Here is a 55,911-nt window from a genome sequence, read left to right as displayed (position 1 = left end):
TGGGGCTGGACAACTACGTCCGCTTCTTCACCTCGCCCTCGGGTCTGGAGGTCTGGCGGGTCACCGCCGTCTTCACCGTCGGCGCGGTCGTCGGCTCCATGGTCCTCGGCCTGCTCGTCGCGCTCGTCCTCAACAAGCGCATCCCCGGACGCACCGCCGCCCGCACGGCCGTCTTCGCGCCCTACGTGCTCTCCGGCGTGGGCGTCGCGATGGTCTGGAACTTCATCTTCGACCCGAGCACCGGGGCACTGCGCCACCTGCTGGCCGCGGTCGGGCTCCAGTCCCCCGAGTGGTACCTCGACGAGCGCTGGGCCCTGCTCATGGTCGTCATCGTCTACGTCTGGAAGAACCTCGGGTACTGCGCCGTCGTCTTCCTCGCCGGGCTGCAGTCGGTCCCGCAGGACCTCATCGAGGCCGCCACGCTCGACCGGGCCGGACCGGTGCGGCGGTTCTTCTCCATCGTGCTGCCGCTGCTCACGCCCACGGTGTTCTTCCTGCTCGTCACCAACGTCCTGTTCTCGATGACGAACGCCTTCGACATCCTCCGCACGATGACGCCGACCGGGCACGGGACCAACACGATCATCTTCGAGATCTACCTCCAGTCCTTCGGCGCCTACCAGCGCGCCGGGTACTCCGCCGCGATCGCCGTCGTCCTGTTCCTCACGCTGTTCGTCATCACCGCGGTCCAGCTGCGCTACGTCGAGCGGAAGGTGCACTACCAGTGACCGACCACACCGTGGTGAGCCCGCTGCCCACGAAGGGCGGTATCGCGCCGCACCGCCGGCGCCGTCCGACGTCCGACTGGGCCAAGGCCTTCGCGCCGCGCAACCTCGCCGACACGATCCTCGCGGGCTACCTGCCGATCCTCGTCGCGCTGCTCGTCATCGTGCTGCCGCTGGCCTGGATGATCCTGTCGAGCTTCAAGCCCCCGGGGGAGATCGTCACCCTCAGCCCGACGCTCCTGCCGCAGGAGCCCACGCTGGACAACTACGCGGCCGTCGCCACCCGCGTGCCGCTGCTCACCGTGCTCGGCAACAGCGTGGTCGTCACGGTCGTCGGTGCCACGGTCAAGGTGCTGCTCGCGCTGACCACCGCCTACGCGCTCGTGTTCATCCGGGTCCGCGGGGCGAACCTCATCTTCCTCGGGATCCTCGTCGCCCTCATGGTGCCGCCCGAGGTGTCCATGCTGCCGAACTACCTCACGATCACAGCGCTCGGCGGGCGCAACACCCTGTGGGGCATCATCCTGCCCGGCCTCGGCACCGCGTTCGGCACCTTCCTGCTGCGCCAGCACTTCAAGGCGCTGCCCCAGGAGATCTTCGAGGCGGCCGAGCTCGACGGCGCGGGTCACGGGCGCAAGCTCTTCCAGATCGCCGTCCCCGTCTCGGTCCCCGCCATCGCCACCGTCGCGCTCGTCACCGTCGTCAACGAGTGGAACAGCTTCCTGTGGCCGCTCATCATCATCGACTCCCCGGACAAGATGACGCTGCCGGTGGGCCTCAACCTCCTGCAGTCCGTCGAGTCCCAGACCGGCAGCTACGGCGTCCTCATGGCCGGCGCCGTCCTCGTCATCGTCCCGGTCCTCGTCGTCTTCGCCGCGCTGCAGCGCTACGTCGTCGCCGGCCTCACGCATGGCGCGGTGAAGTGACGGTCCCAGACCTCCCTATCCCACCAGTCCACCCCCGTTCGACCCCCCAAGGAGAACCCATGAGGAAGTCCCCTGCCCGCCTCACGCGGAGCGCTGCCGTTCTCGGCGTCGCCGCGCTGGCCCTCACTGCCTGTGGCCCCGACACCAGCACCGACGCCGAGGCCGCGCCCGCGGACGAGGTCAGTCTCGACGGCGTCGAGCCGGCGGAGGAGATCACCTTCTGGACCAACCACCCCGGCGGCTCGGCCGACGTGGAGAACGAGCTCATCGCCGAGTTCACCGAGGAGACGGGCATCGCCGTCAACGTCGTGACATCGGGGGCGAACTACGAGGAGACCGCCCAGCGGTTCCAGACGGCGCAGGGCAGCGCGGAGGTCGACGTGGTCGTCCTGTCCGACGCGACATGGTTCCCCAACTACCTCAACGACGCACTCACCCCGGTCGACGAGCTCCTCGAGGAGGCCGACGTCGACACCTCCGGGCTCGTCGCGGCGCTCTACGAGGACTACCTCTACGAGGGCAGCCACTACGGCGTGCCCTACGCCCGCTCAACCCCGCTGTTCTACTACAACGTCGACCACTACGAGGAGGCCGGCATCGAGGCCCCGCCCGAGACCTGGGAGGAGGTTGCCGAAGTCTCGCGCCGGCTGACGGAGGCCGACGTCGCCGACACCGCCTTCGCCTTCCCGCCGCAGGACCAGTACCCCGCCTGGTGGATGGCCAACATCGTGTGGAGCCACGGTGGCGCCTGGTCCGAGGAGTGGGACTTCTCCCCGGTCTCCTCCCCGGAGACGGTCGAGGCGCTCGAGTTCGCCCAGGCTGCGGTGGGGGACTGGGCCTCGGTCGCCTCGGGCGACCCGGCCGACAACTTCTCCTCCGGCGCGGCCAGCCAGATCGTCCAGTCCACCGGCTCGCTCGGCGGCATCCTTGAGACCGCCAGCTTCGAGGTCGGGACCGCGTTCCTGCCCGGGGGCCCGGCCGCCGAGGGTCAGACGCCGACCGGTGGCGCCGGCCTGATGATCGCCTCGGACAGCACACCGGAGCGTCAGCTCGCCGCGGCGATGTTCCTGGGACACATGACCAGCCCCGAGTCCACGGCTGCCTTCTCCGCGGCCACCGGGTACGTCCCGGTGCACACGGAGGCCGACATGTCCGAGATCTACGCCCAGACCCCGCAGTTCGAGACGGCGGTCGAGCAGCTGAGCCGGGCGCGGGTCCAGGACTTCGCCCGCGTCTTCGTGCCCGGCGGCGACCTTTTGCTCTCCGAGACCCTCCAGCGGATCCTCACCTCCGACGTCGACGTGGCGCAGGAGATGGCAGCGGTCGAGACCGAGCTCGCGAGCCTCTACGAGTCCGACCTCGCAGGCGAGCTCGAGGGCTGACCGTCCGTCGCTGACGCCGAGCCGCATCTGCGGCGGTAGGATCGATTCCGTGCCGCATTATCGGATCGGTCCCGCCGCCTCTCTCCTCGGCGTCAGCGACGACACGGTGCGCCGGTGGGTCGACGACGGACATCTCGCCGCCACCACCGACGACGCCGGCCGTAAGGTCGTCGACGGCGCCGAGCTCGCCCGCTACGCCCAGGAGCTCGCCGAGCGGCGCCAGCTCCCGGAGGTCGGCGGGGTCTCCAGCTCCGCCCGCAACCGCTTCACCGGCCTCGTCACGCGGGTCCGGGCCGACGGCGTCATGGCGCAGGTCGACCTGCAGTGCGGGCCCTTCCGCGTCGTCTCGCTCATGAGCGCCGAGGCCGTCGAGGAGCTCGGGCTCGTCCCCGGCTCCCTCGCCTCCGCCGTCGTCAAGGCGACGACCGTCATCGTCGAAGCGCCCCGGGAGGGCCGGTGACCCGGCGCCGGCTCGTCGCGTGCGCTGCCGCACTCACCCTCGCCCTCACCGGCTGCGGCGGGGACGACGGTGGTGAGCAGCTGACCGTCTTCGCCGCCTCCTCCCTCGGGATCCCCTTCTCCGAGCTCGGGCGCGAGTTCGCCGAGCAGCACCCGGACGTCGAGCTCCGCTTCTCCTGGGCCGGCTCCTCCGACCTCGTCTCCCAGGTCCTCGCCGGCGCGCCGGCCGACGTCCTCGCCACCGCCGACGAGCGCACGATGGACGACGTCGTCGCGGCCGGTCTCGTGGCCGGCGAGCCGACCGTCGTCGCGGAGAACGTGCTCAGCCTCATCACCCCAGCCGGCAACCCCGCCGGGGTGACCGGTCTCGACGACAGCCTGGACGGCGCCGACCTCGTCGTGTGCGCACCCCAGGTGCCCTGCGGGGCGGCGACCGTCGAGCTCGCCGAGCGCCTCGGCGTCACCCTCACGCCGGTGAGCGAGCTGAGCCAGGTCACCGACGTGCTCGCGAAGGTGGCAACCGGCCAGGCCGACGCCGGCCTCGTGTACGCGAGCGGCGCCGCCCTCGGCGGGGACGACGTCGACGTCATCCCCGTGCCCGGCGCCGAGGACGTCGTCAACCGCTACCCGGTGGCCGTGCTCGCGGACGCCGGGTCCCGAGAGCTCGCGGACGCGTGGATGGAGCTCGTCAGTGGGCCGCAGGGGCAGGCCGCCTTCCGCGACGCCGGGTTCAGCCTGCCGTGACAGCCACCCGGCGTGCGACAGAGGCGGTGCCGGTGGGGCTGCCGCGGTGGCTCGCGGTCCCCGCCGTCGTCGGTGTCCTGCTCATCGCGGTGCCGGTGCTCGGCATGGTGCTGCGCGTGCCGTGGGGCGAGCTGCCCGCGCTGCTCACCTCCAAGGCCTCGCTCGCTGCGCTCGGCCTCAGCCTGCGCACCTCGGCGGCCGCCACCCTCCTCGCCGCCGTGCTCGGGGTGCCGCTGGCGCTCGCGCTGGCCTGGTCGCGGCTGCCCGGCGCCCGGGTGGTGCGCACGGTCGTCCTCCTGCCGCTCGTCCTGCCGCCCGTGGTCTCCGGCCTCGCCCTGCTCACGACCTTCGGACGCCGCGGCCTGCTCGGGCGCCAGCTCGAGGTGCTCGGCATCGACATCGCCTTCTCGACGACGGCGGTCGTGCTTGCCCAGACCTTCGTCGCCCTGCCCTTCCTCGTCCTGTCCGTCGAGGGCGCCGCGCGCACGGCCGGGCGCCGGCACGAGGTCGTCGCCGCCACCCTCGGTGCCCGCCCGACCACGGTGCTGCGCCGCGTGACGATCCCGCTGCTCGCCCCGGCCCTCGGGTCCGGGATCGCCCTTGCCTTCGCCCGCTGCCTCGGGGAGTTCGGGGCCACGCTCACCTTCGCCGGCTCCCTCCAGGGCGTCACCCGCACGCTCCCGCTGGAGATCTACCTCCAGCGGGAGACCGACCCGGACGCCGCGATCGCGCTGTCCCTCGTGCTCGTCGTCGTGGCCGCCGTCATCGTGCTGCTCACCCAGCGACCCCGGCGCAGCGGGGCGGCCGCGTGAACGCCCCGGTGCTGAGCATCCACGCCGCGGTTCCCGCGCGCGGCGTCGCGGTGGACCTCGAGGTGCCCGCCGGGCGGGTGCTCGCGCTGCTCGGGCCCAACGGGGCGGGCAAGTCCACGGTCCTCGGCCTCGCGGCGGGCACGGTCCGCCCGGGCAGCGGCGAGGTCCACGTCGCCGGCCGCCGTGTGGCGGGGGAGCGCACGTGGGTGCCGCCGCACGCACGGCGGATCTCCCTCCTCGCCCAGGAGCCGCTCCTCCTGCCGCACCTCGACGTCCTCGCCAACGTGGCCTTCGGTCCCCGCGCCCGGGGAGCCCGGCGCCGCGCGGCCGAGGACGTGGCGCGGGCGCGCCTGGCCGAGGTCGGTGCCGAGGAGCTCGCCGGGCGGCGGGCGCACCGCCTGTCCGGAGGGCAGGCCCAGCGCGTGGCCCTCGCCCGCGCCCTGGCCCCAGACCCGCTCCTCCTCCTGCTCGACGAGCCGCTCTCCGCCCTCGACGTCGCCGCCGCCGCCGAGCTGCGCCAGGTCCTCCGCTCCGCGCTGCGCGGCTCCGCGAGGTCCGCCGTCGTCGTCACCCACGACCTTCTCGACGTGCTCGCCGTCGCCGACGACGTCGTCGTCCTCGACGGCTGCCGCGTCGTCGAGCAGGGGACGAGGGCGGAGGTCCTCAGCCGCCCGCGGTCCGGGTTCGGGGCCCGGCTCGCGGGGGTGAACCTCTTCCTCGGCGAGCGGGTTGCCGCCGACGCGGTGCGGGCCGCGGGCGACGTCGTCCACGGCCTGGCGAGCGGGCGTCCCGCCGCGACGGGTCGCGCCGCCGCCACCTTCTCCCCGCGGGCGGTCGCGGTGCACCGGGCCGCCCCGGGCGGCAGTCCCCGTAACGTGCTCCCGGTGCGGGTGACGGGCCTGGAGCAGCAGGGCGCTCTCGTGCGGGTGCGCGGGGAGACGTCGTCCGGGTCCCGACTGGCCGCGGACCTCACCCCGGCGTCGCTCAGCGCCCTGCGGATCGGGGTGGGCGACGACGTCGTCTTCGTCGTCAAGGCCGCCGAGGTCGAGGTCTACGAGGCCTGAGGGCCGCCGCCAACAACGCGGCCACGGTCGAGCACGGCGCGGACGGCTGCGACGACCACCCCGGGATCGTTCATGACGTCCTCCCAGGTGAATCGGAGGGTGACGTACCCGAGAGCGGCCAGCGCCCGGTCGCGACGAAGGTCCTCCCGGTACTCGTGCCGGCCCGAGTGGTAGCTGAAGCCGTCACACTCCACGACAACCCTTCCCGCGACGACCAGGTCGACCTCGCCGACACCAGGTATGGGCACACCCGCCTCGACGTCGTAGCCTGCAGCGCGGAGGGCGAGCCGTGCAGTCGTCTCGATCGCCGAACGGCTACGGCCGTCGCAGCGCTGGAGCGCCGTTCGTGCCCGAACGCTCCCGGGTCCTCCGAGGGTGCGGTCGATCTCCTCCACGCTGATCAGCCTGCGCTTGAGCGCGGAGTCGACCATGGTGACGGCTTCGTCCTCCGGGAGGCAGCGCAGCGCCCGGGCGAGGACCTCGACCAGCGGTGCGAGAGGCAGGCCGAGACCGGGGGAGCGTGTCCAGCTCGACTCGCGGTGGACGACGATCTCCCGCCGGCGAGGGTCGGGACGAGCGCCTCGGACCCGTGGAACCGCCATGTGCACCCGCTGCGGCGCTCTGAGCTGCTGCAACCCGTAGAAGGGTGCGGCGCTGACACAGGTGATGGTGCCGTTGAACCGGCGAGCGGCCACGACGGCCGGGTCGGCATCGACAGCGGCGACCCAGCCGCCTCCGAGGTCGCTCACCGTGCCCTGGGTAACTGCCGCTGCGAGCGTGCGCCGGTCTGCCGCCGAGCCGACGAGCTCCGAGCGGCGGGCGACGCCGCCCAGCTCGAGGAGCCTGTCGACGACGTCCATGGGACGAGGGTGCGGCAGGGGCCGTGCTAAGGCGGCGCGTGAGCGGCCACGCTGTGGACAGTGTGGGCGCGGGAGGGTGCTGTGGAGCGACCTATGGGCCGATGCAGAACCGGCCTTCCGGATCCCGCCACAAGCGCGCCCGGCGTGCCCCGAGATTGAGCGTCTCACCGGCGTGTCGTCGGCGTGTCGCGCCGGCTTCCGAGCCATTGTGGCGGGATCTGGAAGCGGCTCTCTACGTGGCGGCCGGGAGGGTGACGCGCACGGTCGTGCCGCCGCCCGGCGTCGGGAGCACCCGAGCGGTGCCGCCGTGCGCGGCGACGAGCGCGGCGACGATCGCCAGGCCCAGCCCCGAGCCGCCGGAGGTGCGGGCGCGGGAGTCGTCGAGGCGGTAGAAGCGCTCGAAGACCCGCTCGGCGTGCTCGGGCGAGATGCCCGGCCCGTGGTCGCGGACCTCGACGACGACGTCCCCGCCCAGCCGTCCGGCGGCCACCTCCACCGGCGTGCCCGCCGAGGTGTGGCGCACGACGTTGCCGGTGAGGTTGGACAGCACCTGGCGCAGGGCGTTCTCGTCGCCCGTGACGACCATCGCGCCGGGGGAGGAGGTGCCGTCCGCCAGGGGGACGAGGGTGGCCGTGCGCTCCGGGTCGAGGGCGCGCAGGTCGGTGACGGCGTCGTGGGCGAGGACCGCGACGTCGACGGGCTCGCGGGCCAGGCGGCGCCCCTCATCGAGGCGCGCGAGCTGGAGAAGGTCGGTGACGAGCCCGCCCATGCGGCTCGCCTCGCCCTCGATGCGGGCCATCGCCGCGGGCAGCTCCTCCTCCGGGATGGCGCCCATCCGGTAGAGCTCCCCGTAGCCGCGGACCGTCGCGAGGGGCGTGCGAAGCTCGTGGCTCGCGTCGGAGACGAAGCGGCGCATGCGGCTCTCGGAGGCGGCCTGCGCGGCGAAGGCCTGCTCGATCTGCGCGAGCATCGTGTTGAGCGACAGCGACAGGCGGCCGACCTCGGTGTGCGGGCTCGTGGCCGGCACGCGCCGGGACAGGTCCCCGGCGGCGATCGCGCCGGCCGTCTGCTCGATCTGGCGCAGCGGGCGCAGGGCGCGGTGGACCGCCAGCCAGCTGAGCGCCGCGCCGAGCAGCACGATGAGCAGGCCGGAGACGACCATCGTCGCGACGACCTGCCGGAGGGTCTGGTCGGCGCCGGCCAGCGGAAGCGCGACGGTCAGGGTCGTTCCGGCGGCGGCGTCCTGGACCTCGTAGGTCACGGCGCGCCAGCGCTGCCCGGCCACGTCGCTCGCGGCGGTGTACGCCTGCCCAGGGTCCGTCGTCGTGCTCGGCAGCTGGGGGTTGCCGAACTCCTGGACCGTCCACGGCACGAAGAAGTTGAAGGCCGGGCCGTCGGACAGCTGGAGACGCACGTAGTAGTCGCTCGGCAGGGTGGTGTCCGCGCCGGTGCGCAGCTGCTCGAGGGTGTCGATGTTGACGTTCCGGGCCGCCGTGGCGATCTGCTCGTCGGTCTGCTCGAGGAGGTAGCCGCGAAGGAGCGTCGCCGTCGTCGCACCCGCCACGGTCAGCCCCAGGCCGAGGACGAGGACGACGATGAGCACGAGCCGGTGGCGGATCGGGATCGCGCTCAGGCGCTCGTGCAGGGTCATCCGGGGGGCTCGCGGAGCATGTACCCGACCCCGCGGCGGGTGTGGATGAGCGGGACGGGCTTGTCGCCGTCGCTGCCGCGGCCGTCGACCTTGCGGCGCAGGTAGGAGATGTAGGACTCGACGATGGCGCCGTCACCGCCCCAGTCGTACTCCCACACGTGGTCGAGGATCTGCGCCTTGGACAGCACCCGGCCGGCGTTGACCATGAGGTAGCGCAGCAGCTTGAACTCGGTGGGGGACAGGTCGATGACCCGGCCGGCACGGCGGACCTCGTGGGCATCCTCGTCGAGCTCGAGGTCGGCGTAGCGCAGCACGCCGTCGTCCGGCTCCTGCTGCTGGGTGCGGCGCAGGATCGCCCGGATGCGGGCGACGACCTCCTCGAGGCTGAAGGGCTTGGTCACGTAGTCGTCCCCGCCCACGGTGAGCCCGGTGACCTTGTCGGACATGTCGTCGCGGGCGGTGAGGAAGAGGACCGGGGTGCGGTGGCCGCGCTCGCGCAGGCGGCGGGTGACGGTGAAGCCGTCCATGTCGGGGAGCATGACGTCGAGGACGATGAGGTCCGGCTCGGTCTCGACGGCGAGGTGGACCGCCTCGTTGCCGTCCGCGGCGGCGACGACCTCGAAGCCCGCAAAGCGCAGCGAGGTCGTGAGGAGCTCACGGATGTTCGGCTCGTCGTCGACGACGAGCAGGCGCGCCTGGTCCCCGGTCATGCCCCCAGTCTGCCGCCGCTACCTGGAACTTTCCTGGGAGCCAGGTGGGTGTCGTTCAGGTCTGGTCGACGGTCCGCCGCGCGGCCAGGCCGACGACCACGGCAGCGACACCGAGCGGCACGAACATGGCCGCCGGGGCGTCTCCGGCATCGGCGACCGTGGCCCCCAGCATGAGGACTGCGACGGATGCGATGCAGGCGCCGAGCAGCTGCAGCAGTACGCTTCCGCGCCGCCGTGGTCGGGCGTCGCGGTTCCAGACGAGCGCGAGACCCAGCAGCGGAAGGGCGGCCACGATCCCGATCAGCATCGAGCTCAGATCGTCCATGCCCCACCCCCTGGTCGGCGACCTCACCGACCACCGTAACGAGCCCGCACACGGGCGTCCACTGCTCCTCAGGGTCGGGCGTCGTGGGTGGGGCGGCCGGCGAGGAGGGTGGTGGCGACGGGGACGGCGCGCAGGTCGGTGCCGGGCGCGAGGGGGTCGGCGTCGAGGAGGACGAGGTCGCCGGGGTGGCCGAGGGCCACGGTGCCCCAGCCGTCGGTGCTCGCGGCCAGCGCTTCGGCGGGCGTGAGGCACTGGGACGGCGTCCACGCCGGGCGGTCGTCGGCGGTGCGGGTGACGGCGGCGGACATCGCGAGCCACGGGTCGAGCGGCGCGACGGGCGCGTCGGAGCCGAAGCGCAGCTCCGCCCCCGCGTCGAGCAGGTCACGCAGCGGGAAGGTCCGCTCCGCGCGGCCCGGCCAGGCGGCCTCCACGAGGTCACGGTCGTCGAGCAGGTGGGCGGGCTGCACGCTGGCCGCCACCCCGAGGGCCGCGAAGCGCGGCACGTCGGCAGCGGCCACGAGCTGGGCGTGCTCCACGGTGCCCCGCGCGCCGGTCGCCGCGTAGGCGTCGAGGACGATGGTGACGGCGGCGTCCCCGATCGCGTGCACCGCCGTCGTCAGCCCGGCCGCGGTGGCGCGGGCCATGAGCTCGCGCAGCTCGGCCGGCGGCACCGTCTGCTCCCCATGGCCACCGCCCGCCCCGGCGTCGGCGCCGACGGCGGTGTAGGGCTCGTGGCAGTAGGCGGTGCGGGTGTTGAGCGCGCCGTCGGAGATGACCTTGAGCGGGCCCATGGTGAGCAGGCCCTGGCCGCCCGGCAGCGGGTCGCCGGTGCGCAGGCCGGCGGTGAGGACGTCGTCGAGGTCGTCGGCGTAGACGCCGGTGCGCACCCGCAGCGTGTCGAGCCCCGCGGCCACCCGCTCGGGCCACACCCGGTGGTTGGCGGCGAACTCCATGTCGCCGACGCCCACGACCCCGCGGGCCGCCGCCGCGGCCATCGCCGCGCGCAGCCCCTCGTCACCGGACTGCGGGAGCCGGCCTATGGCGGCGAGGACGTCGAACCACTCGTGCTCGCGGAGCAGGTCGTCTCGCGCCGCGACACCGAGCTGCTGCATCGCGGCGCTGCTCAGCCACCCGCAGTGGACGTCGCCCGAGACGAGGACCACGGGGACGCCCGGTGCCGCCCGGTCCAGCGCCGTCGTCGTCGGCAGGTCCGGCCACAGCGCGTCCCGGAAGCCGTAGCCCTCGACGAGCGCTCCCGCGGCGGGTGGACGCGCCGCGACGGCCGCCCGCACGGTCTCGACCGCCTCGGCCGCGCTGCGCGCCGTCGTGAGGTCGATGCGGGTGAAGGACCGCGCCCACTGCGAGCTGTGGACGTGCTGGTCCCACAGCCCCGGGATCAGCCACCGCCCGTCCGCGTCGAGCTCGCGCTCACCGGGCGCGAGCCCCGGCCCGACCTCGACCACGCGCCCGTCCCGCACGCGCACGTCGACGACGGCGCCGCCCGGGTGGGCGCTCACCGCATTGCGGCGGGAGGCGACGGGGACGAGCCGTGCCCGCCGGACGAGCAGGCCCGTCACGGTCAGAGGTAGCGGCTGGGGTCGAAGCTCGCGAGCGGGATGATCCGCACGCGGGGCAGCGGTGTCTGGAAGGCGCCGAGGTCGTCCTCGAGGTCGAAGATCCGCAGCCCGCGCGAGGTGAGCTCGGTGAGCTGGTGGTTGACGAACTCGCGGAAGCAGATGACGCCCACCTGGCGGCCGGCGTCGACGAGCTGCTCCACCTGGGGGAGGAAGTCGCCGTCGTGGCTGGCGAGGAGGACGTCGCCCTCGGGCAGGTCGGCGATCGCCTCGAGGGTGCGCTGGATACCGATGTCGACGACCTTCTCCGAGGAGAGGCCGGACAGCGGGATGGGGTGGAAGCTCATCGCGAGCAGCGCCTGGACGAAGCTCATCGGCATCTGCCCGGAGCTCGCGTTGAGGAAGAACAGGCCCTTGGCCGGCTGGTCGAAGGCGGCGTGGGCGAAGTCGAGGATGCGGTCCCAGCGGGGCCGCTCCTCGGGCGCCGGGCGCCGGCCGAGGACGCTCATCCCGAGGGTGGCGTCGATGTTCTCACCGTCGATGAGCAGGTAGGTGCGCGGCGCGTCGGGCATGGGCACACCTTAGCCACGAGACGACGACGACGGCGCTCGCCGGGCCGCCGTCGTGGACGCAAACGACGTGCGGGGCCCGCGTCCGTCACGGACGCGAGCCCCACACGGGTGGTGCGGCTGGTGCCTCAGGCCTCGATCTGGCCGGGCGTCTTGCCCTGCTTGAGGGCGGCGAGGCGCAGCTCGACCTCGGACTTGGTGCCGTAGTCCTCGAGCTCGGCGAACTGCGACTCCAGGGACCCGGCGTTGATCTCGGCGTGGCCGGCGACGCGCGCCTCCTCGCGGCGCACCTGCTCCTCGAAGCGGGAGATCTCGGTCGTGGGGTCGAGGACGTTGATCGAGGAGATCGCGCTCTGCACCTTGCCCTGGGCCTCGGCGGTCTTGGCGCGGGCGACGAGCTGGTCGCGCTTGGACTTCAGCTCCTCGAGCTTCGTGCGCATCTGGGTGAGGCCGCTCTTGAGCTTGTCGACGACCTCGTTCTGCGAGGCGATCATCGGCTCGGCGTCGCGGGCTTCCTGCTCGGCCGCGATCTGCTTGGTGATGGCGATCTTGGCGAGGTCGTCGAAGCGCTGCGCCTCGGAGGCGTTGCCGGCGGCGCGCATCTCCTCGGCCTTGTTCGACGCGGCGAGGGCCTTGTTGCCCCAGTCGCGGGCCTCCTCGACGTCGGCGGCGTGGTCCTGCTCGGCCAGGCGCAGGTTGCCGATCGTCACGGCCACCGCCTCCTCGGCCTCGACGATCGAGTTGGTGTAGTCGCGCACGAGCTGGTCGAGCATCTTCTGCGGGTCCTCGGCGCGGTCGATGAGCGCGTTGATGTTGGCCCGGGTCAGCTGGGCGATGCGGCCCAGGATGCTCTGCTTCTCGGTCATGGTGCTGCCCTTCGTCGTGTGGTCCAGATGGATTCTTGCAAAGCCTGTCGCGCGGGGCGCGGCGTTCTCAGAAGCGTCCGCCGCCCCCGCCGAAGCCGCCGCCCCCGCCGAAGCCGCCCCCGCCGCCGCCGAAGCCGCCGCCACCGCCGAAGCCCCCGAAGCCGCCGCCGCCCCAGCCGCTGTGCCGGTCGCCGCCGCCGAGGAGGATGCCGCCGAGGATGAGGGAGCCGACGTCGATGCCGCCGCGCCCGCCGCCGTAGCCGCCCCCGAACCCGCCGCCGAAGCCGCCGAAGGAGTTGAGGTCGCGCTCGGCGAGCTGCTGGGCGGCCGCGACGCGCTGCTCGGCCTGCTGGACGAGCCCGAGCGCGCGCTCGGGGTCGCTGCCCGCGAGGGAGGCGGCCTGCTCGGCGAGCCGGGTGGCCTCCGAGAGCCGGGTGCGGGCCTCGCTGCCGACGGCGCCGCGGCGGGTGCGGATGAAGTCGGAGACCGCGCCGATGCGGGCGTTGACGGCGTCGAGCCGGTGGGCGAGCTGGGTGCGGGCGCGCTCCTGGCGCTCCTCGAGCTGGCGGGAGGGGGCGAGGGCGGCGTCGAGGGCGTCCTCGGCGGCGGTGAGCCGCTCGAGCGCCGCGAGCGGGTCCCCGCCCTGCCGGGCCTGGTTGCCCATCTCGATCGCGGCGCGGGCCTCGGCCACGCGCGGTGCGACGACGGCGTCGTCGAGGGCGAGGCGGGCGGCGTCCCGGACGTCGGAGCCGATGGAGGCGAGCGCGGCGTCGAGCCGCTGGCCCGCCTTCGCGAGGTCGTCACCGGCGCGGTCGACAGCGTCGAGGAGGGAGGCGGCCTGGCCGATGGCCTCCTCGGCGGTGTACGCGGCGGCGACGGCGGCGGCCCGGTCACCGGCGTCGACGTGGCGGCGGCCCTCGGCGATGGCCTCGCGCGCGCCCTCGAGCAGGCCGGTGGCCTGCTGCGGGTTCTGCGAGATCGAGGTGAGGGCGGAGGCCGGGTAGCGGCCGGCCAGCCCGTCGAGGACGACGCGCGCGGTGGGCAGGCGGCCCTCGACCTCGCCGGCGCGGATCTCCATCTCGGAGAGCACCTGCGGGGCGCGGGACTGCATGTCCCGGAGCTCGGCGAAGTGCGCAGCCTGCTCCTGAAGCGTTGTGGCGACGTCGTCGCACAGGGTGAGGATCTCGGCCATCATCGTCCGGGCCTGGGGCTCGGTCTCAGGCTGGTCGTCGTCGAGCAGCTGGCGCACGTGGAAGGCGCGGGCCGCCTTGGTCTTGGCCTCGGCGAGCGCGTTGCTGAAGGGGTCGGTCGCCTGCAGCCCGAACTGGGCGCGGGCGAAGCCGAGCTCCTCCTCCGAGGAGCGGATCGCGTCGTCGACGGCGACGAGCGCGGAGCCGGCCCGCTTGTTGAGCTCGTCGGTGGGCAGGCGCAGCGGGTGGTCGGCGGGCAGCTCCTGGCCGCGGGGGCCGCGCGGGGCCGCCTCGCCGCGGTTCCGGCTGCGCACCCAGGAGAAGAGGGCGATCGCGGCGATGACGAGCAGGCCGATGACGAAGATCGTGCCGAAGCCGATCCCGCCGCCTCCGCCGCCGCCCGTGCCGGCGACCTCGCCGCCCTCCTGCCAGTCGCGCAGGCCCTCGGTGGCGGCCACCGCCGCACCGGCCCAGTTGTCCTGGCCCAGCTCGGGCTCGACCAGCTGGGAGCGGATCTGCGCGTAGCCCTCCTCCGACACCACCGCGGTGCCTCCGCCGAGGAAGTAGGCGCGGTCCTCGACGGCGACGGCGAGCAGGGAGTCGTCACTGCCCATGCCGGAGGTCTCGAAGGTCTCCTGCGCCCAGCTGTCGGCGCTCATCCCGTCGAACTCGTCGACGAAGACGACGAAGAGGGAGATGCCCGAGTCCTGCTGCAGCTCGGTGACCGCCTCCTCGACGTCCCCGGCCTCCCCGCCGAGCACACCGGCGTTGTCGGTCACCCGGTCCTCGAGGTAGAAGGGCGGCTCGGCGGCCGCCGGGCCGGCGACGAGGCCGAGCAGGACGAGGAGGGGTGCGACGAGGGCGGCGCGCAGGCGCCGGCGGGAGGTCTGGCTCACCCTGCGATCTTCGCCGCCCCGTCGGCGCAGCGCAATGTCCTCACCTGGGCCGGGCGATGGGCAGCTTGGTCCCCACGGCCTCGCGCTCGTCGAGGACGGCGCGGCGGAAGCGGACGAGCTTGGCCGGGCGGCCCCCGGTGGAGGTGTCCACCTCACCGGTCTCCTCGACGAGCTCCTGCTGCTCGACGAGCCGGCGGAAGTTCTGCTTGTGCAGCGGCTGCCCGGCCACCGCCTCGACCGTCGTCTGCAGCCGCCCGAGCGTGAAGCTCTCCGGGAGCATCTCGAAGACGACGGGCCGGTACTGGATCTTGGCGCGCAGGCGGCTGATGCCGGTGGCGAGGATGCGGCGGTGGTCGCGCTGCATCGGCTGGCCGGGCGCGCCCCCGCCGCCCTCGGCCTCGGGGACCAGGCCCGCCTCGTAGAGGAGCTCGTAGCGCTGCAGGGCCAGCTCGGGCAGCCAGGGCTGGCCGTCGAGGCCGAAGGTGACCGCGGTGCGCAGGCGACGCCGCTGGGTCAGGGTGTCGTCCGCCGTCGTCGCGGCCCACCGCTCGAGGGCGGGGGCGAGGACCTCGCCCACGACGCCGTCTCCGTCGCGCTGGTCCTCCCACGGGAAGTACTCGAGCCAGCTGCGCCAGCCCGGCGTCACCGCGGAGACGGTGGTGAGGCCGAGGTAGGAGATCTCCAGGACGGGGCTGGGGCCGCGGCTGCGGTCGGCGTAGGTGTAGAGCTGCTCGACGTAGCCGAGCTCGTAGCCGGTCTGGCGGGTGACCCACGAGCGCATGCCGGCCTGCATGGACTGGTGGCCGGGCTGGAGCGGCCCGGAGGGCAGGAGCCGGCCGTCGGCGGTGGTGAGGACGAGGGGGACGTCGCCCTGCACCGCCGTGATGACGGCGACGAGCTCGGCGCTCACGCGCTCCTCGTCCACCCGGCCTCCCGTCGTCGTCATGTCGCCACCCATCATGCCGCGACGGCGGCGGGTGCCTGCGGGCACGTTAGCCTGACGGCGCTCGCGACAGGAGGAGGAACCGATGGTGGACCAGGTGCGGTGGGGCGTGCTCGGCGCGGCACGGATCGCGGAGAAGGCGGTCATCCCCGCGATTCGACGGGCCGGTGCCGGTGAGGTCGTGGCGGTGAGCTCGGCCAGCGGGCGGGCCGGGGCGTACGCGGAGCGGCTGGGCATCGCCCGCCACTACGCGAGCCACGAGGAGCTGCTCGCCGACCCGGACGTCCACGCCGTCTACGTGCCGCTGCCCAACACCGAGCACGCGCGGTGGACCATCGCCGCGGCCGAGGCCGGCAAGCACGTGCTGTGCGAGAAGCCGATCGTCCAGGGCCTGGCCGAGCTCGACGCCGTCGAGACGGCGGCGCGGCAGGCCGGCGTGCAGGTGGCCGAGGCCTTCATGTACCGCTACCACCCGCAGCTGGAGCGGGTGCGCTCGCTGCTGGACGACGGCGCGATCGGCGAGCTCGTCACCGTCGAGTCCTCCTTCCACTTCGTCCAGGCGCGCACCGAGCCGCTCGACATCCGCCTGCGCCGCGACCTCGGCGGCGGCGCGCACAACGACATCGGCTGCTACCCGGTGGACCTGCTCGGCTGGCTCACCGGCGTGGAGCCGGACCAGCTCGGCGTGGTCGCGCGGACCGAGGAGCCGGGCGGGGCGGCCACGCGGGTGTCGGTCGCCGCGCGCTACGGCGCCGTGACGGCGAACCTCCACTGCTCCTTCGACGCGGCCTTCCGCGCCGAGGCGCGGCTCATCGGCAGCGCCGGCTCGATCCACCTGCCCGACGTCTTCCGCGCGGACCAGCGCGGCGGTGTCGCCCGGATCGTCGTGGAGCGGGACGGGGAGCGGACCGTCCACGAGGTCGAGGGCGACCAGTACGGCACCGAGGTCGCCCGCTTCGCCGAGCGGGTGCGCACCGGCGCGCCCGACCCTGACGACGCCGCCCTCACCCGCCGCACCGCCGCCACCCTCGAGCGCATCACCGAGCTCGCCTACCCCTGACCGCATGCCGCCGGCCCCCTTCGCCGACAGCCGGATTCCTCTGGCGGCGGGCGCGGGTCAGCCCTCGGCGGGCAGGGCGCGGTCGGTGAGGTCCTCGGCGTCGACGATCCGGTAGGAGTAACCCTGCTCAGCGAGGAAGCGCTGGCGGTGGGCGGCGAACTCCTGGTCGACGGTGTCGCGGGTGACGACCGTGTAGAAGTGCGCCGTCTTGCCGTCGGCCTTGGGCCGCAGCAGTCGGCCCAGCCGCTGCGCCTCCTCCTGCCGGGACCCGAAGGATCCTGACACCTGCACGGCGACCGAGGCCTCGGGCAGGTCGATGGAGAAGTTCGCGACCTTCGAGACGACGAGCACTGGCAGCTCACCGGCGCGGAACTGCCCGAAGAGCTGCTCGCGCTGGGTCACGCTCGTGGCCCCGGTGATGACCGGGGCGTCGAGCCGCGCGGAGAGGTCCTCGAGCTGGTCGAGGTACTGGCCGATGACGAGCACCTGCTCCCCGGGGTGGCGGCGCACGATGTCCTCCACCACGCGCTCCTTGCCGCCGGCGGTCGCAGCCAGCCGGTAGCGGTCCTCCGCCTCGGCGGTCGCGTAGACCATGCGCTCGCTGTCCGGCAGGGTCAGGCGCACCTCGGTGCACTCCGCGGGCGCGATGTAGCCCTGCGCCTCGATGTCCTTCCACGGCGCGTCGTAGCGCTTGGGACCGATGAGGGAGAAGACCTCGTCCTCCCGGCCGTCCTCGCGCACGAGCGTGGCGGTGAGCCCGAGCCGGCGGCGCGCCTGGAGGTCCGCCGTCATCCGGAAGATCGGCGCCGGCAGGAGGTGGACCTCGTCGTAGAGGATGAGGCCCCAGTCGCGGGCGTCGAGCAGCTCGAGGTGCGGGTACAGGCCCTTCCGCTTGGTCGTCAGCACCTGGTAGGTCGCGATCGTCACCGGCCGCACCTCCTTGCGGGCGCCGGAGTACTCCCCGATCTCGTCCTCCGTGAGCGTCGTGCGGCGCAGCAGCTCGTCGCGCCACTGGCGGGCCGAGACGGTGTTGGTGACGAGGATGAGCGTCGTGGTCGCCGAGCGGGCCATCGCGCCCGCGCCGACGAGCGTCTTGCCCGCCCCGCACGGGAGGACGACGACGCCGGAGCCGCCGTGCCAGAAGCCCTCGACCGCCTCCTCCTGGTAGGGACGCAACGACCACCCGTCCTGCTCGAGGGCGATGGGGTGCGCCTCGCCGTCGACGTACCCGGCGAGGTCCTCCGCCGGCCAGCCGAGCTTGAGGAGCACCTGCTTCACCTGGCCGCGCTCGCTCGGGTGGACGACGACGGTGCTCGGCTCGAGCCGTTCGCCCACCAGGCCCGCCATGCGCTTGGAGCGCAGCACCTCCTCGAGGACGGCGACGTCCGTCGTCTCCAGGACGAGGCCGTGGGCAGGGTGCGCGACGAGGCGCAGCCGCCCGTAGCGGTCCATCGTGTCGGCGACGTCGACGAGCAGGGAGTGGGGGACGGGGTAGCGCGAGTAGTCGATGAGCGCACTGACGACCTGCTCGGCGTCGTGCCCGGCGGCGCGCGCGTTCCACAGGCCCAGCGGCGTGAGCCGGTAGGTGTGGATGTGCTCCGGGGCGCGCTCGAGCTCGGCGAACGGGGCGATCGCGCGGCGGGCGTCGCGGGCGCGCGGGTGGTCGACCTCGAGGAGCAGGGTCTTGTCGGACTGGACGATCAGCGGGCCGTCAGGCATCCGACCATTGTCACCCCACGCGCGCACCGGGTCCCAGTGACATCCCCCTCTTAGTCGGCGACGGCGCTGATGCGGTGGACGGCGACGACGAGCTCGGCCTCCCGGTCGAGGTCGACCATCCGCACGCGCCCTCCCTCGACGCTCACCGGCCGCACCCGGCGGCGCTCCGGCTTGCCGCTGGCGCCGATGAGGACGACGCGCACAGCGCCGCCGGCGCTCGCGGCCTCCCGCAGCGCCGCGACCGTGTGGACGGGGTCGGTGGCCGGCAGGTCGTCGCGCTCGTCGGCGCGCTCCTGGCCGGCGCGCATCCGGCCCACGAGCCGCTCGAGGGCGACGTCGTCGGGGCCCTGGACCTGGACCTCACCGGCCCGCCGCACGCGCGGTGCGGTGCGCACGCTGCGTCCGGCGGCGGGGCGGCCGGTGACGACGGCAGGACCGTCGAGCACCGGTGCCGCACCCGTGCGTCGCAGGGTCTCGAGCAGCTCCCCGGGCAGGGCGCGGCTGACGAGCACCGTGGGCGCGATCTCCCGCAGGCCCAGGGTCGCGAGGCCGGGGTCGGCGAGGAGCGCGCGGGTGGTCGCCTCGTCCGGGGTGCGCAGGTAGCTGCCGGCACCGCCCACGCGTAGCCGGCCGTGCCGGCGTGCGGTGTCCCCGACGAGGTACTCCAGCGCCTGGGGGAGCGGGGTGCGCGAGACGGCGGCGAGCCGCTCGAGCAGCGCCTCGGCCTCCGTCCCGGCGTCCAGCGCCCGGCGTACCGACTCCGCGGTGAAGCGCACCGTCAGCGCCGCCCCTCGGCTCTCCACCTCGGCCACCTGGTCGAGCAGCTCGGCCAGCTCCCGGGTGGGCCGCCCCGGGACGACGGCGGTGAGGTCGCCCTGGACGAGGATCTCGCCGACCGGCTCGGGCAGGTCGGCCGCGAGCGCGGCTGCGACCTCGTCCGGCTCAGCGCCGTTGGACAGCGCCCGGCCCGCGGAGCCCAGCGCCCCGGCGCCAGTGAGTCCGAGCAGCTCGGCCTCGGCGAGCACGGCCGCGACACTGGCCTCGGGCGGCGTCGCGCGCGGCGCCTGCCAGCGCAGCACCGAGTGGACGTCACCCGCGCTCGGCGCCGACCCGGCCGGCAGGGAGGCGAGCACGGCGAGCACCCGGCGGCGCAGCCGCGCCACCCAGCCGCGCTCGAGCCCCGGCCCCAGCGCGGCGCGCAGCGTCCCGCGGTCGTCGCGGGTGCCGACGAGCCACGGCATGCGGGTGGAGGCCAGCCACCCCTCGGCGAGCGCGACCCACCGCCCGGCGACCTCGTCCTCGGCCCAGTCCGCCGCCGCGGTGGACGGGGCGAGGACGGCGCGCTCGCCGTCGTCGTCGGGGGCGAGGAGGCCGGCCATCCCGGCAATCTCGACGATCTCCGCCGCCTGCTCCGGCGTCGTGCCGAGCTCGGCGGCGAGCCGGCGCAGCTCCCGCACGCCCAGGCCGCCGCTGCGCAGCGCGGGCGCGGGCTCCTGCGCCCACTGCCGCACGACGACGCCGACGAGCCGGACCAGCTCCTCGGCCGCTCGCGTCGACTCCGCTGCGACGACGGCGGCCGGCCGCGTGGGCGCCTCGGGCTGCGGCGGGTGCGGGTGCGGCTCGGGGTGGGTGCGCCCGCCCCGGGCGGCCAGCCCCGTCTCCAGCGGCAGCACGACCTGGGTGGGCCCGAGGCGCTGGAGCACGCCGTGGTCGAGCAGCCAGCGCGTCGGGCCGGCCGGCTCCCCGCTCGTCACGCCGACGGGCGTGCCTCCCACGAGCGCGTCGAGCACCCGCCGGGCGGCCGGGGGAGCCTCGGCGAGCACCCCCTCGAGCGCCTCGGGCGTGGTGACCGGCGCGTGGACGGCGTCGAGCGACGCGAGCGGTGGGCCCAGGCGGGCCGGGTAGGGGCCCAGCGCCTCGTGCAGCGCGAGCACCGGCAGACCGCCGACGACGAGCAGCAGGCTGGTGAGGCGGTCGTAGGCCGCGTCCACGTGCGCCGCCGCGGCTCGGCCCTTGGCCCCGGTCGCGGTGCGCACGGCACCGGCGGTCACCGGCCCGAGCCCGCCGAGCGCGCACACGGCCTCGGCGACCTCGAGCACGTGCTGGTCCAGGCCGGCGAGCACCCGCTCGACCGAGGGCCGCGAGCAGGCGCGGGCGGCGAGCGCGGTGAGGGTGGTGGGCGGCGGGACGGGCAGGTCGGGGCGCGCCCGCAGGAGCGCGACGACGTCCGCGTCGGGGCGTCGTGCGAGCTCGGCGACGACGTCGGACAGCCGGGCGGTGCCGGTCACGTGCCCTCGCCGCCCGCGTCCGTCCCGCGGTCGTCGGGCAGCTCGGGGTTGCCGAGCGCGTGCCAGACCTGCGCGAGCGGGAGCACGCCCTGGGGGCCGGAGGGGTTGATGACCAGGGCCTTGGCCCGGTTGGCCAGCACGAGCTGGAGGAGCGCCCCGGCGGGCAGCCTCCGGGCACCGAAGCTCTGGTTGTAGGCCGCGACCTCCACGGGGGAGGTGAAGGCGAGGAGCACGGCCTTGCCGTCGGTGCGGTCGCGCACGAGGACCGGCCCGGACCGGCCGTCGGTCTCGGTGTGGGCGATGAACAGGTTCGTGCCCGGCTCACTCAGTGCGGTGACGAGCTCCTGGGTGCTGTGCGGCCGCGCAAGGAGGTCCTTGACGGCGGCGGCGCTCGGTGCGGCGAGCGCGAGACCCACCTCCTTGCGGCCGATCGCGCAGCTGGGCCCGGCCGGGTCGATGATGAACCAGCTGAGCTCCTCCTCCTTGCGGAAGGTCTCCAGCAGCACCGCGCCGGACTGGGCGATCCCCGTCACCCGCTCCTCGCCCTTCCCGGCCTTCGCGCGGAACTCCGCGAGCGCGGCGTTGCTCGTGAACGCGGCGAGGGCGCGGGTGCCGTCGGGCGCGGTGAGGGTGGTGAGCCGCAGCTCCGGCGCAGGGCTGCCCGGCTCGGGCAGCTGGGAGCCCGTGGCGTCGACGACGAGCCGCCCGCCGAGGGCCTGGCGCAGCACGTGGAGCATGCGCTGCACGCCGGGCTCCTCGGCGAACTCGGCGACGGCCGTCCGCACGAGCTCGTTGTCCGGGGGCGTGGCAGGGGCGGGAGGGGGCACGACCTCACCGAGCCGGGCGCTGTCGAGCACGACCTGCGGCTCGCCGGGCACCGAGCAGTAGTAGAGGAGGAGACGGCCGTCGTCGTCGAGGAGGTCGGCCGGCTGCGCCTCGGTGAGCAGCTGGACCCGCGCCTCGGGGACCGCGCCGGTGGAGGCACCGGGCCCCTGCTCGACGACGGCGAGCACCTGGCCGCTGTCGCGGGACTCGCCCAGGCGCACGATCCAGGTGCCGCGGTCATCGACGAAGGGCAGCGGGACCCCGACGGTCTCCAGGACGTCGAGGAGCCGCAGCGAGCCGCCCAGGCGCAGCCGCCGACGGCCCGGCCGGGTGCCGTCGGCCAGCACGGGACCGTCGCGGTCGACGACGATGTCGAGGACCTCGGGCCGCGGGCGCTGCCCGGGCGCGACGACGCTCGCGACGGCGACGCCCTCCGTGTCACCGGCCGCGTCCTCTGCGCCGCGCGGGCCTGGGACGGCCAGGCCGTCGGCGGTGATCCGCTGGGACATCCACGCGGGGACGGCCTCGGCGCGGCGGGGGTAGCGGGTGAGGTGGTGGACGAGGTCGGTCGCGTCGAGCGGCTCCTCGCCGTCCCGCCACGGGGAGGGCTCCACGTCCCGGTTGAAGCGCCCGGCGACGGTGAAGGTGGGGCTGGGCCAGCCCTCGGCGCTCAGCGTCAGCGCGGCCTCGATCCACGTGCCCTCCTCGGGGCGGGCGCTGAGGTCCTGCAGGCGCCGGACGAGGGTGGCGGGCCGCTCCCCGGCGGTGAGGCGCCCGAGCCGCGCCGTGCGCTGCTCGCCGCGGACCTCGACCACCCGGACGGCGACGACGTCACGCAGGGGCCGCAGCTGCAGGTGCAGCTCGTCCCAGCCGGGCTCGGCCGGGAAGGCGTCGACCATCCAGCGCGCGAGCACGCTGAGGACCTCCTGCTGGACCGGGTCCGGGGACTGCTGGCTCATCTCTCGTCCTTCACTCGGCGCGGGGACCTCGCGGCCCCGCCGTCCACGGTATAGCCCGGTGGCGCGGAGCACCCGGATCGGGCCTGACCCGCTCCGCAGCCCGGTAAACTGGTGCTTTCCCAGCGGCACCCCCGTGTCGCCCCTCCGCCCCCACCGCCCAGAGAGGTCCCATGCCCACCGGCAAGGTCAAGTGGTTCGACGCCGACCGTGGTTTCGGTTTCATCACCGCCGACGACGGCACCCAGGTGTTCCTGCACGCCTCGGCGCTCCCGGCGGACAACCCCAACCCGAAGCCGGGGACGAGGGTCGACTTCGGCCTCGCCGACGGCCGCAAGGGCCCCTCCGCGCTGTCCGTCAAGCTCCTCGACCCGCTGCCCTCGGTCGCCAAGGCGCACCGCCGCCCGGCCGAGGACATGGTGCCGATCGTCGAGGACCTCATCCGCGAGCTCGACCGCGCCTCCGGCGAGCTGCGCCGCGGGCGCTACCCGGAGAAGGGGCGCGGCGCCAAGCTCGCCCAGGTCCTGCGCGTCCTCGCGGACCAGTTCGACGCCTGAGCCACGGCAACTAGGATCGAGTCGTGACTGCACCCGCCGTGCTCGTGCCCCGCACCGCCCAGCCCGCCAAGGAGGCGGTGCTGGCCGGGGCCGTCGACCTCGCCCGCGAGGCCGTCGTCGCCGACGTCGGTGAGGCGCAGGTCGGCGAGCACGCCGGGTACGTCGTCGAGGACTCCCGGCTCCTCACCCACGTCTTCACCTCCCTCCTGCCCGGCTACCGCGGCTGGTACTGGGCGGTGACCCTCACCCGTCCGCCGCGCTCGCGGCGCGCGACGGTCGTCGAGGTCAACCACCTGCCCGGCTCCGAGGCGCTCCTCGCTCCGGGCTGGGTGCCGTGGTCCGAGCGGCTGCAGCCCAGCGACGTCGGCCCCACCGACGAGCTGCCCTACATCGGCGACGACGAGCGGCTGGACGCCGGCTACGAGGCCACCGGCATCGACGCCGACGTCCTGGGCCCCGAGCTCGCCTACGAGGTGGGGCTGGGGCGCGAGCGCGTGCTGTCCGCCGAGGGTCGCCGCCAGGCCGCCACCCGCTGGTACGAGGGCGAGCGTGGCCCGTCCTCCCGCGGGGCGCGCGCCGCGGCCGCGCCGTGCTCGACCTGCGCCTTCTTCGTCCCGCTCACCGGCTCCCTGCGCCAGGTCTTCGGCGTGTGCGCCAACGAGTGGTCCCCGGACGACGGCGGCGTCGTCAGCCTCGACCACGGCTGCGGCTCCCACTCCGAGACGGGCGAGCGCAAGCGGCCCAGCGACTGGAACCCGACGGCGCCGGTCGTCGACGAGCTCGACCTCGACGTCGTCTCCCTCGGCCGCCCCCACGACCCGCCGGCCGGTGAGTCGCAGACCGGGACGACGCCCGACCCCTCGTGACCGCGCGCGGGGGCGCCGAGCGCATGTTCCCGGTGCGCTCGGTCGTGCTCGGGGCCTTCGTGCCCTCTCTCGTCTTCGAGATCGGCATCGGCGCGATGCTCCCGATCGTCCCGCTGACCGCGACGGGGCTGGGAGCCTCGATCGCCGTCGCCGGCTTCATGGCCTCGCTCCTGCCGATCGGCCAGCTCCTGTCCGACGTCCCGGCCGGGGCGCTGTCCGCGCGCGTGGGCGACCGCGGCGCGATGCTCCTCGCGGGGGTGGTCGCCGCGCTCGGCTTCGTCGGCTGCGCGCTGGCACCCAACCTCGGCCTCCTCGGCCTCAGCGTCCTCGTCATCGGCGCGGCCAACGCCGTGTTCAACCTCGCCCGGCACGCCTACCTCACCGAGATCACCCCGCCGCTGCGGCGGGCGCGGGTGCTGTCCACCCTCGCCGGCGTCCACCGCATCGGCCTGTTCATCGGCCCCTTCGCCGGGGCGGCCGTCATCCACGGCGCCGACCTGCGCGCCGGTTACTGGCTGGCCCTCGGCACGTCGCTCGTGGCCACCGCCGTCATCGCGGCGGTGCGGCCCGAGCGCTCCGACGGCGCGGGGGCGCCACCGCCGCGCGACGCGCCGCCCCGCCGGTCGATGCGCTCGGTCCTTGTCGAGCACCGGCAGGTCTTCGCGACGCTCGGGGTGGCGGTGCTCCTCGTCGGCGCGGTGCGTGGCGCCCGCCAGACCGTGCTGCCCCTGTGGGGCGAGCACATCGGGCTGGACCCGGCCGTCACGAGCCTCGTCTTCGGCATCGCCGGCGCCGCCGACATGCTCCTGTTCTACCCGGCCGGCAAGGTCATGGACTCCTTCGGGCGGCTGTGGATCGGCGTGCCCGCCATGCTCACCATGGGCGTGGCGATGGTGCTGCTGCCGCTGACGACGACGGTCGGTGCCGTCACCTGGGTGGCGGTGCTCCTCGGCCTGGGCAACGGGATGAGCTCGGGGATCCTCATGACGCTCGGCGCGGACACCGCCCCACCGGGCGAGCGCGCCCAGTTCCTCGGGATCTGGCGCGTCTTCCAGGACGGCGGCTCGGCGCTCGGCCCGCTCGTCGTCTCCGGCGGAGCCGCGCTCGGCTCCCTGGCGGCCGGGATCTGGGTGATGGCGGGCGGCAGCGGCCTGGCGACGGCCGCGCTGGCCCGCTGGGTGCCGCGATGGTCGGTCCACGCCAACCGCACCACCCGCCGCCGCGCCGGCCTCTCCTGAGCCGCCCCCACACCTTCCCGCCGAGCGCGGAGTTGTTCCTCGCCCGGCGAGGAACAACTCCGCGCTCGGCGCCGGAGGGAGGGGAGGAGGAGCCGGCTGTTGCAGTTTGGTCACTGTCCTTGTCCGCCGCTGGAGGCCGGAGGACACTCGGGTGCTACCGGGCGGCCACCACCTCCACTGCGGGTCTCTAGGAGGAGACATGCGCAAGGCCCTGGCAGTACTCAGTCCCGTCATCCTGGTCCTCACCGCCACCGGCGCGCAGGCCGCCGAACAGCCGGAACACGGCTTCTTCCTCACCAACAGCCCGGCCGGCGGCCGGGCGCAGCACGTCTTCCACTTCGGCCGCTTCACCGACGAGGTCCTCGTCGGTGACTGGGACGGCGACGGGAGGGACTCGGTCGCCGTCCGGCGCGGGAGCACCGTCTACCTCACGAACAACCCCGCCGGCGGGCCGGCGCAGACCGTCCTCAGCTACGGACGGGCGGGCGACGAGGTGCTCGTCGGGGACTGGGACGGTGACGGCGACGACACCCTCGCGGTCCGTCGCGGCAACGTCTACCACCTGAAGAACACGCTCACCGGCGGCGCCGCCGACGAGGTCCGCACCTTGGGCCGCGCCAGCGACGAGATCGTCATCGGCGACTGGAACGCTGACGGCCGGGACACCGTCGTCTGGCGGGCTGAGGGCGGCGCGCTCCTGTGCCTCATCAACAGCTGGGGCGGCGCCACGCACGCCGACTGGGCCTTCACCTACGGCCGCGCGGGGGACCACCTCATCGTCGGTGACTGGGACGGCGACGGCTTCGACACCATCGGCGTGCGCCGCGGCGCCGGCCACTACCTCACCGACTCGATGGCGGGTGGCCCCGCGCAGCGGGTCGTCGTCTACGGCCGGTCCAGCGACGAGGTGATCATCGGCGACTGGGACGGCGACGGCGTGGACACCCTGGGGGTGCGCCGCGCACCGTAGTCAGCCCCGCACCACCTCCACGCGTGCCAGCCGGGCATCCTCGGGCCGTACCTCGTGGACCCCGCCGACGAGCTCGACCGAGGTCTCGGTCTCCCGCTCGGCGCAGCTGGGTCCCACCCACAGCTCGACGGTGCCCGGCTCCACGACCCGCACCATGCGACGGTCGCTGAAGGCGAGCCGCGACGTCGGGACGCACAGGTGGACGGTCACCTCCTCGCCCGGTTCCAGGTCGACGCGGCAGTAGCCGAGGAGCTGGGCAACCGGGCGGGTGACGGTGGCGACGACGTCGCGCCCGTACAGCTGGACGACGTCGGTCCCCGCCCGCTCCCCGGTGTTGCGGACGCGCACGGACACCTCGATCGTGCCGTCGGTCGCTACCTCCGGGTCGGCGACCGCGAGCCCCTCGCGGGCGAAGCGCGTGTAGCCGAGCCCGTGACCGAAGGGCAGCGCCGGGGTCGGGTCGAGGTTCGTCGTCGACGACGGGCCCGCGAGCGTCGGGCTGAGGTAGGAGTAGGGCTGGGCGCCCGCGGACCGGGGCAGGCTCACCGGCAGCCGCCCGGACGGGTTGACCCGGCCGGTGAGCACGCCGGCGAGCGCGGTGCCCCCCTCCTCCCCGGGGAAGAAGCTCTGGACGACGGCGGCGCAGCGCTCCAGCGCCCAGTCGATCGCGTACGGGCGCCCGGTGAGCAGGACGAGCACGACCGGCGTACCCGTCTCGAGGACCGCCTCGACGAGCTCGCGCTGCACACCGGGCAGCTCGAGGTCGTCGCGGTCGCAGCCCTCGCCGACGGTCCCGCGGCCGAAGAGCCCGGACTGGTCACCGACGACGACGACGGCGACCTCCGCCTCCGCGGCCAGGGCCACCGCCTCGGGGATGCCCGAGCGGTCGTCGTCGTCCACGGCGCAGCCGGCCGCGTAGCCGGCCGTGACGCCCTCGGTGCGCAGCGCCTCGAGCACGGTGGGGGCGGCGATGCCGTCCTCGGTGCCGGGGTGCTGGGGGATGACGTGGTTGACGAAGGAGTAGCAGCCGAAGAGCGCCGCGACGCGGTCCGCGTTGGGGCCGACGACGGCGACCCGGCCCGGGGAGGCCAGCGGCAGCGTGCCGTCGTTGCTCAGGAGGACGACCGACTCCTCGGCGAGCCGCTGGGCGAGCGCTCGGTGCGCGGGCGGGTCGAGCTCGATCTCGACGTCGGGCAGGTCGGCGGAGAAGTCGGCGTCGAGCAGCCCGAGCTCCTCCTTCTGGCGCAGCACCCGCAGCACCGCCCGGTCGATGAGCTCGACGGGCGTGCGCCCGTCCTCGACGCGCTCGCGCAGCGGCTCGAGGTAGGCGTTGCCGGTGGGCAGCTCGACGTCGATGCCGGCGGCCAGCGCCAGCTCGGCGGCGTGCCCGAGGTCCCCCGCCACCCCGTGCAGCAGGTGGAGGAAGGCCACCCCGAAGTAGTCGGCGACGACGGTCCCGTCGAAGCCCCACTCCTCCCGCAGGAGGCGGGTGAGGATCTCGGGGTCGGCGGCGACGGGGACGCCGTCGATCTCCGTGTAGGCGTGCATGACCGAGCGGGCACCGCCGTCGCGCACCGCCATCTCGAAGGGCGGGAGGAGGACGTCGGTGATCTCGCGGGGCCCGGCGTGGACGGGCGCGAGGTTGCGGCCGGCGCTGGAGGCGGAGTAGCCCACGAGGTGCTTGAGGGTGGCGTGGACGCCGGTGCTCTGCAGCCCCCGCACGTAGGCGGTGCCGATGGTGCCGACGAGGTACGGGTCCTCACCGATGCACTCCTCGACCCTGCCCCAGCGCGCGTCCCGCACGACGTCGAGCACGGGCGACAGACCCTGGTGTACGCCGAGCGCAGCCATCGACTCACCGATCGCGACCGCCATCTCCTCCACCAGCTCGGGGTCGAAGGCCGCACCCCATGCCAGCGGCGTCGGGAAGGTCGCGGCCCGCCACGCGGCGAGCCCGGTGAGGCACTCCTCGTGCGCGATGGCGGGGATGCCGAGGCGGGTGTTCTCCACCAGCCAGCGCTGGGACTCGAGAAGGGCGCGGCGGCCGACCTCGGGCTCCACCGGGCGGGTGCCGAAGACGCGGGTGAGGTGGCCCAGGCCGTGGCGGGCGAACTCGGTGAAGCGGGGCGCCTCGTCGAGCATGGCGTCCTGGAGCGGGGCCACGACCTCGCCGTCCGAGCCGGCGCCCACCCACAGGCCGACGATCTGCGCGAGCTTCTCGTCGAGGGTCATCGAGTCGAGGAGCTCGCGGACCCGCGCGCTGGCGGGCTCGGTGGTGGTGGTCGGCGCGGCGGTGCCCGGCTGGGCAGGGGCGATGTCAGTCACGAGAGGTCCTTCGTTCGGTGGTCCGGCAATGCCGGGGGTGGTGCGGGAGGGCTCAGCCCTTGACGGCGCCCTGGAGGCCGTTGACGATCCGCTTCTGGGCGGTGAGGAAGAAGACGAGGGCGGGGATCATCGCCAGGGTGGTGAAGGCGAGGACGCCGGCGGTGTCCTGGGCGTGCTCGGTGGAGAAGCTCGCCACCCCGAGCGGCAGGGTCTGGGACGCGGGGTCGTTGAGGATGAGCAGCGGGAGCAGGTAGGCGTTCCAGGAGGCGACGAAGGCGAGGACGCCGACGGTCACCATCCCGGGGCCGGACAGCGGCAGGAGGATGCGCCAGAAGAAGCCGATGCGGCTGGCGCCGTCGAGGAGCGCGGCCTCCTCCAGCTCCGCGGGCAGGGCCATGAGGAAGGGGCGCAGGATGACGATCGTCATCGGCAGCGCGAAGGCCGCCTGCGGCAGCGCCACGCCCCACACGCTGTTGGTGAGCCCCAGGTCCCTCACCATGAGGAAGAGCGGGATGATCGCCACGGTCAGCGGGAAGAGCAGGCCGAGCACGAAGACCTGGAAGAGTGCCTGGCGGCCCTTGAAGGTGTAGCGGGCCAGCGGGTAGGCCGCCATGATCCCGAAGACGACGACGACGGCCGTCGTAATGAGCGAGACGATCGTGGAGTTGAGGGCGAAGCGCCAGAAGCTCGCCGACGTGAGGACGTTGGCGTAGTTCGAGAAGACCCACGGGTCGGGCAGGCTCACCGGGTCCGCTGCGAGCTGGGCGTTGCTGCGGAACCCGCCGAGGATCGCGTAGATGACGGGGGCCAGCGTGGCCGCGACGACGACGAGCGCGATCCCGTAGACGAGCGGGTTGCCGCCCGTGAACGCGTTGCTGCGTCTGCGACGCTGCGGGTCCGGCTCGGTGGTCTCCTCCGGAGGGGAGACGGGGACCACGGCGGTCATCGGGTCACCTTCTTCCGGCTGGTGCGGGGCACGTCGGTGTCACGCCGCAGGATGAGGCGCTGGTAGGTGAGCGCAAGGACGAGGGAGATGACGAAGAGCAGGACGGCGACGGCGGAGGCGTAGCCGTACAGGCCGCGGTTGGTGCCCTGGTTGATGAGGTAGATCGCCATCGTGATGGTCGAGTTCGCCGGCCCGCCCTTGGTGAGGATCCACACCATGTCGAAGAGCTGGAGCGAGCCGATCATCGAGAGGAAGCCCCAGGTGCGGATCGTCGGTCCGAGGAGGGGGATGGTGATGCGCCGCTGGACCTGCCACCACGAGGCGCCGTCGATCTGGGCGGCCTCGTAGAGCTCGGGCGGGACGCCCTGGAGGCCGGCGAGGAAGAGGATGACGGCGAGACCGAGGTACTTCCACGTGAGGACGACCATGACCGTGTACAGCGCGATCTGCGGGTCCCCGAGCCAGACCTGGACGAGGTTGCCGAGACCGATCGCCTCCAGCGCGGCGTCCACCGGCCCGTTGGGCTGGAGCAGCATGAACCACACGACACCGGCGACGACCTCCGCCAGCACGTAGGGCACGAAGATGACGACCCGGAGGAAGGAGCGGCCCCACATCTCGCGGTTGAGCAGGAGCGCGATCCCCAGACCGAGGGGCAGCTGGATGAGGATCGAGAGGACGACGATCGTGAGGTTGTGCATGACCGCGTCGGTGAAGATCTGGTCCTGCAGCGCGCGGGCGTAGTTCTGCAGCCCGACGAAGTTGTCGAGCGGCCCGAGGCCGTTCCAGCTGAAGACCGAGTAGCGCACCGCCTGGACGACGGGCACGACGACGAACACGGCGAAGAGTGCCAGTGCCGGTCCGACGAAGAAGGCGATCTCCAGGCGCTTGCGCCACTGGCCGGAGAGGCGGGAGGGGCGCGGGGCGCCCGACCCGCCCGCCGACCGTGCCGCGGCACGGTCGGCGGGACGGGGCTCCGGCAGCGTGGCAGCAACGGCACCCTGGCGGGTCACGTCATCTGCCACGTCGCTCATCCCAGGTCAGCCGCGGCCTGGGTGGCGTCGACGATGCCCTGCGCGGAGGACTGGCCCGCGAAGACCAGGGCGATCTCGTCGTTCATCGCACCACCGATGTTCTCGCCGAAGGCGGTGTCGAAGTACAGCTGGACGAAGGGCGCCTCGTCACGGAAGGTGAGGAGGTCGGCCAGCGCCGGGTCGGACACGGAGTCGACGGCCGCCGGGTTGGTCGGCAGGCCCATGTCGTTCTCGGCGAAGGTCTGCTGGACCTCGTCGCTGAGGAGGTAGGTGATGAAGTCGACGCAGGCGTCGGGAGCGTCGTTGGAGCAGGCCCACGCGTCACCGCCGCCCAGTGCGGCCTCCGGGTCGCCGTCACCGCCCTCGACGGCGGGGAAGGGGAACCAGCCGGTGTTCTCGCCCAGGCCCTCGTTGTCCTCGGTCAGGCCCTGCATGACGCCGGGCTCCCAGTGGCCGGCGAGCTCCATGGCCACCTGGCCGGTGGCGAGCAGACCGGAGGCGGAGGTGGGGCCGGTCTGCGCGGGGGTGGCGAGGAAGCCGGTGTTGAAGGGCTCCGTGGCGATGAGCGCCTCGAGGTCCTCACCGGCGGCGACGAAGCACTCGTCGGAGAAGTCGAGGGAGGTGACCGCGTCGGTCAGCACGTCCTGGCTGCACTGGCGCAGCGCGAAGTAGTACCAGTAGTGGGCGGCGGGCCACTTGTCGCCGGCGCCCACGGAGATCGGCTCGACGCCGGCACCCTTGAGGGTCTCGACGACCTCGTTGAACTCCTCCATCGTCGTCGGCGGCTCGGTGATCCCGGCCTCCTCGAAGATGGCCTTGTTGTACCAGAAGCCGACGACGCCCACGGAGAAGGGCAGGGCGTAGACGCGGTCCTCGTTGGTCCAGCCGTCGACCGACGAGCCGAGCTTCTCGATCGTGTCGGCAGCGACGTCGGTGAGGTCCTTGGTCAGCCCGGCCTCGACGTGCGCGGCCAGCTCGCCGCCGCCGCGCTCCATGTAGACGTCGGGGGTGTCGCCGGTCTGGAAGGCGGCGTCGAGGCGGGTGAGCATGTCCTCGTGGGCGAGCGGGGTGATCTCGATGGTCACGCCCGGGTTCTCCTCCTCGAAGTCCGCGGCCACCTGCTCGTAGACGCTGACGCCGGGCTCGTTGTTGGAGTTGTGCCACCAGGTGAGCGTGACGGACTCGCCGTCGCCGCCCCCTCCGGTGGACTCGGTGCTCTCCCCGTCGCCGCAGGCGGCGAGGAGAAGCGCGGCGCTCAGGCCGAGCGCGGTGAGGCTGACTGCTCGTCTGTGAAGCATGTCGTGTTTCCTTCAGTCGTCGTCGACGGGGGTGGCGACAGCGTGGCAGGACCGCCGCGGGCGTGTCAATCGTTATCGATAACGTTTTCGTCGCGGTAGGCTCTGCTCGTGAGCGAACGGGTGACCATCACGGACGTGGCGCGCAGTGCCGGCGTCTCGGTCGCGACCGTGTCCAAGGTGATCAACGGCCGCTACGGCGTCGCCGCCGCGACGAGCGAGCGCGTGCAGGAGGTCATCGCCCGCCTCGGCTACGAGGGCTCCCTCGTGGCGCGCAGCCTGCGCAGCCACCGCACGAACGTCATCGGCATCCTCGTCGCCGAGTTCGAGCCCTTCAGCGCCGAGATCCTCAAGGGCGCCTCCGCCGCCGTCGCGGCCACCGGCTACGACCTCCTCGCGTACTCGGGCACCGCGCACGCGGGCAGCGACGTCGGCTGGGAGCGCCGCTCGCTGTCGCGGCTCAGCGGCACCCTGATCGACGGTGCCGTCCTCGTCACGCCCACCGTCGTCGAGGTGCGTGACCACGTGCCCGTCGTCGCCATCGACCCGCACATGGGCCCCTCCGGCATCGCGACCGTCGACGCGGACAACGACGCCGGAGCGGTCCTCGCCACCGAGCACCTCATCGCGCTCGGGCACCGGCGCATCGCCTTCCTCGGCGGCCGCGCCGACCTCGAGAGCTCACGCCTGCGCGAGGAGGGCTTCCGCGCGGCGATGGCCGCCGCCGGGCTCCCGGTGGACGAGGCGCTCGTCCGGGTGGGCGGCTACCGGCGCGAGGGCGCCGACCAGCCGGCTCACGACCTCCTCGCCCTGCCCGACCGGCCCACCGCCGTCTTCGCCGCCAACGACCTCATGGCCATCGCGACGATCGACGCCGCCCGCGACCTCGGGCTGCGCGTGCCGCAGGACCTGTCCGTCATCGGCTTCGACGACGTCCCCGAGGCCGTCGCCGCGACCCCACCGCTCACGACCGTCGCGCAGCCGATCCAGCAGATGGGCGCCGAGGCCATCGGCCTGCTCGTGCGACTCATCGCCGGCGACGACGACGTCCGCCAGCACGTGCGGCTGCCCACCCGGCTCATCGAGCGGGGGAGCACCGCGCCGGCGCCCTGAGTCCTACCGCTCGCGGCGGGCGGCGCGGCGCTGCTGGCCGGCGCCCCAGAGCATCCCGAGCAGGCCGACGACGATCCCGGTGAGGCAGATTCGCACCTCGCCACCGAGGTCGTGGCCGCGTGCCCGCAGGAGGAGCACGACGACGAGCCCCACCACCCAGGCGACCGTCCCCACGAGGAACATCGTCACCGTGTTGACGCGCATCGGCGGCAGGTCCTCGGAGCGGGTCTCGGGGATGCGCATGGGTCGATGGTAGGCGACCCCGCCCCGGGGCCAGGGCACCGCGCGGCCGCGGCGGGTGCGCCGTCGTCGCCCGAGAATGTGAGCACCGGCGACGCGGTAGGGCGCGGTTCTGGCACCATGCGGGCCATGTCCACACCGGCGCCGGCGCGCACGCAGAACCCAGGCTGGATCGACCGACACTTCCGCATCACCGAGCGTGGCTCGACGATCGGGCAGGAGATCCGCGGAGGCATCGTCACCTTCTTCGCGATGTCCTACATCCTCGTCCTCAACCCGCTCATCCTCTCCACCCCCGACTCCACCGGCGCCTTCCTCGGCGGCGGCACCGACGGGCCCAACCTCGCCGCGGTCGCCGCGGGCACGGCCCTCGTGGCCGGCCTCATGTCGATCCTCATGGGCACGGTGGCGAACTTCCCGCTCGCCGTCGCCGCCGGCCTGGGCATCAACGCCCTGCTCGCGTACACGGTCGTCGGCATGCCCGGGATGACCTGGGCCGACGCCATGGGCCTCATCGTCCTCGAGGGCCTCATCATCCTCGTGCTCGTCCTCACCGGGCTGCGCGAGGCCGTCTTCCGGGCCGTGCCGCAGCAGCTCAAGGTCGCGATCTCGGTGGGCATCGGCCTGTTCATCGCGCTCGTCGGCCTCGTCAACGCCGGCATCGTGCGCCCCGGCGGCACGCCGCTCCAGCTCGGCGTGGACGGCTCGCTGGTCGGCTGGCCCGCCGTCGTCTTCGTCGTCGGCCTGTTCCTCATCATGATCCTCATGGCGCGCGGGGTGCGCGGCGCGATGCTCATCGGCATCGTCACCGCCACGGTGCTGGCCGGGATCATCGAGGCCGTCGCGCACGTGGGCACGCAGGCCGAGGGCGCGGCCGGTGGCTGGGGCCTGACCGTCCCGGCGATCGAGGGCTCCGTCATCGCGACGCCGGACTTCGGCACGCTCGGCCAGTTCTCCCTCTTCGGCGCCTTCGGCAAGATCGGGATCGTCGCCGCCCTGCTGCTCATCTTCTCGATCCTGCTCGCCGACTTCTTCGACACGATGGGCACGATGGTCGCCATCGGCGCCGAGGGTGGGCTCCTCGACGAGAACGGAAACCCGCCGCGCACCCGGCAGATCCTCGTCGTCGACTCCGTGGCGGCCGCCGCCGGTGGCGCCGCGGGCGTCTCGTCCAACACGAGCTTCATCGAGTCCGCCGCGGGCGTCGGTGACGGCGCCCGGACCGGCCTCGCGTCGGTCGTCACCGGTATCGCGTTCCTGCTCGCGGTCTTCCTCGCGCCGCTCGCCGAGTTCGTGCCCTACGAGGCCGCGACGCCCGCGCTCGTCATCGTCGGCTTCCTCATGATGCAGCAGGTGACCGAGATCAGCTGGCGCGACCTCGCGATCGCGGTCCCGGCCTTCCTCACGATCGTCCTCATGCCCTTCGCCTACTCGATCACCGTGGGCATCGGCGCGGGCTTCATCGCCTACGTCGTGCTCGCCGCGGCGAAGAAGGGCGGGGTGCGCAAGGTCCACTGGCTCATGTGGGTGGTCGCGGCGCTCTTCGTCGTCTACTTCGCCCTCGGGCCGATCCAGCAGGTCCTCGACATCTGAGCCACCGCCACTCTCTTCCTTCTCCACTGTGCGCCCGCTGGAACCAGCGGGCGCACAGTGCTTTCGGGGGAGGGCTGGCTCCGGGACGCGCCTCCGGCTGCGTGCCACAAAGGCGCCCGGCGAGCCGCGCCGCGGCCCTCCGTCAAGGGTCCAGCCTTGCGCCGCTCGCTCCCCGCGGCCGCTTGTGGCACGCGTGCGGTGCCTCGTCAGCCCCAGAGGCGGCGGGTGGCGATCTCGGCGCCGGCGGCCAGGGTCTCGAGCTTGGCCCAGGCGATCTGCGGGTGGATGCGCCCGCCGAGCCCGCAGTCCGTCGAGGCGATGACCCACTCGCGGCCCACGCCGGCGGCGAAGCGCTCGATGCGGTCGGCGACGAGCTCGGGGTGCTCGACGACGTTCGTCGCGTGGGACACCACGCCCGGCAGGATGAGCTTGCCCTCGGGCAGCTCGACGTCCTGCCACACCCGCCACTCGTGCTCGTGGCGCACGTTGCCCGCCTCGAAGGAGTAGGCGCCGGCGTTGATGTCGAGCATGGTGCGCACGATGTCGGCCATCGCGATGTCGGTCGTGTGCGGGCCGTGCCAGCTGCCCCAGCACAGGTGGAAGCGGATGCGGTCCTCCGGCAGGTCGCGCAGCGCGTAGTTCAGCGCCTCGACGCGCAGCCGGGTGAAGGCGACGTAGTCCTCGACGCTCGGCTCGGGGGTGATCTGGTCGAAGTTCTCCGCGATCGAGGGGTCGTCGATCTGCAGGACGAGCCCGGCGTCGATGATCGCGCGGTACTCCTCGCGCAGGACGTCGGCCCAGGCCCAGACGAACTCCTCCTCGCTCCCGTAGTAGCGGTTGGTGATTCGTGAGGCGCTGCCGGGGGACAGTGCGGTGATGAAGCCCTCCTCCGCGCCGGTGCGCTCCAGGGCCGCCCTGAGGTTGGCGATGTCCGCGGCGATGGCGTCCTGTCCCGTGTAGCTCAGCGGCCCGGTACAGGAGGGGAAGGGGCTGGCCTTCGGGTCGCCGGTGAAGATGCCGGAGGTCGGGTCCGCGTAGGCCTCGGCGAACAGCTGCCGGTCGCGGCGGTGGAGGAACCCGGTGAGCCGGGTGTCACCGGGCGCGGACTGCACGTCGGCGGTGGCCCAGGAGGCGTCGTCGATGATCTCCAGCCCACCGGTGCGCTGGAAGGAGTAGGACCACCACGCGCCGTAGTCGACCGGGGAGCTCATCGCCTTGCCGTACTCGCCGTCGCCGACGACGTCGACGCCCGCGGCCAGCTGCCGCTCGACCAGCGCGGTCACCTCACCCGCGAGGAAGCCGGCGAAGTCCTCCGGGCCCCGGCCGGCCTGCCGGGCGGCGTTGGCCTCGAGCAGGGCGTCGGTGCGCGGCAGGCTGCCGGCGTGGGTGGTGAGAATGCGGTCGGTGCTGGAGCGCACGGGTACCTCCGGGTCGTGGGCGGGCCCGTCCATGCTCGCACCCGCGCCGGGCTGGGTGCCGTCCGTCCGCCACCCGGGCGCCGCCGTCGTCGCCGTCTCGGCAGCCGAGAACGACGGCGTGCCCGACCTCACCGCGGGCAACTCTTTCGTTCGCACAACTAACGATCTAGAATCTGACACATGACGAACTCCTCGCCCTCGACGACGACGGCGAGCCGCACCCGCCAGCACCCCGACCTCGCCTCGGAGCTGCGCGTGACGGTCCTGCGACTGTCCCGCAAGATCCGCGCCGCCGCCGTCGTGGGGGAGCTGAGCGAGGCCCAGTACTGCGTGCTCGCCGGCCTGACCCACCACGGACCCTCGACCCCCCGCGCCCTCGCCGAGCGCGACGGCGTCCAGCCCCCGACGATGACGCGCACCATCGCGGCACTCGAGGGCGCCGGCCTCGTCGCGCGCACCGCCCACCCCACCGACGGGCGGCAGGTGCACATCGAGCTCACCGACGCCGGCGCCGCCGTCGTCGACGAGACGCGCCGCCGCCGCACCGAGTGGATGGAGGAGATGCTGGGCCACCTCACCGCCGAGGAGCGCGCCACGGTCGAGAAGGCTGTCGCGATCCTGCGCGAGGTGACCGGCGTATGAGATCGACCTTCGCCTCGCTGAGGTTCTTCAACTACCGGATGTGGTTCGCCGGTGCCCTCGTCGCGAACATCGGCACGTGGATGCAGCGCGTGGCCCAGGACTGGCTCGTGCTCACCGTGCTGTCCGACGACTCCGGCCTCGCCGTCGGCATCGTCACCGGCCTCCAGTTCCTGCCGATGCTGCTGCTCAGCCCCTTCGGCGGGCTGCTCGCCGACCGCCTGCCGCGGCGCAAGCTCCTCATCGGCACCCAGACGGCGCTCGGCGTGCTCGCCGCCGGCCTCGGTCTGCTCGTGCTCGGTGGCCACGCCCAGCTGTGGCACGTCTACGTCTTCGCGCTCCTGCTCGGCATCGTCACGGCGCTGGACAATCCCGTGCGCCAGACCTTCGTCGCCGAGATGGTCCCGCCCGCCAGCCTGCCCAACGCCGTCGGCCTGAACTCCGCGTCCTTCAACGCCGCCCGCCTCATCGGGCCGGGCATCTCCGGCCTGCTCATCGCCGTCGTCGGCCCCGGGTGGATCTTCATCATCAACGCGGTGAGCTTCGCCGCGACGATCCTGTCCCTCACCCTCATGCGCCGCCACGAGCTCCACGAGATGCCCCACACCTCACGCGGCAAGGGGCAGATCCGCGAGGGGCTGCGCTACGTCCGCGGCCGCAGCGACATCGTGACGATCATGGTCGTCGTCGGTGTGGTCGGGGCGCTGGGGCTCAACTTCCAGCTCACCAGCGCCGTCATGGCCCGGGAGGTCTTCGAGAAGGGCGCCGGCGAGTACGGCATCCTCGGCTCGGTCATGGCGATCGGCTCCCTCGGCGGGGCGCTGCTCGCGGCCCGGCGCAAGCGGCCGCGGGTGCGGCTGGTCCTCGGGGCGGCCTTCGCCTTCGGCGTCGCCTCCGGGCTCATGGCGATCATGCCGACCTACGAGCTCTACGCCCTCATGACCATCCCGGTCGGCTTCGCCTCGCTCACGATGATGACCGCCGCCAACGCCACGGTGCAGATGTCGACCGACCCGGTCATGCGCGGGCGGGTGATGAGCCTGTACATGATGGTCTTCCTCGGCACGACGCCGATCGGTGCGCCGATCGTCGGCTGGGTCGCCGAGACCTTCAACGCCCGCTGGGCGGTGGGGGTCGGGGCGATCTCCGCGATGGTCGTCGCGGCCGCCGCCGCGGTCTGGGCCAAGCGGCACTGGGACGTCGAGGTGCACTACCGCCTGCGCCACCGCCCGCACCTCACGATGGTCGGGCCCTCCGAGCGTGCCCGCCCCCGCGAGGAGGCCAAGGCCCGCCTCGGCGCCTCCGACGCGCAGAACGCGACCGGCCTCGCCTGACGCAGGCCGCCCGCGTGGTGAGCCTGACCGGCCCACCACGCGGGGCGTCTCAGGCCTGGTAGGCGCCCTGCCACACGGAGTCGAACGGCGTGTTAGCGCTGACGCGGGCGTGGATGCCCGCCGTCACCAGCGCCTTGGCGGTGCGCACGGCGTCGGGGACGCTCGCGCCCTTGGCAAGCTCGGCGGCGGTCGCGGCGGCGAGCGTGCAGCCCGCGCCGGAGACCCGCTCCTGGCCGACCTTGGGCTCGGACAGGACCGTCACCTCCTCGCCGTCGAAGAGGACGTCGACGGCGTCGTCCCCGGGCAGCTCGACCCCGCCCTTGGCGAGGACGTACTTCGGACCGAGCGCGTGGATGCGGCGGGCGGCCTCGGCGAGGTCGTCCACCGAGGTGATCTCGTCCATGCCCGACAGCGTGCGCGCCTCGAACATGTTGGGGGTGACGACGGTGGCGAGCGGCAGCACCTGCTCGCGCAGCGCGGTGTCGGTGTCGAGGGCCGCGCCGGGCTCCTGGCCCTTGCAGATGAGGACCGGGTCGAGGACGACGTGGCGCCACGGCTGGGCGCGCAGCGCGCGGGCGACGACCTCGATCGTCGCGGGCGTGCCGAGCATGCCGATCTTGACGACGTCGAGGTCGTGGGTGGCGGTGGCCGCCTCGATCTGGTCGGCGATCACCTGGGGGTCGACCGGCACGAAGCGGTGCCCCCAGTCGTTGTTCGGGTCGAAGGAGACGATGCAGGTGATCGTCCCGACGCCGTAGACGCCGAGCTGCTGGTAGGTCCGGATGTCGGCCTGGATGCCTGCGCCGCCGGTGGCCTCGGAACCGGCGATGACGAGGGCGAGCTGGGTCACTTCTGCTCCCGGGCAAGTGGGGGTGTGCGGACGTTCCAGGGTATGTCCGGAGCGGCGTGGCCGGGTGCACCGGGTCGCAGGGAGAGATCTTGAGGGAGTCCTGAGGTGGGGACGAGGTCCCCGAGAGGGGCCGCTGAGGTCCGTTGCCCACGATGGGGGCAGCGCCGGACGGACCGGCCCCAGCCCGAGAGGACACCCCCATGGCCCGTACCACCACCCGCTCCGCCAGCACCACGTGGAAGGCCCTCGCGGCCACCGCTGCCGGCGTCGTCCTGCTCGGTGCGAGCGGCGCCACCTTCGCCGAGTGGTCCGACGCCGAGGCCGCCGCGACCGGCACCGCGATCACCTCCGGCGTGCTCGACCTGGCCGGCGGCGAGGGCCGCTGGACGAACGTCGCGGGCACCGACGTGACCGACGCCGTCGCGGCCGGGACCTACCTCGTCGCGCCCGGTGACGCGCTCACCTACCGCGAGACGATGACCGTCGACGCCCGCGGCGACCTGCTGCGCGGCACCGTCTCCCACAACCTCGACGGCCTCACCGGTGACGCCGAGCTGCTCGCCGCGCTGCGGACGAGCACGACGATGAGCCTCAACGGGCAGGTCCTGCCCGGCGCCTCCGCGACCGTCGTCGCCGACGACGAGCTCCAGGACCTCGACGTCGCCGTCACCGTCGCCTTCGACGCGACCACCGCCGGGCTCGTCGGCCAGGGGCAGAGCGTCACGCTCGGCGGCCTCGACGTCACGCTCACCCAGGCGCCCGTCGCCGGCGAGTGACCCACGACCAGCCCGAGGAGACCACGATGAGCGTCACCGCCCCCACCACCTCGCGCCCGCGGCAGGCGGCGCGCCCTGGCGTCGTGCGCACGCTGCTCGCGCGCGTGCTCCCCGGCGTCCTCCTCATCGCGATGATCGCCCTGCTCGGGGTGCTCGTCGTGGTCCCGCGGCTGCTCGGCTGGGCCCCGCTCACGGTGCTCAGCGGCTCCATGGAGCCGACCGTCCCCACGGGCAGCCAGGTCGTCATCGCCCCGGCCGACGTCGACACCCTCGAGGTCGGTGACGTCGTCACCGTCATGCCCTACCCGGACGACGCCACGCTCGTCACCCACCGCATCGTCGAGCGGACCGAGGGCCCGGACGGCCCCTCCTTCACGACGCAGGGCGACGCGAACGACGTCGTCGACCCGTGGCAGGTCACCGAGACGCAGATCCGGGGCGAGGTCCAGTACTGGATCCCCTGGGCCGGGTACGTCGCCACCGCGCTGTCGGGGCACACCAAGGCGCTCGGGACCGTGGTCATCGCCGTCTCGCTCCTCGGCTACGCCGGCCTCCAGGCGGTCCGGGCGCTGCGTGAGCGCCGCGCCGAGCTCGCTGTCGGGCCCGTCGTCGACCGCGAGCGGCTGAGCCGGCTCGAGGAGGAGGTCGGCCACGAGGCGGCGGTCGGGATGGTCGACCGCTTCGTCGACCTGCTCCCCACCCGTGTGGCGCGCCTGCACGAGGCGGTCACGGCGGGGGAGGGGGCGGAGCTGCGCGACGCGGCCCTCAGCCTGGGCGGCACCGCGTCGATGCTCGGCGCCGACCGGCTCGCCGAGGTCGCGGCCACCTGCCGCGCGGCGGACGTCGCGATGGCTCGCGAGGTGCTCGCCGAGCTCGACCGCCTCGCCGAGGCCACCGAGCGCGAGCTCGTCGCCGGCCGGTAGGTCGGCCGGCCGGGGCTCAGGCGCGGTGGCGCTCGCCGAGGGCGGTGAACAACTCCGTGGCCAGCTCGAAGGCGAGGGTGGCCTCGGCGACCGCCGTCTCGACCTCGGGGGCGCTGAGGTCGAGGGCGTCGAGCCGCTCGCGGTAGGTGTCCTTGAAGAGCTTCGGCTTGGCGATGCCGGTGAAGGTGTAGAACGCCACGCCTTCCTCCCCGAGACCGTAGTGGCGCTGGACGAGGCGCTTGATCGCCTGGCCGCCGGAGAGGTCGCCGAGGTAGCGGGTGTAGGCGTGGGCGGCGTAGCGGGCCAGGTCCCCGCCGACCTGCGCGACCCGCTCGGCGTAGGCACGGGCTGCCGGGAGCACCTCGGTGCGCTCGCGCCAGCGCAGGCCGTGCAGGTAGGCGAGGTCCGCCTCGATGGCGGGCGTGCGGGTGAGGTCGGCGAAGATCAGGCCCGCGCCCCGCGGCGAGCCGAGGTGTTCCGTGCCGGCCGCCTCGAGCGCGACGTAGATGCCGTGCTGCTGGGCCGCGAGGTCCGCGTAGGCCGCCCGGTCCAGGCGCCCGTGCATGAGGTCGGTGATGAAGGGGACCGACTCCGCGCGCTCGTGGGCGGCGCGGGTGCGCTCGCGCAGCTGCGCGGAGAGCGGGGCGGCGAGGCCGGGTGCGCTCATCGGAGCACCCCCGCCGCGGTCCCGTGAGCGAGGCGGGCGGTCACAGGGCGCCGACGACGTGGTCGACGCAGGCCGTGAGGGCGCGGACGTCCTCGGGCTCGACGGCGGGGAACATGCCGACGCGCAGCTGGTTGCGGCCGAGCTTGCGGTAGGGCTCGACGTCGACGACGCCGTTCTCGCGCAGGACCGCGGCGACCTTCGCGGCGTCGACCTCCTCGGCGAGGTCGATCGTGCCGACGACGGGGGAGCGGTGCTCGGGCACGGCCACGAAGGGCGTGGCCCAGTCCCGCTCGGCGGCCCAGCCGTAGAGGATCTCGGCGGAGCGCGCGCTGCGGCCGGCCGCCCACTCGAGCCCGCCCTGGTCGCGAATCCAGTCCAGCTGCTCTGCCATGAGGACGAGCGTGGCGATCGCCGGGGTGTTGAGCGTCTGGTCCTTGCGCGAGTTCTCCACCGCCGCCGGCAGGGAGAGGAACTCCGGGACCCAGCGGCCGCTCGCGGCGATCTCCTCCACCCGGGCGATCGCGGCCGGCGACATGACGGCGAACCACAGGCCGCCGTCGGAGCCGAAGCTCTTCTGCGGGGCGAAGTAGTAGACGTCGGTCTGGGCGAGGTCGACCGGCACCCCGCCGGCGGCGGAGGTGGCGTCGACGCAGACGAGCGCGCCGTCGTCGTCCACCCGCTCGACGGGGGCGAGGACGCCGGTGGAGGTCTCGTTCTGCGGCCACGCGTACAGGTCGACGCCCTCGACGGGGCGCAGGGTGGCGAGGGAGCCGGGCTCGGCGGTCACGACGTGCGGGTCGGCGAGGAAGGGGGCGCGGCGGGTGACGGTCGCGAACTTCGACCCGAACTCCCCGAAGGCCGCGTGTGCGGAGCGCTCACGGACCAGGCCGAGGCTGGCGGCGTCCCAGAAGGCGGTGGAGCCGCCGTTGCCGAGGACGACCTCGTAGCCCTCGGGCGCCCCGAGCAGGTCGGCCAGGCCCTCGCGGACCCGGCCGACGAGGGAGCGGACCGGCGCCTGCCGGTGGGAGGTGCCGAGCAGCGTCTCACCGACGGCGGCGAGCGCCGCGACGTGGGAGGGACGCACCTTGCTCGGACCGCAGCCGAAGCGGCCGTCCGCGGGCAGGAGCTCGGCGGGGATCTGCACGGTGGTCATGGTCCCCGATCCTCCCACCTGCGCGACGCCGACCGGGACGGCGTCCGTGGTCGCGGGCCGGAGAGTCCGGCTGTCGGCGGTAAGTGTGCTGTCGGCGGTAAGTGTGCTGTCGGCGACAACGCGGCTGTCGGCGACACGGGGGAGGCGTCAGGTGTGGAGGGCGCGTTGGGCGTCGAGGATGTGGGCGGACCAGCCGGCGGTGCGGCCGCAGATGATGAGGGCGTTGAACAGGCGCGGCTCGAAGCCCACGTGGTCCAGGAGCAGGGCCCCCCAGAAGTTGACGTTCGCGCTCGCGGGACGCCCGGCCCGCTCGGCGACGAGCGTGCTGCCGGCCACCTCCAGTGCCCGCCCCGCGGCGAAGAGCCGCACGTCCAGCCGCCGGCAGACCTCGCGCAGCATCTCGGCGCGCGGGTCGCGCCCCGCGGGGACGAGCCCCGGCACGACCGTCTGCTCGCGCATCGCGGCCTGGACGGCGGCGGCCGGGTCGAGGCCGTCATGCACCTGGACGGCGAGCTGGAGGGCCCGCGCCGCCGCGCCCGCGGCGAGGGGGCCGCTGACGCCGGAGACCGCCCCGGCCAGGCACGCCCCGACGTCGGCGCCGGTGCCAGCCGCGATCCGGGCGATGCGCGTGGAGGAGGAGTCCGGACCGTCCTCCGCGACGACCGTCCACAGGGCGTCGAGGGCCTCGGCGTGGTCGGGCTGGGCCGTCCCGCTCCACCGGATGAGGAAGCGCTCGGCCACCGAGCCGCCCTGCTCCACCTCGCGCTGCGGCACCGCCGGCACGTCCGGGCCGCGCGCCGACTGCGCCACGAAGGACAGCGCGAGGACCGAGGCGCGGGCGAGGTCCTCACGGGCCCGCTCCGCGGTGATGTCGAGCAGCGGGCGGAAGCCCCACACCGGGGCGAGCTGGGCGATCGCGCTCTGCACGTCCACCCGGGTGTCCCCGGTGCGGACCGGCAGCGGGAAGAGCTCGGCCGGGGGGAGGGCGGGGGACTCGACGCCGTCGACGAGCAGTCCCCACACCGACTCGATGTGGCGGTCGAGCAGCGCTACCACGGGCCGGTCGCGGTAGCGTGGCTCGTGGTCCGGGCCGAGGGAGAAGATCTCGGGGGTGGTCCTCACCACGCCGATGGTAGGTGGTCGCGGGTCAGGCGAGATCCCGCTCGTCCTGCAGTGGGAGGTCGGTGAGCATCCGGATGAGCAGGGTGCGCAGCTGGGCGGTCTCGGGCGCGGACAGCGAGCTGCCGATGAGCGACTCCACCGACTGGGCGCGGTCGAGTGCCGTGAGCGCGTCCCGCCCGGACGGGGTCAGCGCGACGACGTGCCGCCGCCGGTCCTCGGGGTGCTGGGTGCGCGTGATGTACCCGCTGGCCTGCAGGCCACGCAGGACGCGGCCGATGGTCTGCTCGGTCACGTGCATGTGGGCGGCGATCTCCCGCTGCGACATCGAGGCGCGCGAGAGGACGACGAGCACCGGCACGGACGCGTGCGTCAGACCCCACTGGCCCAGGTACGCGTCCCACGCGCGCTCCACCCGCCGGGCCGCCGCGGACAGCAGTCGGCCGGTGGGCCACGTCTCCGGAGGTGGGAACGCGATGCCCGCCGTCGCGGTCGGCCCGTCCTCGGCTGGCGCGGAGCGGTCCGGATCTCGGCTCACGGTGTCCTTCCGTCTCGGGTTGCGCGCGGTGGGCGCCTCGATCATATTGCTAAGCGTGCTTAGTGTTAAGGGCGGCCAGCAGGGCCCCAGCCACCGTAAGTCCGACGGACGCCGCGGCGCAGTTCTGCGCGCGCTGCTCACCGTCGTCGTCCTCCTCGCCTGGCTCGCCGTCGGCGGCCTGGGTGGTATGGCCCAGGGCTCGCTCTCGGAGGTGCAGGAGAACGACCAGGCTGCCTTCCTGCCCTCGAGTGCCGAGTCCACGCGCGCCGACGAGCTCGCCGAGGAGTTCGCGGGGGACCAGCCGCTGCCCGCGCTGCTCGTCGCCACGCCCACCGACGGCGGCGAGCTCACGCCCGAGCAGCTCGCCGCGGCGGAGGAGTTCGCCGCGCAGGTGCCCGAGGTCGAGCTGCCCGATGGTCAGCTCCTCGGCGACGTCCTCGACGGGCCGGTCCCCTTCATCCCCGCCGAGGACGGCCAGGCCCTCCTGTTCCCCGTGGCCATCGCCAGTGACCAGGCCGACGAGAACCTCGGCGACACGGGCGAGCGCACGGTCAACGTCGTCGTCACCGAGCTGCGCGAGCTCGCCGACGGGACGCTCGCCGACGCGGACCTCGACGCCTGGGTGACCGGCCCGGCCGGCTTCGTCTCCGACCTCGGCTCCGCCTTCGGCGGCATCGACGGCGTCCTCCTCCTCGTCGCGCTCGTCGTCGTCCTGGTCATCCTCGTCATCGTCTACCGTTCCCCGCTACTGCCCTTCACGGTGCTGCTCGCCGCGGTCTTCTCGCTGTGCGCCGCGGCCCTCGTCATCAAGCCGCTCGCGGGCAGCGGCGCGCTCCTGCTCAACGGCCAGAGCCAGGGCATCCTCTCGATCCTCGTCATCGGTGCGGCCACCGACTACGCCCTGCTCCTCGTCGCCCGCTACCGCGAGGAGCTCACCCGCCACCCCGAGCCGCGCCAGGCGATGGCCGCGGCCTGGCGGGCCTCGGTGCCCCCGATCCTCGCCTCCGCCGGCACCGTCATCGCCGGCCTCCTGTGCCTGCTCCTGTCGGACCTCGGCTCCAACGCCAGCCTCGGCCCGGTCGGCGCGATCGGCATCGCCGCCGCCGTCCTCGGCGCGCTCACCCTGCTGCCCGCGCTGCTCCTCGTCGCGGGCAGCCGCTCCCGGGTGCTGTTCTGGCCGCGCCGGCCGCAGTACACCCCCGACGCCCCCGCGGACTCGGAGGACACCTCCCGCCTGTGGGGCCGCGTCGCCGCCGCCGTCGCCCGCCGCCCGCGCGTCATCTGGGGCACCACCGCCGTCGCCCTCCTCGCGCTCGCCGCCTTCCTGCCCACCCTGCAGGCCGAGGGCACCGGTGAGGGGGAGGTCTTCCTCAACCCGACCGAGGCCGTCGAGGGCCAGGAGGTGCTCGTCGAGCACTTCGAGGCCGGGCAGGTCCAGCCGCTCGTCGTCATCACCGCCGAGGACACGGCCGAGGAGGCGGTCGAGGCGATCACCGCCGTCGACGGGATCGACAGCGCGCAGGTCGTGACCGGCGACGACGACGCCCCCGTGGTCGTCGACGGCCGCGTCGAGATCGAGGCGGCGACGAGCGCGACGTCGGAGAGCCAGGAGGCCACCGTCGCGGCGAGCGAGGTCCGCGAGGCCGTGCGCGACGTCGACCCCGACGCGCTCGTCGGTGGCGCCGCGGCGCAGCGGCTGGACACCCAGGAGACGGCGGCGCAGGACCTGCGCACGATCGTCCCGCTCGTCCTGGCCGTCATCTTCGTCATGCTCGTCATCCTGCTGCGGGCGATCGTCGCGCCGCTCGTCATCCTCGCGGTCAACGTCCTGTCCTTCGCGGCCACGCTGGGGCTGTCGGCGATCTTCTTCAACCACGTCTTCGACTTCCCCGGTGCGGACGCCTCCGTCCCGCTCTTCGGCTTCGTCTTCCTCGTGGCGCTGAGCATCGACTACTCGATCTTCCTCATGACCCGGGTGCGTGAGGAGTCGCTGGAGCACGGCACGCGCAGCGGTGTGCGCCGGGGCCTGACGATGACCGGTGGCGTCATCACCTCCGCGGGCCTCGTCCTCGCGGCGACCTTCGGCGCGCTCGTCGTCATCCCGCTGCTCTTCCTCGTCCAGCTCGCCTTCATCGTCGCCGTCGGTGTCCTCATCGACACCTTCATCGTCCGCAGCCTCCTCGTCTCTGGGCTCGTGTACGACATCGGACGGCCCGTATGGTGGCCGTGGAAGGCCCGCGTGCCCGAGGACGAGGACGACTCGACGGCGGTCGCGCAGAAGACGACGGCGGTGGGGAGCAGCGCGTGAGTCGGGACCGTGCAGCACTCGTGCGCCACCTCGGGGTGAGTATCGCCTACGTCGTGTGCGTCGTCGGCTCGATGGTCGGCGTGGGCCTCTTCGGCGGCACCCCCATCGCCGAGGCCGCCGGCGGCGTCCTCGCCGCCGACTCCACGCACCTGGCCCCCGACTCCCCGGCGTTCTCGGTGTGGAGCGTCATCTACGGCGGCCTGGGCCTGTACACCGTGTGGCAGTGGTGGGACCGCACCGACCCGCGGCGCCTCGCGTGGCCGGTCGTCGCCTCCCTCGTCCTCAACGCCGCCTGGATCCTCGCGGTGCAGGCCGGCCAGGTGTGGCTGAGCGTCGCCGTCATCGTCGCGCTGCTCGTCGTCCTGGCCGTCATCTTCCAGCGGCTGCTCGCGGTGCCGCCGCGCAGCCGGGTGGAGGCGCTCGTCGCCGACGGCACCCTGGGCCTCTACCTCGGCTGGGTGAGCGTGGCGACCTGCGCGAACACCGCGGCCGCGCTCCTCGACTCCGGCTTCACCGGCGGTGGTGCCTCCGAGTGGTGGGCCGTCGGCGTGCTCGCGGCCGTCGGCGTCGTCGGGGTCGCCCTGGCGCTGGTGGGCCGCGGACGCCTCGCGCCCACCGCCACCATCGTGTGGGGGCTGAGCTGGATCGCCGTGGGCCGCACCTCGGGAGAGCCCGAGTCGAGCACCACCGCGATCGCGGCGGTGACGGTCGCCGTCGTCGTCGCCCTCGTGACGATCGCCGTGCGCCTGCGCACGGGACTGGCCACCCGAGTCGGACGACAGGAGACCACGACATGACCGCCACGACCGAGGACCTCGTGACGCTGCTCGCGGAGGACGGCACCGCCATCGGCACAGCCCCGCGGCCGACCGTCCACACCGCGGAGACGCCCCTGCACCTCGCCTTCTCCTGCTACCTCACCGACGCGGAGGGCAGGCTCCTGCTCACCCGCCGGGCGCTGAGCAAGAAGACCTGGCCCGGGGTGTGGACCAACTCCTTCTGCGGGCACCCGCGGCCGGGGGAGGAGCTGACGGACGCGATCGTGCGCCACGCCCGCCACGAGCTCGGCCTCGAGGTGAGCGACGTGCGTCCCGCCGTCCCCGACTTCCGGTACCGCGCCGTCGACGCCTCCGGCGTCGTCGAGAACGAGATCTGCCCCGTCTTCGTCGCGCGGACCACCGGCGAGCCGCAGCCCAACCCCGAGGAGGTCGCCGAGCTCCACTGGGTCGACCCGGCCGCGGCCGTGCAGACGGTCAGGCTCGCGCCGTGGGCCCTGAGCCCGTGGATGGTCGCGCAGGTCGAGCGTCTCGTGGCCGCCGGCCACCTGCCCGAGAGCGCCTCGGGATGAGCGCGCCACCGCGCGAGACGGTCGACACCGCGCCCGTCGACGCCGCGCTCGCCGACTACTTCGCCGACGGCGCCCGCCACCTCGCGGGCCCGGAGCACGCGCAGCTGTGGTCCGCGCTCCAGGACGCCTCCGCCGGCGGCAAGCGGCTGAGGCCCATGCTCTTCCACAGCGTCTACCTCGCCCTCGGCGGGCGGCAGGCCGACGTCGCCGCCCAGGTGGGAGCCGCCCTCGAGCTGCTCCACACCGCGCTCGTCGTCCACGACGACGTCATCGACGGCGACACCGTCCGCCGTGGCCGGCCCAACGTCGTCGGCATTCTCGCCGCCGACGCCCGCGAGGGCGGCCACGAGGCCGAGCGGGCCACCCACTACGGCCAGAGCGCGGCCATCCTCGCCGGTGACCTCGCCCTCGCCGGCGCGGTCCGGCTCATCGCGCTGTGCGGGGCGCCGCCGCAGACGGTCGCCCGGATGCTCGACCTCCTCGACCGGGCCCTGCACCTGAGCGCCGCGGGTGAGCTCACCGACGTCCGTCTCAGCCTCGACGGCGCCGCGGACATCCCCTCGGTCATCTCGATGGAGCACCAGAAGACGGCGGTGTACTCCTTCGAGCTGCCCCTCCAGCTGGCCGCCGTCCTCGGCGGGGCGGACACCGAGCACGAGTCCGCGCTCACCCGCTTCGCCCGGCTCCTGGGCATCGGCTACCAGCTGCGCGACGACCTCGACGGCATGTTCGGGGAGGAGTCGGCCACCGGCAAGAGCACGGTCTCGGACCTGCGCGAGGGCAAGTGCACACCCCTCATCGCCTACGCCCGCAGGACCCCGGCCTGGGCCCACATCCAGCCCTACCTCGCCTCCGGGGTGGTCGAGGACGCGGACGCCGCCCGCGTGCGCGGCCTCCTCGAGGAGTGCGGGGCGCGGGCCTACGTCGAGGGCCTCGCCGCGGACCTCGACCGCGAGGCCCGCGAGGCCGTCGCGCACCTGCCCGAGGCCCGGCTGCTGGACGAGTGGGCGCGCACCGTCTCGCGCGGGTCGAGGGCCGCGTGAGCCTGCGTCGCCGGCCGCCCGAGGCGGCCTCCCGGTACGACGACGTCGCCAGCCGCAGTGCCGCCGTCGTCATCGACACCTACTCGACGTCCTTCGGCTGGGCCTGCCGCCTCCTCGCGCCGGGGGACCGCGAGCACGTGCGGAACATCTACGCGCTCGTGCGGGTGGCCGACGAGATCGTCGACGACCCCGACCAGTCCTGGTCCGCCGCCGACCGCGGCGCCATGCTCGACGCCCTCGAGGAGGACACCGCCCAGGCGATGGCCAGCGGGCGCAGCGCCAACCTCGTCGTCCACGCCTTCGCCCGGACCGCCCGCCGGTACGGCATCGGCGCCGCGCTCGTCACCCCGTTCTTCGCCTCGATGCGTGCCGACCTGTCCGTCGACGAGCACGACGACGCGAGCCTCGCCGAGTACGTCCACGGCTCCGCGGAGGTCGTCGGCCTCATGTGCCTGCGTGTCTTCGTCGACGGCGACGACGCCACCTACGAGCGCCTCGCCCCCGGGGCAAGCCGCCTGGGCGCCGCCTTCCAGAAGGTGAACTTCCTCCGCGACCTCGGGCAGGACCACGACGCCCTCGGGCGCACGTACTTCCCCGGGCTCGACCCGGCGGCCTTCAGCGACGAGCGCCGTGACGTCCTGCTCGACGACATCGACGCCGACCTCGCCGCCGCCGAGCAGGCCCTCGTCCAGCTGCCCTCGAGCAGCCGCCGCGCCGTGCGCGTGGCCCACGGACTGTTCAGCGAGCTGTCCCGGCGCCTGCGCCAGACGCCGGCGGCGCGGATCCGGGTGGAGCGCGTGCGCGTCCCCGACCCGGTCAAGGCCCGGATCGTGCTCCGGGGGACCATCACAGGAGGACGTCGATGAGCCGACATGCCGCACCCGGTGGGGCGGCTCGCCCCGACGCGCCCTCCGCCGTCGTCATCGGCGGCGGGATCTCGGGCCTGGCGACCGCCGCCCTGCTCGCCCGCGACGGCTTCCGCGTCGAGCTGCTCGAGCAGCGCGAGGAGCTGGGCGGGCGCGCGGGCAGCTGGAGCGCCGAGGGCTTCCGCTTCGACACCGGCCCGTCGTGGTACCTCATGCCCGAGGTCTTCGACCGCTTCTTCCGGCTGCTCGGCAGCTCCAGCGCCGAGCAGCTCGACCTCGTCACCCTCGACCCCGCCTACCGGGTGCTCTACGAGGGGCACAGCGAGCCGCTGGACGTCCTGCCGGACCGCGCGGCGAACGTCCTCACCTTCGACAGGGTCGAGCCCGGCGCAGGGCGGCGCCTCGAGGAGTACCTCGACACCGCCCGCGAGACCTACGACATGGCACTGCGCCACTTCCTCTACACGAGCTTCACCTCGTGGCGGGACCTCGCCGTGCCCGACGTCCTGCGCCAGGCCCACCGCCTGCTCCCGCTCCTCGGCCGCCCCCTCCAGGCGCACGTCGCCGCCCGCTTCCGCGACCGCCGGCTGCGCCAGATTCTCGGCTACCCCGCGGTGTTCCTCGGCTCCTCGCCCGACCGGACGCCGAGCATGTACCACCTCATGAGCGCCCTCGACCTCACCGGCGGCGTCCAGTACCCGCAGGGCGGCTTCGCCCGGCTCATCGAGGCCGTCGCCGACCTCGCCAGGGCCCAGGGCGTCACCGTCCGCACCGGTGCAACCGTCACCGCCGTCACCGCGGAGTCCGCCACCCGTCGCCGGCGCGGCCCGCGGTGGCGTACGACGGGGGTCCGCTACCGCGACGCTGCGGGCGCCGAGCACCGGGTGCGTGCCGACGTCGTCGTCGCGGCGACCGACCTGCACCACGTGGAGACCGAGCTCCTCCCGCCCGCCCTGCGCGAGCGGCCCGCCCGCTGGTGGGAGCGCCGCGACCCGGGCCCCGGCGGGGTGCTCGTCTACCTCGGCGTGGACGGCCGGCTGCCCCAGCTGCCCCACCACACCCTGCTCTTCACCGAGGACTGGGACCGCAACTTCCGCGACATCCGCGAGGGCCGGGTGCCGCGGCCCGCCTCCGCCTACGTGTGCACCCCCTCGCGCACCGACCCGAGCGTCGCGCCGCAGGACGCGGAGAACGTCTTCATCCTCGTGCCCGTCCCCGCCGACCCGTCCCTCGGGCGCGGCGGCCGCGACGGCGGCGGCGACCGTGCCGTCGAGGAGGTCGCCGACGCCGCGATCGACCAGCTCGCCGCGTGGGCCGGCATCCCCGAGCTGCGCGAACGGATCCGGGTGCGCCGCACCGTGGGGCCCGGTGACTTCGCCGCCGACCTCAGCGCGTGGCGCGGCGGCATGCTCGGCCCGGCGCACACCCTGCGGCAGAGCGCCTTCTTCCGGCCCGGCAACGCCTCCCGCAAGGTGCGCGGCCTGTACTACGCCGGCGCGAGCACCATCCCCGGCATCGGCCTGCCCATGTGCCTCATCAGCGCGGAGATCGTCCGTGACCGGGTGGGCGCCGAGATGGCACTGTGGGCCCCGTGACCGCTCTCGCCTACCTCGCGGCGCTGCTCGTCTCGCTCGGCTGCATGGCCCTGCTCGACCACCGCTTCCGCCTCGTCCTGTGGGCCGACGCCCGCCGCGGCGCCCTCACCCTCGCGATCGGTGTCGCCTTCTTCCTCCTGTGGGACGTCGCCGCGATCGCCTCCGGCTTCTACCACCGCGGGGAGAGCGAGGCGATGACCGGGGTCATGCTCGCCCCCGAGCTGCCCCTCGAGGAGCTCGTCTTCGTCACCTTCCTCTGCTACCTCACCCTCGTGCTCCACGGCCTCGTCCTGCTGGCGCTGCGCGCGCGGCGGGCGACGACGGAGGTGGGCTGAGTGACCTACCTCCTCCTCGCGGGGCTGTTCCTGCTCCCCGTCCTCCTCACCGCCGCAGTCGCCACCCGGGTGCGGCGCCTGGGCGGGCGCTGGTGGGCGGCGACGGCGCTGACGCTCGGGGCGCTCCTCGTGCTCACGGTCGTCTTCGACAGCCTCATGATCGCCGCGGACCTCTTCCGCTACGACGAGTCCCAGCTCACCGGCGTGCGGCTGCTCCTCGCGCCGGTCGAGGACCTCGCCTGGCCGCTGGCCTCGGTGCTGCTCCTGCCGGCCCTGTGGGAGCTGCTCCGCCCGCGCCGCACCGAGGAGGAGCGGGCATGAGCACCACCGGCACGAGCGCCGTGCGCCAGCTCCTCGGCTCGTCCCGGCCGGTCAGCTGGATCAACACCGCCTACCCCTTCGCGGCGGCCTACCTCCTTGCGGGCGGCGGCGTCGACGTCGCGCTCGTCGTCGGCACGCTGTACTTCCTCATTCCCTACAACCTGCTCATGTACGGGATCAACGACGTCTTCGACTACGAGTCGGACCTGCGCAACGCACGCAAGGGCGGCATCGAGGGGATCGTCCTCGACCGCCGCTGGCACCGCACGACGATCTGGGCGTCGGTGCTGAGCAACCTGCCCTTCCTCGTCGCCCTCGTCCTGCTCGGCTCGGCGGCCTCGACGGCGGTGCTCACCGTCAGCGTGCTCGCCGTCGTCGCCTACTCGGCGCCCGTCCTGCGGTTCAAGGAGCGGCCCTTCCTCGACTCGCTCACCTCGAGCACGCACTTCGTCAGCCCCGCGGTCTTCGGGCTCGTCCTCGCCGGTGGGTCGCTGGAGGGGGCGGCGCTCGCGGCGCTCGTCGCCTTCTTCCTCTGGGGCATGGCCTCCCACGCCTTCGGGGCGGTGCAGGACGTCACCGCCGACCGCGAGGGCGGCATCTCCTCGATCGCCACGTGGCTGGGCGCGGCCCGCACCACCCGCCTGGCGCTCGCGCTCTACGCGGCCGCCGGCGTCGTCGTCCTGTGGGCGGGGTGGCCAGGGGCGCTCGCCGCGGTGCTCGTCGTCCCGTACATCGTGTCGATCGCGCCCTTCCGCTCCCTGCCCGACGAGCGCTGCGAGGAGGCCAACGCCGGCTGGCGCCGCTTCATCTGGTTCAACCTCGTCACCGGCTTCCTCGTCACCCAGCTGTTCATCGCCATCGCCTGGACCCGCTGATGGGCGACGTCGACCAGCCCCGCCCCACGACGCCCGCCGGCGTGCTCCTCACCGTCCCCGGGCCGCGCCCCGCACGGGTGGCGGCGCAGGCGGTCGCGGCGCTCGCGGTGCTCGCCGTCCCGGCGGCGCTCGCGGTGGACTGGGTGGCGGTGGCCGTGGCGGCGCTCGTGCTCGGCGGGGTCACCCTCGCCCGGGTGCTCTTCCTGCCCGCGACCCTCCAGGCGCTGCTCGGGGCCGCCCTCAGCGCCGCCGGCTGGGCCAGCGCCGCGGGGCTGTACACGACGGTGACATGGGTCGACGTGCCCGCCCACCTGCTCGTCAACGGGCTCGTGGCGGCGGCGCTCGGGATCGTCATGCTGCGCGCCGGGCTGCTCGCCGGCCCGGCCACCCGGGCCGGCCGGGCCGGGGTCGCGCTGACGACGGCGTGCGTCGGGGTGGCGCTTGGTGTGCTCTGGGAGGTGGCCGAGTGGGCCGGCTACACGTACATCGACGACTCCGTCTACGTCTACTACGGCGACACGATCGGTGACCTCACCGCCGGCGCGCTCGGTTCCGCCGTCGCCGGGGTGCTGGTGGCGAGGTGGGCACGATGAGCGTGAGCGTCGTCATCCCGGCGCTCGACGACGCGCCGGCCCTCGAGCGCTGCCTGTCCGCCCTGGCGCGGCAGACCGTGGCGCCGCTCGAGGTCGTCGTCGTCGACAACGGGTCCCGCGACGCGACCGCGGAGGTGGCCCGCCGGCACGGGGCGCGCGTCGTCACCGAGCCACGGCGCGGGATCCCCATGGCCGCGGCCGCCGGCTACGACGCCGCGCGCGGGGACCTCATCGCCCGTCTCGACGCCGACTCCCTGCCCGCCCCCGACTGGCTCGAGCGGGTCGTCGCCGCGATGGCCGACCCCCGCCGCGACGCCGTCACCGGCGTCGGGCGCTTCTACGAGCTGCCGCGCACGGGCCGGCTCGTCTCCGCCGTCTACCTCGGCGCCTACTACGGGCTGTGCTACCTCGCGCTCGGCCACCACGCGCTGTGGGGCTCGAGCATGGCGGTGCGCCGCTCGAGCTGGGTCGCCGTGCGGGCCGCCGTCCACGACGACGACGCCGAGCTCCACGACGACCTCGACCTCGCCTTCGCGCTGGGTCCGCGCCGTCGGGTGCGGCTGGACCGCTCGATCGTCGTCGGGGTCTCCGCGCGCAGCCTCGTGGGCCTGGCCCAGCTGCGGCGGCGCTTCCACCGGGCCTTCCGCACGCTGGCCGTCAACTGGCGGGTGGCACCGCCGTGGACGCGCTGGGCGGTGCGGCTCGGGCTGCCGGCGAAGGAGGGAAGGGCATGAGGGTCTGGTCGGTGCACCCGCGCTACCTCGACCGGCAGGGTCTGGTGGCCTGCTGGCGCGAGACGCTGCTTGCGCAGGCCGTCCTCGCGGGCCGGACCAGGGGGTACCTCAACCACAGCCAGCTCGCCCGCTTCCGCGCGACCGCCGAGCCGGTCGTCACGGTCGGGGCCTACCTCGCCGTCCTCGCGGGCGAGGCGGACGAGCGCGGCTACCGCTTCGACCGCAGCCGCATCGACCGGCCGGTGGAACTGGCCGCCGTCGCGCCGCTGCCCGTCACCGAGGGCCAGGTCGCCTACGAGTGGGCCCACCTGCTCGCCAAGCTCGCCGCCCGCAGCCCGGACCGCTACGCCCTCGTGCGCGACGTCACCGACGTCGAGACCCACCCCCTCTTCGTCCCCGTCCCCGGCCCCGTCGAGCCCTGGGAGAAGGTCTAGCTCCGCTGCGCGCTCGGTGGCTCAGGGGCGGGAAGGCGGGGGACCGCGTCGAGGAGCCGGCGGGTGTAGGGCTCGCGAGGCTCGCGGAACACCTCGCGGGTGACCCCCGCCTCCACCTGGCGCCCGGACCGCATGATGAGGACGTCCTCGCACAGGTGGCCGACGATCGCCATGTCGTGGCTGACCATGACGAGCGACATGCCCAGCTCCACCCGGAGCCGGTCGAGGAGCGCGATGATCTGCTGCCGCACCGTGACGTCCAGGGCGCTGACCGGCTCGTCGGCGATGAGCACCGACGGACGCGGGGCCAGGGCCCGGGCGATCGCGATCCGCTGCCGCTGACCGCCGGAGAACTGGGCCGGGTAGCGCTCGGCCATCCCCGGCTCGAGCCCGACGGCCGAGAGCAGCTCCGCCACCCGCGCCCCGTGGTCCCCGGGCACCCGCAGGGAGCGCAGCGGCTCGGCGACGACGTCCCGCACCCGCATCCGCGGGTCGAGGGACGAGCGGGGGTCCTGGAAGACGACCTGGACCTCGCGGCGGAAGCGGCGCATGAGCGCGCGGTCCCGGGTGCGCAGCGGTTCGCCGCGGAACTCCACCGCACCGGTGTCGGGGCGGTCGAGGCCGAGGAGGAGCCGCAGGAGGGTCGTCTTGCCGGCCCCGGACTCACCGACGATGCCGAGGCTGCGTCCGGCGGTGACGGACAGGGAGACGCCGTCGAGCGCCGTCGTCGTCCGCGCGCGGGAGCCGAAGGTGCGGGTGAGACCGGTGGCCCGGAGCAGCGGGGCGGTCATGCGTCCTCCGGGAGGTGGGACACGGCGCGGGCCGCGGCGATGAGCTGGCGGGTGTAGGGGTGCTCCGCGCCGGCCAGCGCCGCCCGCACGGTGGTCCGCTCGACGACGACGCCGTCGTGCATGACGACGAGGTCCTGCGCGAGCCGGGCGACGACGGGCAGGTCGTGGCTGATGAAGACGAGAGCGCAGCCGGTGCGGCGGGCGACGTCGTCGAGCAGGTCGAGGATCTCGGCCTGGACGGTGACGTCGAGGGCCGTGGTCGGCTCGTCGGCGAGGAGCACGTCCGGCTCGCAGGCCAGCGCGAGGGCGAGCCCGGCGCGCTGACGCTGCCCGCCGGACAGCTGCCACGGGTAGGAGTCGAGGACCCGGTCCACCTCGGGCAGGCGCACGAGCCGGCACAGCTCCGCCGCGGCGGACCGGGCGGCCGCCCCGCGCAGCCTCCGGTGCAGGCGCAGCGGCCCCGCGATCTGCCGGCCGATCGTCATGAGCGGGTCCAGCGCCGTCAGCGGCTCCTGGAAGACCATCGCCAC

Annotated in this window: 55 protein-coding genes (2 of these 55 running past the window's edge); 30 read left to right on the top strand and 25 right to left on the bottom strand. The window is 74.0% G+C overall.

Features of this window, described 5'->3' with window-relative positions:
* The 7 genes in view from AA0005_RS17615 to AA0005_RS17585 are tightly spaced (at most 59 nt apart) and all read left to right on the top strand, a layout consistent with a single transcriptional unit that may run on beyond the window.
* On the top strand, positions 1–728 hold the 3' portion of the coding sequence (locus AA0005_RS17615) for a carbohydrate ABC transporter permease (protein WP_413451385.1). It extends 256 nt beyond the left edge of the window; only the last 728 of its 984 coding nucleotides appear in the window; its start codon lies off the left edge, out of view; it ends in the stop codon at positions 726–728.
* Positions 725–1,651, top strand: a complete 927-nt coding sequence (locus AA0005_RS17610; protein ID WP_413451384.1) for a carbohydrate ABC transporter permease — start codon at positions 725–727, stop codon at positions 1,649–1,651. The genes AA0005_RS17615 and AA0005_RS17610 overlap by 4 nt, the downstream gene beginning before the upstream one ends.
* Positions 1,652–1,710: 59 nt before the next feature.
* Complete coding sequence (locus AA0005_RS17605) at positions 1,711–3,033, top strand: ABC transporter substrate-binding protein (RefSeq protein ID WP_413451383.1); 1,323 nt, start codon at positions 1,711–1,713, stop codon at positions 3,031–3,033.
* Positions 3,034–3,082: 49 nt separating this feature from the next.
* Positions 3,083–3,493, top strand: coding sequence for a TOBE domain-containing protein (locus tag AA0005_RS17600; protein WP_413451382.1), 411 nt, complete (start codon positions 3,083–3,085; stop codon positions 3,491–3,493).
* Entirely contained in the window at positions 3,490–4,236 is a 747-nt protein-coding gene (gene modA / locus AA0005_RS17595) for a molybdate ABC transporter substrate-binding protein (protein WP_413451381.1), read from the top strand. Before AA0005_RS17600 ends, modA begins: the two co-directional genes overlap by 4 nt.
* Positions 4,237–4,268: 32 nt before the next feature.
* The gene (locus tag AA0005_RS17590; protein WP_413451380.1) at positions 4,269–5,048 is read left to right on the top strand and encodes an ABC transporter permease; all 780 of its coding nucleotides are present in this window, start codon (positions 4,269–4,271) and stop codon (positions 5,046–5,048) included.
* On the top strand, positions 5,045–6,112 hold the full coding sequence (locus AA0005_RS17585; RefSeq protein WP_413451379.1) for an ATP-binding cassette domain-containing protein: 1,068 nt from the start codon (positions 5,045–5,047) through the stop codon (positions 6,110–6,112). The genes AA0005_RS17590 and AA0005_RS17585 overlap by 4 nt, the downstream gene beginning before the upstream one ends.
* Here AA0005_RS17585 and AA0005_RS17580 read toward each other — a convergent pair.
* From AA0005_RS17580 to AA0005_RS17540, 9 genes are all read right to left on the bottom strand, one after another.
* Positions 6,100–6,972 (bottom strand): DUF559 domain-containing protein, encoded by an 873-nt coding sequence (locus AA0005_RS17580; protein WP_413451378.1) that lies wholly within the window; start codon positions 6,970–6,972, stop codon positions 6,100–6,102. The two genes, AA0005_RS17585 and AA0005_RS17580, sit on opposite strands and share 13 nt — an antisense overlap.
* Before the next feature lie 232 nt (positions 6,973–7,204).
* Complete coding sequence (locus tag AA0005_RS17575; RefSeq protein ID WP_413451377.1) at positions 7,205–8,623, bottom strand: sensor histidine kinase; 1,419 nt, start codon at positions 8,621–8,623, stop codon at positions 7,205–7,207.
* A complete protein-coding gene (locus AA0005_RS17570) occupies positions 8,620–9,333 on the bottom strand; it encodes a response regulator transcription factor (RefSeq protein ID WP_413451376.1) in 714 nt (237 codons plus the stop codon). The genes AA0005_RS17575 and AA0005_RS17570 overlap by 4 nt, the downstream gene beginning before the upstream one ends.
* A 55-nt stretch (positions 9,334–9,388) precedes the next feature.
* Positions 9,389–9,658, bottom strand: coding sequence for a hypothetical protein (locus tag AA0005_RS17565; protein WP_413451375.1), 270 nt, complete (start codon positions 9,656–9,658; stop codon positions 9,389–9,391).
* Positions 9,659–9,726: 68 nt separating this feature from the next.
* On the bottom strand, positions 9,727–11,235 hold the full coding sequence (locus AA0005_RS17560; RefSeq protein WP_413451374.1) for an amidohydrolase: 1,509 nt from the start codon (positions 11,233–11,235) through the stop codon (positions 9,727–9,729).
* A gap of 2 nt (positions 11,236–11,237) precedes the next feature.
* Positions 11,238–11,804: an NYN domain-containing protein gene (locus AA0005_RS17555; RefSeq protein ID WP_413451373.1), complete on the bottom strand. Its 567-nt coding sequence runs from the start codon at positions 11,802–11,804 to the stop codon at positions 11,238–11,240.
* Between the two features lie 125 nt (positions 11,805–11,929).
* Positions 11,930–12,667, bottom strand: coding sequence for a PspA/IM30 family protein (locus AA0005_RS17550; RefSeq protein ID WP_413451372.1), 738 nt, complete (start codon positions 12,665–12,667; stop codon positions 11,930–11,932).
* A gap of 67 nt (positions 12,668–12,734) precedes the next feature.
* Positions 12,735–14,753: a TPM domain-containing protein gene (locus tag AA0005_RS17545; protein WP_413451371.1), complete on the bottom strand. Its 2,019-nt coding sequence runs from the start codon at positions 14,751–14,753 to the stop codon at positions 12,735–12,737.
* A 40-nt stretch (positions 14,754–14,793) separates the two neighbouring features.
* Complete coding sequence (locus tag AA0005_RS17540; protein WP_413451370.1) at positions 14,794–15,699, bottom strand: NUDIX hydrolase; 906 nt, start codon at positions 15,697–15,699, stop codon at positions 14,794–14,796.
* Between the two features lie 82 nt (positions 15,700–15,781).
* Here AA0005_RS17540 and AA0005_RS17535 point away from each other — a divergent pair, with 82 nt between their 5' ends.
* Complete coding sequence (locus AA0005_RS17535) at positions 15,782–16,756, top strand: Gfo/Idh/MocA family protein (protein ID WP_413451369.1); 975 nt, start codon at positions 15,782–15,784, stop codon at positions 16,754–16,756.
* Between the two features lie 57 nt (positions 16,757–16,813).
* On the opposite strand, the gene AA0005_RS17530 is transcribed toward AA0005_RS17535, so the two are convergent.
* Genes AA0005_RS17530 through AA0005_RS17520 form a run of 3 tightly spaced genes read right to left on the bottom strand, consistent with a single transcriptional unit; the run spans position 16,814 to position 22,547 of the window.
* A complete protein-coding gene (locus tag AA0005_RS17530; protein WP_413451368.1) occupies positions 16,814–18,475 on the bottom strand; it encodes a DNA repair helicase XPB in 1,662 nt (553 codons plus the stop codon).
* 50 nt (positions 18,476–18,525) lie between these two features.
* Positions 18,526–20,763 carry a helicase-associated domain-containing protein gene (locus AA0005_RS17525; protein ID WP_413451367.1) on the bottom strand — a complete coding sequence of 746 codons (2,238 nt, stop codon included), beginning with the start codon at positions 20,761–20,763 and terminating at the stop codon, positions 18,526–18,528.
* Entirely contained in the window at positions 20,760–22,547 is a 1,788-nt protein-coding gene (locus AA0005_RS17520) for an SseB family protein (RefSeq protein WP_413451366.1), read from the bottom strand. The genes AA0005_RS17525 and AA0005_RS17520 overlap by 4 nt, the downstream gene beginning before the upstream one ends.
* A gap of 170 nt (positions 22,548–22,717) precedes the next feature.
* Between AA0005_RS17520 and AA0005_RS17515 the strand changes: the two genes are divergently transcribed.
* The 4 genes from AA0005_RS17515 to AA0005_RS17500 all read left to right on the top strand — a co-directional run bounded on the left by AA0005_RS17515 (position 22,718) and on the right by AA0005_RS17500 (position 26,175).
* Positions 22,718–23,101, top strand: coding sequence for a cold-shock protein (locus AA0005_RS17515; RefSeq protein WP_413451365.1), 384 nt, complete (start codon positions 22,718–22,720; stop codon positions 23,099–23,101).
* A gap of 23 nt (positions 23,102–23,124) precedes the next feature.
* Entirely contained in the window at positions 23,125–23,967 is an 843-nt protein-coding gene (locus AA0005_RS17510; protein WP_413451364.1) for a DUF3027 domain-containing protein, read from the top strand.
* On the top strand, positions 23,964–25,205 hold the full coding sequence (locus AA0005_RS17505; protein WP_413451363.1) for an MFS transporter: 1,242 nt from the start codon (positions 23,964–23,966) through the stop codon (positions 25,203–25,205). The genes AA0005_RS17510 and AA0005_RS17505 overlap by 4 nt, the downstream gene beginning before the upstream one ends.
* A 199-nt stretch (positions 25,206–25,404) precedes the next feature.
* Entirely contained in the window at positions 25,405–26,175 is a 771-nt protein-coding gene (locus tag AA0005_RS17500; protein ID WP_413451362.1) for a hypothetical protein, read from the top strand.
* Here AA0005_RS17500 and AA0005_RS17495 read toward each other — a convergent pair whose 3' ends face one another.
* The 4 genes from AA0005_RS17495 to AA0005_RS17480 all read right to left on the bottom strand — a co-directional run bounded on the left by AA0005_RS17495 (position 26,176) and on the right by AA0005_RS17480 (position 31,778).
* On the bottom strand, positions 26,176–28,491 hold the full coding sequence (locus AA0005_RS17495; protein WP_413453124.1) for a glycoside hydrolase family 3 N-terminal domain-containing protein: 2,316 nt from the start codon (positions 28,489–28,491) through the stop codon (positions 26,176–26,178). It abuts the gene before it with no gap.
* A 61-nt stretch (positions 28,492–28,552) separates the two neighbouring features.
* Positions 28,553–29,446, bottom strand: coding sequence for a carbohydrate ABC transporter permease (locus AA0005_RS17490; protein ID WP_413451361.1), 894 nt, complete (start codon positions 29,444–29,446; stop codon positions 28,553–28,555).
* The gene (locus AA0005_RS17485) at positions 29,443–30,480 is read right to left on the bottom strand and encodes a carbohydrate ABC transporter permease (protein WP_413451360.1); all 1,038 of its coding nucleotides are present in this window, start codon (positions 30,478–30,480) and stop codon (positions 29,443–29,445) included. Before AA0005_RS17485 ends, AA0005_RS17490 begins: the two co-directional genes overlap by 4 nt.
* Positions 30,477–31,778, bottom strand: coding sequence for an extracellular solute-binding protein (locus AA0005_RS17480; protein ID WP_413451359.1), 1,302 nt, complete (start codon positions 31,776–31,778; stop codon positions 30,477–30,479). The genes AA0005_RS17485 and AA0005_RS17480 overlap by 4 nt, the downstream gene beginning before the upstream one ends.
* A 108-nt stretch (positions 31,779–31,886) precedes the next feature.
* Between AA0005_RS17480 and AA0005_RS17475 the strand changes: the two genes are divergently transcribed.
* Positions 31,887–32,888 carry a LacI family DNA-binding transcriptional regulator gene (locus AA0005_RS17475; RefSeq protein ID WP_413451358.1) on the top strand — a complete coding sequence of 334 codons (1,002 nt, stop codon included), beginning with the start codon at positions 31,887–31,889 and terminating at the stop codon, positions 32,886–32,888.
* Positions 32,889–32,891: 3 nt separating this feature from the next.
* Here the strand turns inward: AA0005_RS17475 and AA0005_RS17470 are convergent, their stop codons facing one another.
* Positions 32,892–33,131, bottom strand: a complete 240-nt coding sequence (locus AA0005_RS17470) for a DUF2530 domain-containing protein (RefSeq protein WP_413451357.1) — start codon at positions 33,129–33,131, stop codon at positions 32,892–32,894.
* Positions 33,132–33,248: 117 nt separating this feature from the next.
* Between AA0005_RS17470 and AA0005_RS17465 the strand changes: the two genes are divergently transcribed.
* Positions 33,249–34,721, top strand: coding sequence for an NCS2 family permease (locus tag AA0005_RS17465; RefSeq protein WP_413451356.1), 1,473 nt, complete (start codon positions 33,249–33,251; stop codon positions 34,719–34,721).
* A gap of 206 nt (positions 34,722–34,927) precedes the next feature.
* Here the strand turns inward: AA0005_RS17465 and AA0005_RS17460 are convergent, their stop codons facing one another.
* Positions 34,928–36,139, bottom strand: coding sequence for a cobalamin-independent methionine synthase II family protein (locus tag AA0005_RS17460; RefSeq protein WP_413453123.1), 1,212 nt, complete (start codon positions 36,137–36,139; stop codon positions 34,928–34,930).
* 180 nt (positions 36,140–36,319) lie between these two features.
* On the opposite strand from AA0005_RS17460, the gene AA0005_RS17455 reads away from it, so the two are divergent.
* Positions 36,320–36,781 (top strand): MarR family winged helix-turn-helix transcriptional regulator, encoded by a 462-nt coding sequence (locus AA0005_RS17455; protein WP_413451355.1) that lies wholly within the window; start codon positions 36,320–36,322, stop codon positions 36,779–36,781.
* A complete protein-coding gene (locus AA0005_RS17450) occupies positions 36,778–38,112 on the top strand; it encodes an MFS transporter (protein WP_413451354.1) in 1,335 nt (444 codons plus the stop codon). Before AA0005_RS17455 ends, AA0005_RS17450 begins: the two co-directional genes overlap by 4 nt.
* 49 nt (positions 38,113–38,161) lie before the next feature.
* Here the strand turns inward: AA0005_RS17450 and thiD are convergent, their stop codons facing one another.
* Positions 38,162–38,962 (bottom strand): bifunctional hydroxymethylpyrimidine kinase/phosphomethylpyrimidine kinase, encoded by an 801-nt coding sequence (gene thiD / locus AA0005_RS17445; protein ID WP_413451353.1) that lies wholly within the window; start codon positions 38,960–38,962, stop codon positions 38,162–38,164.
* A gap of 200 nt (positions 38,963–39,162) precedes the next feature.
* On the opposite strand from thiD, the gene AA0005_RS17440 reads away from it, so the two are divergent.
* Together AA0005_RS17440 and AA0005_RS17435 are read left to right on the top strand one after the other, a co-directional pair.
* Positions 39,163–39,738 (top strand): alternate-type signal peptide domain-containing protein, encoded by a 576-nt coding sequence (locus AA0005_RS17440; RefSeq protein WP_413451352.1) that lies wholly within the window; start codon positions 39,163–39,165, stop codon positions 39,736–39,738.
* Positions 39,739–39,764: 26 nt separating this feature from the next.
* Positions 39,765–40,661, top strand: a complete 897-nt coding sequence (locus tag AA0005_RS17435) for a signal peptidase I (RefSeq protein WP_413451351.1) — start codon at positions 39,765–39,767, stop codon at positions 40,659–40,661.
* Positions 40,662–40,677: 16 nt separating this feature from the next.
* Here AA0005_RS17435 and AA0005_RS17430 read toward each other — a convergent pair whose 3' ends face one another.
* From AA0005_RS17430 to AA0005_RS17415, 4 genes are all read right to left on the bottom strand, one after another.
* Positions 40,678–41,328, bottom strand: a complete 651-nt coding sequence (locus tag AA0005_RS17430; protein ID WP_413451350.1) for a heme oxygenase (biliverdin-producing) — start codon at positions 41,326–41,328, stop codon at positions 40,678–40,680.
* 40 nt (positions 41,329–41,368) lie between these two features.
* On the bottom strand, positions 41,369–42,481 hold the full coding sequence (gene serC / locus AA0005_RS17425) for a phosphoserine transaminase (RefSeq protein WP_413451349.1): 1,113 nt from the start codon (positions 42,479–42,481) through the stop codon (positions 41,369–41,371).
* A gap of 147 nt (positions 42,482–42,628) precedes the next feature.
* On the bottom strand, positions 42,629–43,603 hold the full coding sequence (locus AA0005_RS17420) for a citrate/2-methylcitrate synthase (protein ID WP_413451348.1): 975 nt from the start codon (positions 43,601–43,603) through the stop codon (positions 42,629–42,631).
* A 25-nt stretch (positions 43,604–43,628) separates the two neighbouring features.
* The gene (locus AA0005_RS17415) at positions 43,629–44,183 is read right to left on the bottom strand and encodes a MarR family winged helix-turn-helix transcriptional regulator (protein WP_413451347.1); all 555 of its coding nucleotides are present in this window, start codon (positions 44,181–44,183) and stop codon (positions 43,629–43,631) included.
* 10 nt (positions 44,184–44,193) lie between these two features.
* Here AA0005_RS17415 and AA0005_RS17410 point away from each other — a divergent pair, with 10 nt between their 5' ends.
* Genes AA0005_RS17410 through AA0005_RS17355 form a run of 12 tightly spaced genes read left to right on the top strand, consistent with a single transcriptional unit; the run spans position 44,194 to position 54,590 of the window.
* Positions 44,194–46,446 (top strand): MMPL family transporter, encoded by a 2,253-nt coding sequence (locus AA0005_RS17410; protein WP_413451346.1) that lies wholly within the window; start codon positions 44,194–44,196, stop codon positions 46,444–46,446.
* Positions 46,443–47,243, top strand: a complete 801-nt coding sequence (locus AA0005_RS17405; RefSeq protein ID WP_413451345.1) for a tryptophan-rich sensory protein — start codon at positions 46,443–46,445, stop codon at positions 47,241–47,243. Before AA0005_RS17410 ends, AA0005_RS17405 begins: the two co-directional genes overlap by 4 nt.
* Entirely contained in the window at positions 47,240–47,794 is a 555-nt protein-coding gene (gene idi, locus AA0005_RS17400) for an isopentenyl-diphosphate Delta-isomerase (RefSeq protein ID WP_413451344.1), read from the top strand. The genes AA0005_RS17405 and idi overlap by 4 nt, the downstream gene beginning before the upstream one ends.
* A complete protein-coding gene (locus AA0005_RS17395; RefSeq protein WP_413451343.1) occupies positions 47,791–48,837 on the top strand; it encodes a polyprenyl synthetase family protein in 1,047 nt (348 codons plus the stop codon). Before idi ends, AA0005_RS17395 begins: the two co-directional genes overlap by 4 nt.
* Positions 48,834–49,703 (top strand): phytoene/squalene synthase family protein, encoded by an 870-nt coding sequence (locus AA0005_RS17390; RefSeq protein ID WP_413451342.1) that lies wholly within the window; start codon positions 48,834–48,836, stop codon positions 49,701–49,703. The genes AA0005_RS17395 and AA0005_RS17390 overlap by 4 nt, the downstream gene beginning before the upstream one ends.
* The gene (gene crtI / locus AA0005_RS17385) at positions 49,700–51,298 is read left to right on the top strand and encodes a phytoene desaturase family protein (protein ID WP_413451341.1); all 1,599 of its coding nucleotides are present in this window, start codon (positions 49,700–49,702) and stop codon (positions 51,296–51,298) included. The genes AA0005_RS17390 and crtI overlap by 4 nt, the downstream gene beginning before the upstream one ends.
* On the top strand, positions 51,295–51,633 hold the full coding sequence (locus AA0005_RS17380) for a lycopene cyclase domain-containing protein (protein ID WP_413451340.1): 339 nt from the start codon (positions 51,295–51,297) through the stop codon (positions 51,631–51,633). The genes crtI and AA0005_RS17380 overlap by 4 nt, the downstream gene beginning before the upstream one ends.
* Positions 51,634–51,954, top strand: a complete 321-nt coding sequence (locus AA0005_RS17375) for a lycopene cyclase domain-containing protein (RefSeq protein ID WP_413451339.1) — start codon at positions 51,634–51,636, stop codon at positions 51,952–51,954.
* Positions 51,951–52,829, top strand: coding sequence for a prenyltransferase (locus AA0005_RS17370; protein ID WP_413451338.1), 879 nt, complete (start codon positions 51,951–51,953; stop codon positions 52,827–52,829). The genes AA0005_RS17375 and AA0005_RS17370 overlap by 4 nt, the downstream gene beginning before the upstream one ends.
* Positions 52,829–53,422 (top strand): hypothetical protein, encoded by a 594-nt coding sequence (locus AA0005_RS17365; protein ID WP_413451337.1) that lies wholly within the window; start codon positions 52,829–52,831, stop codon positions 53,420–53,422. Before AA0005_RS17370 ends, AA0005_RS17365 begins: the two co-directional genes overlap by 1 nt.
* On the top strand, positions 53,419–54,156 hold the full coding sequence (locus AA0005_RS17360) for a glycosyltransferase family 2 protein (RefSeq protein ID WP_413451336.1): 738 nt from the start codon (positions 53,419–53,421) through the stop codon (positions 54,154–54,156). The genes AA0005_RS17365 and AA0005_RS17360 overlap by 4 nt, the downstream gene beginning before the upstream one ends.
* Entirely contained in the window at positions 54,153–54,590 is a 438-nt protein-coding gene (locus AA0005_RS17355; RefSeq protein ID WP_413451335.1) for a pyrimidine dimer DNA glycosylase/endonuclease V, read from the top strand. Before AA0005_RS17360 ends, AA0005_RS17355 begins: the two co-directional genes overlap by 4 nt.
* Here AA0005_RS17355 and AA0005_RS17350 read toward each other — a convergent pair.
* Together AA0005_RS17350 and AA0005_RS17345 are read right to left on the bottom strand one after the other, a co-directional pair.
* Complete coding sequence (locus AA0005_RS17350; RefSeq protein ID WP_413451334.1) at positions 54,587–55,381, bottom strand: ABC transporter ATP-binding protein; 795 nt, start codon at positions 55,379–55,381, stop codon at positions 54,587–54,589. The two genes, AA0005_RS17355 and AA0005_RS17350, sit on opposite strands and share 4 nt — an antisense overlap.
* Positions 55,378–55,911, bottom strand: the 3' portion of a protein-coding gene (locus AA0005_RS17345; RefSeq protein WP_413451333.1) for an ATP-binding cassette domain-containing protein. 258 nt of this gene lie beyond the right edge of the window; the window shows 534 of its 792 coding nt (coding positions 259–792); the start codon falls outside the window, past its right edge; its stop codon occupies positions 55,378–55,380. The genes AA0005_RS17350 and AA0005_RS17345 overlap by 4 nt, the downstream gene beginning before the upstream one ends.

The organism is Georgenia phoenicis (assembly GCF_047302425.1).
Lineage (GTDB): Bacteria > Actinomycetota > Actinomycetes > Actinomycetales > Actinomycetaceae > Oceanitalea.
Note: the sequence above shows the minus strand (reverse complement) of the source record. Positions and strands in the feature narration are given on the sequence as shown.

Bases quoted from the DNA above. Each gene is read 5' to 3' on its own strand.
- AA0005_RS17605 (WP_413451383.1), top strand. From the start codon at position 1,711: ATGAGGAAGTCCCCTGCCCGCCTCACGCGGAGCGCTGCCGTTCTCGGC.
- AA0005_RS17580 (WP_413451378.1), bottom strand. From the start codon at position 6,972: ATGGACGTCGTCGACAGGCTCCTCGAGCTGGGCGGCGTCGCCCGCCGC.
- AA0005_RS17575 (WP_413451377.1), bottom strand. From the start codon at position 8,623: ATGACCCTGCACGAGCGCCTGAGCGCGATCCCGATCCGCCACCGGCTC.
- AA0005_RS17570 (WP_413451376.1), bottom strand. From the start codon at position 9,333: ATGACCGGGGACCAGGCGCGCCTGCTCGTCGTCGACGACGAGCCGAAC.
- AA0005_RS17565 (WP_413451375.1), bottom strand. From the start codon at position 9,658: ATGGACGATCTGAGCTCGATGCTGATCGGGATCGTGGCCGCCCTTCCG.
- AA0005_RS17555 (WP_413451373.1), bottom strand. From the start codon at position 11,804: ATGCCCGACGCGCCGCGCACCTACCTGCTCATCGACGGTGAGAACATC.
- AA0005_RS17550 (WP_413451372.1), bottom strand. From the start codon at position 12,667: ATGACCGAGAAGCAGAGCATCCTGGGCCGCATCGCCCAGCTGACCCGG.
- AA0005_RS17540 (WP_413451370.1), bottom strand. From the start codon at position 15,699: ATGACGACGACGGGAGGCCGGGTGGACGAGGAGCGCGTGAGCGCCGAG.
- AA0005_RS17535 (WP_413451369.1), top strand. From the start codon at position 15,782: ATGGTGGACCAGGTGCGGTGGGGCGTGCTCGGCGCGGCACGGATCGCG.
- AA0005_RS17530 (WP_413451368.1), bottom strand. From the start codon at position 18,475: ATGCCTGACGGCCCGCTGATCGTCCAGTCCGACAAGACCCTGCTCCTC.
- AA0005_RS17520 (WP_413451366.1), bottom strand. From the start codon at position 22,547: ATGAGCCAGCAGTCCCCGGACCCGGTCCAGCAGGAGGTCCTCAGCGTG.
- AA0005_RS17515 (WP_413451365.1), top strand. From the start codon at position 22,718: ATGCCCACCGGCAAGGTCAAGTGGTTCGACGCCGACCGTGGTTTCGGT.
- AA0005_RS17500 (WP_413451362.1), top strand. From the start codon at position 25,405: ATGCGCAAGGCCCTGGCAGTACTCAGTCCCGTCATCCTGGTCCTCACC.
- AA0005_RS17490 (WP_413451361.1), bottom strand. From the start codon at position 29,446: ATGACCGCCGTGGTCCCCGTCTCCCCTCCGGAGGAGACCACCGAGCCG.
- AA0005_RS17485 (WP_413451360.1), bottom strand. From the start codon at position 30,480: ATGAGCGACGTGGCAGATGACGTGACCCGCCAGGGTGCCGTTGCTGCC.
- AA0005_RS17480 (WP_413451359.1), bottom strand. From the start codon at position 31,778: ATGCTTCACAGACGAGCAGTCAGCCTCACCGCGCTCGGCCTGAGCGCC.
- AA0005_RS17470 (WP_413451357.1), bottom strand. From the start codon at position 33,131: ATGCGCATCCCCGAGACCCGCTCCGAGGACCTGCCGCCGATGCGCGTC.
- AA0005_RS17465 (WP_413451356.1), top strand. From the start codon at position 33,249: ATGCGGGCCATGTCCACACCGGCGCCGGCGCGCACGCAGAACCCAGGC.
- AA0005_RS17455 (WP_413451355.1), top strand. From the start codon at position 36,320: ATGACGAACTCCTCGCCCTCGACGACGACGGCGAGCCGCACCCGCCAG.
- AA0005_RS17450 (WP_413451354.1), top strand. From the start codon at position 36,778: ATGAGATCGACCTTCGCCTCGCTGAGGTTCTTCAACTACCGGATGTGG.
- AA0005_RS17440 (WP_413451352.1), top strand. From the start codon at position 39,163: ATGGCCCGTACCACCACCCGCTCCGCCAGCACCACGTGGAAGGCCCTC.
- AA0005_RS17435 (WP_413451351.1), top strand. From the start codon at position 39,765: ATGAGCGTCACCGCCCCCACCACCTCGCGCCCGCGGCAGGCGGCGCGC.
- AA0005_RS17430 (WP_413451350.1), bottom strand. From the start codon at position 41,328: ATGAGCGCACCCGGCCTCGCCGCCCCGCTCTCCGCGCAGCTGCGCGAG.
- serC (WP_413451349.1), bottom strand. From the start codon at position 42,481: ATGACCACCGTGCAGATCCCCGCCGAGCTCCTGCCCGCGGACGGCCGC.
- AA0005_RS17415 (WP_413451347.1), bottom strand. From the start codon at position 44,183: ATGATCGAGGCGCCCACCGCGCGCAACCCGAGACGGAAGGACACCGTG.
- idi (WP_413451344.1), top strand. From the start codon at position 47,240: ATGACCGCCACGACCGAGGACCTCGTGACGCTGCTCGCGGAGGACGGC.
- AA0005_RS17395 (WP_413451343.1), top strand. From the start codon at position 47,791: ATGAGCGCGCCACCGCGCGAGACGGTCGACACCGCGCCCGTCGACGCC.
- crtI (WP_413451341.1), top strand. From the start codon at position 49,700: ATGAGCCGACATGCCGCACCCGGTGGGGCGGCTCGCCCCGACGCGCCC.
- AA0005_RS17370 (WP_413451338.1), top strand. From the start codon at position 51,951: ATGAGCACCACCGGCACGAGCGCCGTGCGCCAGCTCCTCGGCTCGTCC.
- AA0005_RS17365 (WP_413451337.1), top strand. From the start codon at position 52,829: ATGGGCGACGTCGACCAGCCCCGCCCCACGACGCCCGCCGGCGTGCTC.
- AA0005_RS17360 (WP_413451336.1), top strand. From the start codon at position 53,419: ATGAGCGTGAGCGTCGTCATCCCGGCGCTCGACGACGCGCCGGCCCTC.
- AA0005_RS17355 (WP_413451335.1), top strand. From the start codon at position 54,153: ATGAGGGTCTGGTCGGTGCACCCGCGCTACCTCGACCGGCAGGGTCTG.
- AA0005_RS17350 (WP_413451334.1), bottom strand. From the start codon at position 55,381: ATGACCGCCCCGCTGCTCCGGGCCACCGGTCTCACCCGCACCTTCGGC.